This window comes from Aeromonas sp. QDB68 (genome assembly GCF_027707405.1).
Classification (GTDB): Bacteria; Pseudomonadota; Gammaproteobacteria; order Enterobacterales; family Aeromonadaceae; genus Aeromonas; species Aeromonas caviae.
The window spans coordinates 1-56,287 of the sequence record NZ_JAPCIQ010000003.1; the positions used below are offsets into that span (position 1 = coordinate 1).

The following is a 56,287-nucleotide window of genomic DNA, read 5'->3' on the forward strand; positions in this document are numbered from 1 at the left end:
ATGCACTGAAAAGCGATAAACCGGCGCGAAAAGTGGTCAAAAGTGCGCGTTGGTTGCTGCTACGTAATCGGGCGAAGCTGAGTGAAAAACAGGATGTGAAGTTGCAGGAGCTGTTGGCGGCGAATCAACCGCTGGCGATGGTGTACGTGCTGAAAGAGGCGTTGAAGGGCATCTGGTATGCGCCGAGCGTGTGGGAAGGATGGCGACGATGGCGGAGCTGGATGCGGCAGGTGAAGGAAAGCGGGCTAGCGCCGCTGCAACGATTTGGTCGAAATTTATCGAAATATATGCGGGGGATCCTGGCGAGTGCAAACTACCCGATGCACACGAGTGTGCTGGAAGGGGTGAACAACAAGATCAAAGTGATAAAGCGCATGGCATATGGATTTAGGGACTCAGAATACTTTTTTCTGAAAATCAAGGCGGCCTTCCCCGGAAAGCCGCGATGAACCTAAATAAATGCGTTGATTGCCAGCAACAGACTTTAACATGCAAAGCTCTCATTATTGACACTGTCAGGCAACGAGAGTATCCCAGCCCGAACAAGGCTGACAAGGCTTAATACGAGGCTAAATATCCCTGTGACGAGGCGATATTATTTTGGTTGTCAATTGAGTGCTATTTCAGCCTTGGCGGTCACAACCTCGGGGGGAGGATGGGGCGGTATTGCACCCTGGTCTCTCTCCTGACGGGAAAGGGCACACCACGACAGACATAAAAAGGGCGCCTTGTGGGCGCCCTTTGGCTGGAAGGAGGCTGGATAGCCCGCCTGTCAACCCGTGTTGCGCATGCCTGCCGCGATACCGGCGATGGTGACCATCAGCGCCTGATCCAGCTCGGGATGCAGGGTCTCAGGATGGTTGCGGGAGCGGTTGAGCAGCTCGGCCTGCAGCACGTTCAGCGGATCCGTGTAGGGGTTGCGCAGCTTGATGGACTCCTTGATCCAGGGCTGATCGTCCAGTAGGTCGCCCTGCGGGCGCAGTTTCAGCACCACTTCGATGGAGTCGGAAAGCTCCTGACGCAGTTGCTTGCCCAGGCCCCACAGCTCTTCCGGTACCAGACGGGTGTCGTAGTACTCGGCGAGCCAGAGGTCGGCCTTGAGGAACACCATCTCCAGCATTTCGAGACGGGTGCGGAAGAAGGGCCACTGGCGGCTCATCTCGTCCAGCACGCTCTTCTGGCCGTCGTCGATGGCCTGTTGCAATCCCTTGTGGGCGCCGAGCCAGGCCGGCAGCATCAGCCGGTTCTGGGTCCATGCGAAGATCCAGGGGATGGCGCGCAGGCTCTCGACACCGCCGTTGGGCTTGCGCTTGGCGGGGCGGGAACCGAGCGGCAGCTTGCCGAGCTCCATCTCCGGGGTGGCGGCGCGGAAGTAAGGCACGAAGTCCGGGTGACCGCGCACGATACTGCGGTAGTGATCGCAGGAGACAGACGCCAGCTGCTCCATCACGGCGCGCCAGCTCTCTTTCGGCTTGGGCGGCGGCAGCAGGTTCCCCTCCAGCACGGCGCTGGTGTAGAGGTTCAGGCTCTGGATGGCCACCTTCGGCAAGCCGAACTTGAAGCGGATCATCTCCCCCTGTTCGGTGACCCGCAGGCCGCCGCGCAGGGATCCCGGGGGTTGGGAGAGGATCGCCTGATGGGCGGGGGCGCCGCCACGGCCGACGGTACCGCCGCGGCCATGGAACAGGGTGAGACGGATGTTGTTGGCTTCAGCCAGCGCCACCAGGGATTCCATGGCGGCGTACTGGGCCCAGCCAGCGGCCATCATGCCCGCATCCTTGGCGGAGTCGGAGTAGCCGATCATCACGTACTGACGGCCCTGGATGTAACCGCGATACCAGTCCACCGACAGCAGGCGTTCCATCACGGCGGTGCCCGCCATCAGGTCTTCCTGGGTCTCGAATAGCGGGGCAACCGGCATGCGGAACTTGCAGCCAGCTTCCTTCAGCAACAGCTGGACCGCCAAGACATCGGACGGGGCACCGGCCATGGAGATGATGTAGATGCCGAACGCATCGGGGTCGTGCTGGGCGATGACGCGACAGGTGTCGATGGTCTCGCGGGTCTCGGCACTGGGATCCCAGTCGCTCGGGATGAGGGGGCGGCGGGAGTTCAGCTCGCGCAGCAGGAAGGCCTGCTTGTCCTCTTCGCTCCACTCGGCGTAGTCGCCCACACCCAGGTAGCGGGTCAGCTCGGAGAAGACCTGGCCGTGACGCTCGCCATCCTGACGGATGTCCAGCTTGACCAGGTGGATGCCGAAGCAGGCCAGCTTGCGCAGCACGTCCAGCAGCATGCCGTCGGCGATGTTGCCCATGCCGCAGGCGTGCAGGGAGTGGTAGCAGAGCTCCAGGGGCTCGCGCAGCTGGGCGGTGCTCTTGACCAGATCCCGGCTCTCGCTCGCCTGGCCCTGTACCTTGGCGGTCAGGTACTCCTGGGTCTCGCGCAGCTGCTCGCGCAGCTCACGCACCAGGGCGCGATAGGGCTCGGGATTGTCGCCGACCCGGGCACGCACGGCGTCGGTGCAATCGGCCATGGAGAGCTCGGAGGTGAGCTCCTTGATGTCCTTGTAGAACAGGCTCACCGCCATCCAGCGGCCCAGCTCCAGCACTTCGGCGGTCACCTTGGCGGTGACGAAGGGGTTGCCGTCGCGGTCACCGCCCATCCAGGAGGTGAACTTGACCGGCGCGGCATCCAGCGGCAGCCGCACACCCAGATGGTGTTGCAGGCGCTCGTCCAGATTGCGCATGAATTCGGGGATGGCCGGCCACAGGCTGTTTTCCACCACGGCGAAGCCCCACTTGGCTTCGTCCACCGGGGTCGGGCGCTGTTCGCGGATCTCGTTGGTGTGCCAGGCCTGGTTGACCAGCTGCTCGATGCGACTCTGGATCTTGTCCCGCTCGCGGGGCAGCAGATCGGAGAGTTCCAGGGCCTCGAGGCAGTCGTTGAGCTGCACGTGCTTGTGGATCAGGGTACGACGGGTCACCTCGGTGGGGTGAGCGGTCAGCACCAGATCGATGTCCAGCTCGCGCACGGCCTGGATGATGGCCTCCTGGGACAGGTTGGAGGCTTTCAGCTTGTCGAACATCTGCTCCAGCGGGTCCGGGGTGCAGACCTGCTCTTCGCAGCGACGGGAGATGGTGTGGAACTGCTCCGCCACGTTCGCTAGGTTGAGGAACTGGCTGAAGGCACGGGCCACGGGCAGCAGTTCGTCATCGGAGAGGGTACGCAGGGTGTCGAGCAGGCGCTCTCTGTCAGCCTCGTTCCCCTTGCGGGAAGACTTGGCCAGTTGGCGAATGGTCTCAATCTTGTCGAGGAAGGCCTGCCCCTGATGATCCTTGATGGATTTACCCAGCAGTTGGCCCAACATGCCTACGTTGGCCCGTAGTGCGGCGTACTTTTCGTTCATTCCACATCCTTATTTTGTTGGTGCCTCCTGACCTTCCAGGCGGGAGGCGACCTCACTTATTGTTGTGCGATTACAACATATGCTCCGTCATCTTAGGGGGACAATCTACCCAGATTGTCTGCGCAAGGTCAAATAACAAGCCGATTCAGAACATGTATTTCCCTCACCTGTCCCAAGGCGCCTGTCATGTAACTTACTTACATCCCTATTTGGCTAGACGCAGAAGCGCCGGATCAGGTGCTGCAGCACCGCCGTGGTCGGTTTGACGAACGACAGATCCAGGTATTCATCGGGCTGGTGGGCCTGGGTGATATGGCCTGGGCCCATCACTATGGTCTCGCAACCCAGCTGCTGGATAAAGGGGGCTTCGGTGCAATAGTTCACGGACTCGGCGGCCCGGCCGCTCGCCTTTTCCGCCTCCCGCACCAGCTCGGAGTCATCCTGGCAGGCATAGGCCGGAATGGGTTCGTGCAGGTGCTGCAGGTGCAGGCAGCCGGGCTGGTGGATCTCGATGGGGGAGAGCGCCTCTTTCAGCATGCCCATCAGCTCGTCGGGACCCACCTGCGGGGTGGGACGCATGTCGATGTGCAGCTCGCAGCAGCCGCAGATGCGGTTCGGGCTGTCGCCCCCCTGGATGTAGCCGAGGTTCAGGGTGGGCTGGGGCACGGCGAAACGGTGATCCGCGTACTTTTCCTTCAGATCCTGCTGGAGCCTTAGCACCTGACCCATGGCCTTGTGCATGATCTCCATGGCATTGACGCCGTTGGCGGGATCCGAACTGTGGCCGCTTCGGCCTGTGATGCGAATGGCTTCCGACATGTGGCCCTTGTGGGCCACCACGGGCACCAGCCCGGTGGGTTCGCCGATCACCGCGTAATCGGGTTTGAGTTCGGCTGCGGCGGCGATGGCGCGGGCCCCGGCCATGGTGGTCTCTTCATCGGCGGTGGCCAGGATGCGCAGCGGCTTGCTCAGGGTCTTGAGGTCGACTTCCTTGAGCGCTTCCACGATAAAGGCGAAGAAGCCCTTCATGTCGATGGTGCCGAGCCCGTACAGGCGGTTGCCCTCTTCGGTCACCTTGAAGGGGTCTTTGGTCCAGGCTCCTTCATCGAAGGGAACGGTATCCGTGTGACCCGCGAGCAGCAGCCCCCCTTCTCCCTGACCATAGGTCGCCACCAGGTTGAACTTGCCCGGCAGATCCGGCAGGGCCGTGACCTCGCACTGGAACCCAAGCTGGCCGAACCAGTCGGCCAGCAGCCGGATCACCGCCTCGTTGCTCTGATCCCAGCGAGTATCCGTGCTGCTGATAGAGGGAATCGCAATAATATTCTTATAAAGTGAAAAAAAATCCAGTTTGGCCATCAGCTCCTCCTTGCGTCCCCGGAGTGTTTCTGTTAGAAAATACAAATGCAAAGTGAGTGCATGAATATTCTGTTCGAGTGCTCATCGACAAGGCCTCTAGTTGTAAGGGAAAGTTAATGTTCTGTCACCTGATCTGTAACCGACGACGCATATCCGCCTGAATTGCCCCTCCGCACTCGTTGCATCAAAGGGGCGATAGCCGACCCCTTGCACCGCAGCACCATGCTGTGAATTTCGAACCCAGACTTGGAATACTCAAACATGCTTAAGACCGTTATCGTCGGTGCCAGTGGCTACGCGGGGGCCGAACTGGCCGCTCTGATCCAGAACCATCCACAACTCGAGCTGTTCGGCCTCTATGTTTCCGCCGGCAGCCAGGACGCCCACAAGCGCTTCTCTTCCCTGCATCCCCAGTGGGTGGGCAAGCTGGATCAGCCGCTGCTGCCCCTGGACGAAGACGGCATGACCCGGATCCTGACCCAGGCCGATCTGGTGGTGCTGGCTACTGCTCACGAGGTGAGTGCAGAACTCGCGCCCAAGTTCCTGGCCAAGGGGTTGCCGGTGTTCGATCTCTCCGGTGCCTTCCGGGTCAACGATCAGCAGTTCTACTCCTCCTTCTACGGCTTCACTCACGAGAATGAGCAGTGGCTGGAGCAGGCCGTCTACGGTCTGGCCGAGTGGAATGCCGATGCCGTCAAGGCCGCCCAGCTGATTGCCGTGCCGGGATGCTACCCGACCGCCTCCCTGTGCGCCCTCAAGCCGCTGCAACAGGCCGGGCTGATTGCTCAGGGATGGCAGCCCATCATCAATGCGGTTTCCGGCGTCTCCGGGGCCGGTCGCAAGGCCGCCATCAACACCAGTTTCTGCGAAGTGAGCCTCAATCCCTACGGCACCTTCAATCACAGGCACCAGCCGGAGATCAGCCACCACCTCGGCAAGGAGGTGCTGTTCCAGCCCCACCTCGGCAACTATGTGCGGGGCATCCTGGCCACCATCTATGTGCAACTGGCGGAAGGGGTGACGCCGACCCAGGTGGATCAGGCCTACCTCAAGGCCTACGAAGGCAAGCCCCTGGTACGCCTCACCGGCCAGATGCCCTCCATCCGCGGCGTGGCGAGCACGCCCTACTGCGACATCGCCTGGCAGCAGCAGGGCAACATGCTGGTGGTGGTTTCTGCCATCGACAACCTGCTCAAGGGGGCCGCCTCGCAAGCCATGCAGTGCATAAATATCAAGTTTGGTTTTGAACCGGCCACCGGCCTGATTTAACGCTTTAAGAAAGGATCGAGAAGATGGACAAGCAGACGCTGGTAATCAAGTTGGGTGGTGCCCTGATCGAGAACGACGAGGCCCTGACCGCCCTGTTCGCCACCCTGAAGACCTTCCTGGATGATCAGCACCGTCCTCTGGTGCTGGTGCACGGTGGTGGCTGCCTGGTGGACGACCTGCTCAAGGGGCTGGGCATGACCTCCACCAAGAAGAACGGCCTGCGGGTGACCCCGTTCGAGCAGATCCCCGTGATTGCCGGTGCCCTGGCCGGTACCGCCAACAAGATGATGATGGCCAAGGCCATCTCCACCGGCATTCCTGCTGTGGGTCTGTGCCTCGCCGACGGCGGTCTGTGCCAGGTGACCCAGCTCGATCCGGATCTCGGTGCGGTCGGTGACTGCAAACCCGGCAACCCGGCGCTGGTGGCCGGCATCCTGGGGCAGGGCTTCCTGCCGGTGGTGAGCTCCATCGGCATTACCGCCGACGGACAGATGATGAACGTCAATGCGGATCAGGCGGCCACCGCCATCGCCGAAGCGCTGGGCGCCGATCTGGTGATGCTGTCGGATGTGAGCGGCATTCTGGATGGCAAGGGCAAGCTGGTGCCGCAACTGGACAAGCAGAGCGCGCTGGACCTGATGGAGAAGGGAGTTATCACGGACGGCATGGCCGTCAAGGTGAAAGCCGCCCTGCACGCCGCCGAAACTCTGGGCAAGCCGGTCTGTGTCGCCAGTTGGCGCTACCCGGATCAGCTGCTCAAGCTGCTGGCTGGCGGCGCGGTCGGCACCCAGGTCACCCTCTGATCTCCACCGGGAAAAGGACAATCCGATGCAACATCTTCTGAAAGACAGTGATTTAAGCAAGGCCCAGATCGAGGCGCTGCTGGCGCTTGGCAAAGCGGTCAAGGCCGATCCGAAGAAATACAGCCAGGCCCTGGCGGGCAAGAGCGTGGTCACCCTGTTCGAGAAGCCCTCCCTGCGTACCCGGGTCACCTTCGACATCGGCATCGCCAAACTGGGTGGTCACAGTGTCTATCTGGATCAGCAGAACGGGGCGCTCGGCAAGCGGGAGTCGGTGAAGGATTTCGCCAGCAACCTGTCCCGCTGGTGTGACGCCATCGTCGCCCGGGTGTTCGATCACCAGACTCTGGTCGAGCTGGCCGAGTTCGGCTCGGTGCCTGTGGTCAACAGCCTGTGCAACCTCTACCACCCCTGCCAGGGGCTGGCGGATTTCATGACCATCAGCGAGCACTACAGCGATCTGTCCAAGGTGAAGCTGGCCTATCTCGGCGATGGCAACAACGTGAGCCACTCCCTGCTGCTGCTGGGGGCGACCCTCGGCACCGACGTGACCCTGGTCTGCCCTAAAGGTCATGGCCCGGATACCCAGATCTTCCTGCAGGCCCAGGCGCTGGCAGCTCAATCTGGCGCGACCATACATATCAGCGATGATGTCGCGGATATCGAAGGCTTTGACGTGGTTTATACCGATACCTGGGTTTCCATGGGTGACAACACACCAATGGAGCAGGTAAAAGATATCTTCATGCCTTATCAGATCAACCAGGCCCTGCTCGATCGGACCGGCATCCAGCACGTGCTGCACTGCCAGCCGGCCCACCGGGAGCTGGAGATCACCTCGGAGGTCATGGACGGCCCAGCCTCCCTCATCATGGATGAGGCAGAAAACCGGATGCATATCCAGAACGCCGTGCTGCTGACCCTGTTCGGACAGGGCCAGAAGTAATCCGGCAACCGACCCGGAATCACCCCTTTTTATCGAATCATCACGGAGAGAAGTAAATGAGCGGAATCAACAAGATCGTACTGGCTTACTCGGGCGGACTGGATACCTCGGCCATCATTCCCTGGCTGAAGGAGCACTATGACGCTGAAATCATCGCCTTCGTTGCCGACGTGGGCCAGGAGCGTGACGATCTGGAAGGGATCGAGCAGAAGGCCATCGCCTCCGGCGCGGTCAAGTGCATCGTCAAGGATCTGCGGGAAGAGTTCGTCAAAGAGTATGTCTACCCGACCCTGAAGACCGGTGCAGTCTATGAAGGTACCTACCTGCTGGGCACCTCCATGGCCCGTCCGGTGATCGCCAAGGCGATGGTCGAGGCTGCCCTGGCGGAAGGGGCTGATGCCATCTCCCACGGTTGCACCGGCAAGGGCAACGACCAGGTGCGGTTCGAAGGGGCGGTAGCTGCCCTGGCTCCCCAACTGAAAGTGATTGCCCCGTGGCGGTTGTGGGACATGCGTTCCCGGGAAGATCTGCTGGCCTATCTGGAAGCCCGCAACATCCCCTGCAAGGCGACCCTGAAGAAGATCTACAGCCGCGACGCCAACGCCTGGCACATCTCCACCGAGGGTGGCGAGCTGGAGAGCACCTGGAACGAGCCGTCCGAAGCCGTCTGGCAGTGGACCGTCTCTGCAGAGGATGCCCCGAACGAGCCGGAATACGTCAAGCTGACCGTGGCCAAGGGCGAAGTGGTCGCCGTTGACGACCAGCCGCTCAGCCCGCACCAGATCCTGACCACCCTGAACGAGCGTGCCGGCAAGCACGGTGTGGGCCGGATCGACATCACCGAGAACCGGATGGTGGGCATGAAGTCCCGTGGCTGCTACGAGACCCCGGGTGGTACCGTAATGGTTGCCGCACTGCGCGCCGTGGAAGAGCTGGTACTGGACAGACCGACCCGCGCCTGGCGGGAAAAGCTGGGTGCCGAGTTCTCCCACCTGGTGTATGACGGTCGCTGGTTCACCCCGCTGTGCAAGGCCATTGTCGCCTCCGCCAACGCCATCGCCGAGGAGCTCGACGGTGAAGTGGTGCTGAAGATGTACAAGGGTCAGGTCACCGCGGTGCAGAAGAAGTCGCCGAACAGCCTCTACTCCGAAGACTTCGCCACCTTCGGTGCCGACGAAGTGTACGACCAGAGCCATGCCGAAGGCTTCATCCGTCTCTACACCCTGGCGAGCCGGATCCGCGCCATGAAAGAGCAGCATCAAGCCATCGGTGGCGACCATACCCACGGCTAAGCAAGCGCTATCACCCGTTGATACGAGGGGGCATGGCCCCCTCTTTTACAGGCAGAGAGGCCCTTTGCCATCCTCATCGGGTGTGACAAGAGCGGCTGCGCTCTGGCCGCTTCTGTGAGATAACAGGCTCGCAGAAAAACAGGGCAAGATTTCAAGTTCGACGGCGCAAGGCGCCGCCGACAACGCATTCAAGGAGAGCAGTATGGCACTTTGGGGTGGACGCTTCAGTCAGGGAGCCGATAGCCGGTTCAAGCAGTTCAACGATTCGCTGCGGTTCGATTACCGTCTGGCGGAGCAGGATATTCAAGGCTCCATGGCCTGGGCCAAAGCGCTGGTCAAGGTGGGGGTGTTGACCGAGGGTGAGCAGGCTCAGTTGCAGCAGGCGATGGAGGTACTGCTCGCCTCGGTGCAGCAGGATCCCGAGCAGATCCTGAGCTCGGATGCCGAAGACATCCACTCCTGGGTCGAGAGCCAGCTCATCGACGCCGTCGGCGCCCTTGGCAAGAAGCTGCACACCGGTCGCTCGCGCAACGATCAGGTCGCCACCGACCTGAAACTCTGGTGCAAGGCACAGGGTGAACTGCTGCTCGCCTCCATTACCGCCCTGCAACAGGGGTTGGTGGCCTCCGCCCGTGCCAACCAGGCCGCGGTGCTGCCCGGTTACACCCACCTGCAGCGGGCCCAGCCGGTCACTTACGCCCACTGGGCCCTGGCCTATGTGGAGATGCTGGAGCGGGACCATTCCCGTCTGCAGGATGCCCTCAAGCGCCTCGACACCAGCCCGCTCGGCTGCGGCGCCCTGGCGGGCACCGCCTATGCCATCGACCGCGAAGCCCTGGCGCTCGACATGGGCTTTGCCGGCGCTACCCGCAACAGCCTGGATTCGGTGTCCGATCGGGATCACGTGGTGGAGCTGATGCACGTGGCGTCCCTCTCCATGACCCACCTGTCGCGCTTTGCCGAAGACCTTATCTTCTACAACACCGGCGAGGCGGGCTTTGTCGAGCTGTCTGACGCCGTCACCTCCGGCTCGTCCCTGATGCCCCAGAAGAAGAACCCGGACGCGCTGGAGCTCATTCGTGGCAAGACCGGCCGGGTGGTCGGCGCCCAGATGGGCATGCTGATGAGCCTCAAGGCGTTGCCCCTGGCCTACAACAAGGACATGCAGGAAGACAAAGAGGGGCTGTTCGACGCCCTCGACACCTGGCACGACTGCCTCGACATGGCGGCGCTGGTGCTGATCGATCTGAAGGTCAATGGCGAGCGGACCAAGGCGGCGGCCCAGGGCGGTTACGCCAATGCCACCGAGCTGGCGGATTATCTGGTGGCCAAGGGCATTCCGTTCCGCGAGGCGCACCATATCGTCGGCGAGACCGTGGTCTATGCGATCCAGGTGAAAAAGCCCCTGGAAGAGCTCTCCCTCCCCGAGTTCCAGCGCTTCAGCCCCGTGGTAGGGGAGGATGTCTACCCGAACCTGGAGCTGGAGGCGACCTTGGCCAAGCGGGTCGCCAAGGGGGGCGTCGCTCGCGAGCAGATCGAAGGCGCACTGGTCGCCGCCGAAACCTGGCTGGCCAAGCGGGCGGGTTAATCGCTGGTTGGGTATCTGTGTATAAAAAATGGCAACCAATGGTTGCCATTTTTAATGGTGCTAGTGTTATTAGTAGCGAGCTTGAATATATATTTAACATTCGTCATAATATTTTAGCGAAAAAACTCCATTGTTGCATCCTGAGGGTTTCGAGCCCCTTGAGCCCTTACCCAAATTCTAATACTGTCTTTCAATGGAATAACATAGTTAAAGTTATCGTCAAAACCTAACATGGCAGAATGATCAAATATGCCGAGTGCTTCGGAGAATGCACTTAAAATCCCTGCTTTAGAATTTAATTGCTGAGGGTTTCGTATGTATATTTCAGAGAACACTTTTACAATTGATGTTTCAATCATCGCAGAGAAAAACCAAGAGACGGGAACTTTGTAGCTAAAGACCCAGTTTGGACCATAATTTTCATTTATAGCTGCTCGCTCGCCAATGTTATAAGACCATCCCATTGACTCTTCAAGAGTGTTGCTTTTTGCTGCCCAGCAAGAGCTAATTATCAACCCCTTAATGTTTTTCCCATTTGTTTTTATTGTTTCACTTACTTTTTTTAGAGAGGCTTTTGCTATTCTATTACCGTCGCCATGTGCTCCTAAATACATTATCTGTCTATTTTCACTAGTGTTTACTAAATGCTGAACAGCATACTCAAGAGACTTTGCATCATAGAATGAACAGTCATAAATATTTAGTTTTCCTTCATTTAGTCTTCCATTAACAATACTTTTTACACCATGAAAATATGATGTGCAGCTTGCTTGAGAATGATTTTCTTTTGGGGAAAACCATGGTGCTTCAGCGATAAGAAGAGCAATGTTATTCATTTTTTATCCATTTTTATTAGCTGTTAATCATTGACCACTCTATTTCGTCTTCCTGTTGCCATGCTTCATTGTTTTGAATATGTATTCTTGGCTCCCACCCCTCTCGTAAACTGGGTTGCACAAAATCAGACAAGCGAACGCTGGTCCCAAATTCTTCAGTGAGATAATCCAGTAATGCCTCAAGATATGAATCAGGAAGACCAAACTGCGCGATAAAAACAGAGTATCCCGGGTGGCCAAATGAGATACTAAAGGTGTCAAATTTCCATATGGTAGCAGGACCAGTAACACGATGTTGCTTTATCCATTTTGCAGTGAATGACTGAACAAGTTGATTCCACCCCCCATTGGCATACAGTCCTGTAATCCTGTCGAGATCGATCTCAATAGCAGGAGTGAGCGTCCCTCGTTTAATGATGACTGTCGGATTACTGATTACTTTAGTCATAAATAGTCCTCTTTCTGGGGGGGGGATTTATAATCTTAAGCCGCATCAATGCATATCTTGGCTACTTGTGTTTTATTTTTAGTGTAAAAGCGTGATTTCCTCCACAAAAATAAATTTATACTCGGAAGTGCTTTTGACAAAGGCAGCTGAGTGAGCGCATTGAGAGTAATCGCTGTACTCTTTTGCTATTGGCCGCTAAATTTTTGGATATCGCTTATTGTTCTGATTGTTAACGAGCCTATATATTAAAGCTGCTGCCATGTCGGGCTACTGTCATGAGTTGAAGCTTGATGATACCAAAAATCAGCCTTAGAAGAGCTTTGTGAAACACCAAGACCAAGGGCGTAGTGAATAGCAAGTCGATATTGTGCAGATCGGTGCCCTTGTTTGGCTGCTTTACTAAACCAAGTTGCTGGCTGTAAGAGAGTGCTCTGACTGTATATAAAACAAGATGCTTGAATCCCCAGCCAAAATTGAACGTCGGGATCATCCAGGTCATCCAACTCGTAATATGAAATCATACTATCTAGATCGAATCCTGGAGGGGGAATGTCCTTCTCGGTTATTTTCCATAATTGCAATAATGCTTCCCTTACTCCTTGTGCTGCAGCCTTGCTCAGCCAGTAATATGCCAGCTCGTCGTCCTGAGGTACACCACTGCCAGAGAGGTAAAGTTTACCTAAGGATAATTGTGCTTCGCCATACCCTTGCATGGCGGATTTTTTGTACCAAGTTGCGGCCTTGGCCGTGTTTTGTGTGACACCTAGGCCAGATAAATATAGCAATCCTAATTCGTATTGAGCGCCGAGATGCCCTGCGGCGGCGGCTCTATGGTAGTGATGATATGCCAGACGATAGCTTTGTTCTATACCTTGGCCAGATGCGCATTTTTGACCCAGGAAATAGTGCGCATGTGATAGTTTTTTGGCTGTTTTATCTGCAATAAACATAGCAAGCTCCTATATCTGGACGACTTGACTGGATAGTGGGGTCCTTAGCCTGACCAAGGGCGGGACCGAGAGAATATAGGTATAAAAGAATGGAAGAGAGCATGAAATTGCCTGCTCTCAATAAGCAAAGGATATCAAATGGAAACCTATCAACCTAGTCCGATTTTCGTCAACGATGAAGTCATTCTAACGTGTTGATTAATATGATTTTATGTTCATAACTGTTAGGGTTTGCGTCATCCGCGAGCAGATCGAAGCTACCCTTGTCGCCGCCGAACAGTGGTTGGTCAAGCGCGACTGATCATCAAACAGGATGATACCAAGAGGGATAAGTCCCTATTTTTTTATGTCTTTGCCATCGCCTGCGGATCCCGATTGCGCAAGAATGGGCTTCTGCATGGAAGCCAATGCCTCGCTCAAGGAGCCCTTATGTACCTGCCACCCCATTTCGCCGTCACCGATCCCGAAATGCTGCACCAGCTGATCCGGGCCCAACCCCTGGGGGCCCTGATCACTCATGGCGAGTCGGGGCTCGATGCCAACCATCTGCCGTTCGAGTTCGAGTTCGATGTCGGGGAGGGGGAGCATGGCGTCCTGCGTGCCCATGTGGCCCGCAACAACCCGCTCTGGCAGGAGGTGACAGAAGGCCAGGAGGTGCTGGTGATCTTCAGGGCTGCCGACGGCTACATCTCCCCCAACTGGTATCCGAGCAAGCAGGAACACCACAAGCAGGTGCCGACCTGGAACTATGCGGTGGTGCACGCCCACGGTCGCATCCGGGTGCGGGACGATGCGCGCTTTGTGCGCCGCCTGCTCGCCACCCTGACCCGCACCCAGGAGGCTGCAGAGCCCAGCCCCTGGAAGATGGCGGATGCACCGAGAGACTATCTCGAGACCATGGTGCAGGCTGTGGTGGGCATAGAGATCGAGATTGAGCGGCTGGTCGGCAAGTTCAAGCTGGGTCAGAACAAGGAGGCGGCGGATCGCCTGGGAGCGGCCAATGCCCTGCAGGAGCGCGGGCAGACCGCACTGGCCGGCGCCATGCTGAGCCCGCCTCCTTCACAGCCCTAGCGTGACACCTTGAGATTCGGCCCGACAAAAACGGCAACCGTCTGGTTGCCGTTTTTCATGGTTCCACTCCCGCTCACGCGCTGGCATTGAGCAACTGGCCGACGCCTTCCCTCGGGCCCTGGGGCAGTGTCTGTTTGAAGGCATAAAGCAGCTGATCGAGGTTGAGGTCGCTGTTGCCAAGGGAGCCCTTGAGGGTGTCGAGCTCGCTCTGCAGCGCGTCGAGGCGGGTGCTCTGGGTGCCGTCTGCCAACTGGGTGCGGGCGGCATCGATGGCCTGGGGCAGCGACTGGCCCGAGGATTCCTGACCCAGGGTCTGCATCAGCGCCCCCATGAAGTGGTTGATGGCGGGGCGGTTCTGCTCGCTGTCAGCCTCCTGGATGCCGAGGCGCTGGAACAGGCTCTGCACCGTGGGGGCAAGGTGCTCTTCCTGCACGGCAGGCTCGGTCTGGGCGGGCGGCGTGCTGTCGCCCAGCAGCTTGCTGCCGAGCTTGATGGCAAGGGAGGCGAGGGGAAGCAGGGTGCCGATGGCGATCATGATGTCACTCTCCGTACGACTGATGTCATGACGGAGCAGGGAGTGGGCCAGCTTGGCGATCATTCAACCGAAAAATGGCAGGGGATTGATCCTGCTGTGAATTTCGTTTTTGCCAGGCGGGGGGCGAGCGGGTGCGAACGGGGGCGGCGGCAAACCCTTGCAGCCCGGGGGCTGGCCGGTTTGCCGCCCGGCTTGCCGGATCAGAGCTCCTTGAACGGGCGGCGCTTCTCCTCTTCGATGACGATGGCCTCCAGATTGGCGATGCGCTCCTGCAACTCCTTGATGATCATGTCCTGCTTGCCGAGACGGTCGGTAATGCGGGCATCCCCCATCTGGTAGCGGGCGCGTTTGGTGAGATAGCTGAACGACACGCTGATAAAGACGATCAGGACGATACCTGTCCACATGGTCATGAATGACTCCTTTCAAGATTTGAACGAGAGGATCTGTCTCCCGCGCTGTCGTTGTCTCATACCCGACCTTGGGCGGCAATGCCCGCCTGGTTGTTCAGAGCGGCCAGAGCGGCCAGCCGAGCCAGATCCCGAGCAGCAGCAACTGCCCCCAGACGATGGCCCAGAACCGCAGGCGGTAGCTCCCTTTCTGGGTCTTGTGGCGCAGCCACTGGCGGGCGACCAGGGCGCCGGGCCAGCCGCCGCACAGCTCAAGCAGGTGCAGGCGGGCCTCGGGGACGCGCCAGCCGCCACGAATGGCCTGGCGCTTGTCCCAGGCGTAGGCAGCCAGGGTCAGCAGGCTCATCAGCAGGATCAGGGCCAGCGGCCACCAGTTGGCATCGTGCGCGCCGAGCCAGCCTGCCCAACCCAAAGGCAGCAGGGCCAGCACCATCATGACAGGCACGCCGGATCCCGGGTCTCGTCCGGGCTTAACGTGCGGATCACCCGGGCCGGATTGCCCACCGCCAGGGAGTCTGCCGGGATGTCCCGGGTGACCACGGCACCAGCCCCTATGATGGAGCGGGGCCCTATGGTGACGCCTGGGCAGATGATGGCCCCGCCGCCAATCCAGCAGTCATCGCCGATCCGCACCGGCTTGTTGTAGGCGGTCCAGTTGCGTCGTTCCAGATAGTCCATGGTGTGGGTGGCGGTGTAGATCTGCACGTTGGGGGCCAGCAGCACATGGTTGCCGATATGCACCTCGCCCACGTCGAGTATGGTGACGTTGAAGTTGAAGAAGGTCTTCTCGCCGATGTGGATGTTGCGGCCGAATTCGCAGGTGAAGGGGGTGCTGATCCAGCAGGAGTCGGGACAGTGGGCGAAGAGGTCGCGGCAGATCTGCTGGCGCAGGACGTGATCCCCCGCCGGTGAGGCGTTGAGTCGGCTCAGCAGCGCCTGGCCGCGAATGCGGTCGTTCGCTATCTCCTCGCTCTGGCTGTCCAGGGCGCCCCCCGCCAATACCTTGTCCCAGTCGCTTGCCATGGTTATCTCCTCCTGCTGCAAGAGGGGGCAGTATACGCGACAAGGGAAGGGGGTGTCAGAGTGCCGGGCCCGTCAGGTGATCCCCGTCATCATGTCATCAGGACAAGGGGCAGGATGAGCAGGATGGAGACGAGGTAGGGGAGCAAGACCCGCCGTCCCAGGCTGCGTCCGCCAATCACCAGTGCCAGCACCCCTTTCACCAGGGAGTTGACCAGCCCGGCGAGCAGTATGCCCCTGGCTGCCACCTCCAGGGCCAGCTCCTTCTGGGCGAGCTGGGAGAGGGAGAGGGTGATGGCGTCCACGTCCGTGATGCCGGAGACCAGCGACAGCAGATAGACCCCGGAGTTGCCCACCTTGCTTTGCAGCAGGGTGGCCATGAAGCCGATGAGGGCGAGCAGCAGACCGAACTTGATGGCGGTGGCGAGATCCAGCGGGTTGCGGGTTTCGGGCTGTACCGGGCCGTCCGGCATCTCTTCCCGCTGGCGCCAGAACCAGAAGGCAAAGCCGTAGACGATGGCTGCCAGCAGCAGCAGGGGGGCGGCCAGACGCAGCGCCAGCTCTCCGTGGATGATCAGCACCAGTGCCAGCAGCCTGAGCCACATGGTGGCTCCCGCCAGCAGAATGCCGGTGGCCAGCAGCCGCTCCAGCCCTCCCTGCTCCTTGTTGAGGCGGGCAAATTGCAGGGTGAGGGCGGTGGAGGAGGCGAGCCCCGCCAGCATGCTGGTGAGCACCAGCCCGGAGCGGGTGCCGAGCAGGCGCACCGCAAAGTGACCACAGAACGAGATGCCAGCGATCACCACCACCATGAGCCAGATCTTGAAGGGATTGAAGGCATTGAGGGGACCCATCTCGGTATCCGGGAGCACCGGCAGCAGCACCAGGGAGATGAGCAGAAAGCGCAGGGTGGCGTGAAACTCCATTTCGCTCAAGAACAGCATTCCCTGCTGGATCTTGCCCTTGAGCCCCATCAGGAGGGCCGCCAGCACGGCGCAGGCCACTGCCTCGCTCGGGCTCTGCAGCACCGACATCAGCCCCAGCAGGTAGGTGAGCACCATGGCTACCGAGCTGGTGAGGCCGAACTCCCCCTGCCAGCGCTGGGCCAGCCAGACCGAGAGGCCGCACCCCGTCACCACGGTCAGCAGACCGAGCAGGGCCAGCCAGGCGCCCAGGGTGGGCAGCAGCAGGGCGCAGACCCCGCCGAGCAGACCGATGAGGCCATAGGTGCGCATCCCTGCGATGCGCTGGTTGTCTCCGAGCTGGCGCACCTGCCAGCCCCGCTCCAGCCCGATGATGAGCCCGATGGCCAGGGACACCAGGGCGCCGTAGACGGGCTCCGCCTCTATCCACATGGGTTTCTCCTCCCGCTGCCGTTTCAGTGAGGATGGCACAGGGCATCCCGGGGCAGGGGGAGCTGGCTCACAGAGCTGGTGTCCCGTCTGCCGGGGTCTTGCAAACAAAAAAAGGCGCCACCTGGAGGGGGCGCCTGGAAAGGTCAAACCTTGCGGTTTGCAGACCAACGGAACCAAAGATCACACACTTCACGCTCAGCACTGCTGTGGGGGCAGGGCTCAACCCTGCCACTTGCCTCCTTCCACTATCACGTCGTTGGGATCGGTATCGGCGCTTAAGCGATCGCGCACATACTGGTCGTAGAGTTTGAGCAGGTACTTCTCTTCCCCCAGCTTGGCGAGACGGTCGTTGACCCAGTCACGCAGCTCGATATTGCCCTTCTTCACCGCCGGCGCGATGGGGTCTTCCGAGCCCAGCTTCTCTGGCAGCACCCGATAGCCCGGGTTCTCCTTGGCCCAGCTGAAGAGCACCAGGTTGTCCTGGGCATAGGCGTCGCCACGGCCCTGGGCCAGGGCCTGCAGGGATTCGGTGTTCTTCTCGAACTTGAGCACCTTCCAGTCCGGGTGGTTGCGGGTCAGCCAGATGTCGGCCGTGGTGCCGGTGGTGACGATAAGCCGCTTGCCGGCCAGATCGTCGAGCTGCTTGGCGTCGCTGCCTTCCGGCACCAGCACCTGCACCGCGACCTTGAGGTTCGGGTTGGTGAAGTCCACCACCTGCCGCCGCTCCGGGGTCACAGTCATGTTGGCGAGGATGAGATCCACCTTGTCGCTCTGCAGGAAGGGGATGCGGCTGGCGGGCTCCACCGCCACGAACTCGACCTTGTTCTCGTCCCCCAGCAGATCCTTGGCGAAGCGGCGGCCGAGATCGGTGTCAAAGCCGACGTAGTTGCCCTTCTCGTCCACATAGCCAAACGGCGGCTTGTCGGTGAAGACGCCGACGATGAGCTTGTCACGGGCCTTGATCTTGGCGAGGGAGCCGTCTTCTGCCTGGGCGGCGCCACTGGCGAGGCCCAGGCCGATGAGGGCGCTAAACAGGACCGAGGTAATTATCTTCATGCTGACTCCTTTCGTTTGCTGACAGTTGTATAAGAAAACTTGGCGAGGAACTGGCGGGCACGCTGGCTCCTGGGATTGTCGAAAAATTGATGGGGGCGGCCTGCTCCAGGATGTGGCCGCCGTCCATGAAGACGATGCGATCCGCCACCGCTTGGGCGAACGCCAGCTCGTGGGTGACGATGAGCAGGGTCATGCCACTGCCGGCGAGATCCCGGATCACCTCCAGCACCTCCTGCACCATCTCGGGATCCAGCGCAGCGGTCACCTCGTCAAACAGCATCACCTGGGGGTTCATGCACAGGGCCCGCACGATGGCGATGCGCTGCTGCTGGCCACCGGAGAGCTGGCGCGGATAGTCGTGGCGCCGCTCCCACAGGCCGATGCGGGTCAGCAGCTGCTCCGCCTGCAGCAAGGCCTCGGCCCGCTCCCGTTTTTGCACCTGAAGGGGGCCGAGCAGCACGTTCTCCAGCACCGTCAGGTTGGGGAAGAGGTGATAGCTCTGGAACACCATGCCGATCCGCTGGCGCAGCCGCTGCCAGTCGGTACTGGCATCCAGCCTCTCTCCATCGAAGCGAATATCGCCCCCCTGAATGGGTTCGAGCCCGTTGAGGGTGCGCAGCAAGGTGCTCTTGCCGCAGCCGCTCGGCCCCAGGATGACGATCACTTCCCCGGGCTTCACCGTGAGGCTGACCCCGTCCAGTACCCGGTGTTGGCCGAATTGTTTGCTGACGACATTGAGTTCAAGCAGAGGTGTCATACCGCATTACCCCATTGTTGCTCCAGCCGGCGCGAGGCGAGCGAGAGCGGATAGCAGACCAGAAAAAAGAACAGGAACAGCAGGCCGTAGATAAGCAGCGAGCCATAGGTGCGCTCGATGATCTGCTGGCCCACCTTGATCACCTCCACCACCCCGATCAGCACCGCCAGCGAGCTGGTCTTGATGATGCGGGTGTAGATGTTGATGGTCGGCGGCGTCAGCCGTTGCAGCGCCTGGGGCAGCAGCACGTGGCGATAGAGCTGCCAGCGGGAGAGCCCGAGCGCCAGCCCGGCCTCCTGCTGGCCGCGGGCGAGGGACTTGAGACCGCCGCGCACCACTTCACCCACCTCGCTGGCGCCCCACAGGGCCAGCACCAGCACGGCGCACCAGAAGGCCGGGATGTCCAGGCCGAAGAAGATCGGCAGCCCGAAGAAGAAGAGGTAGAGCCAGACCAGCACGGGCACCACCCGAAACAGCTCCAGATACACCTGCAGCAGCCCCCGAACCAACCGGCCTCCCTGTTGCGCCAGCACGCCGTAACCGACCCCGCCCAGGGTGGCGAACAGGATGGCGAGCAGCGAGATGGCGAGGGTCTGACCCGCGCCCACCGCCAGCAGCGGCAGCGCCTGCGCCAACTGTTCAGTGACCTGACTGGCCATAGTGATCCCTCCCTTCTTGTGCATGAGTGGCGAGTGACGGCAGCAGCTGGACAATAGGTGTCTGCATCAGTTTTTCAATGACCGAACTGACCATGTTGCAGCCTCCTTTCAACGACGCGCAGGGCGAGGGATAGCGGCAGAAAGATCAGCACGCACATCAAGGTCAGCACCGCCAGCATCTCGTAGGTCTTGTAGTAGAGGGCGATGTAGTTCTTGGTGGTGTAGAGCAGCTCCGGCACCGCCACCGCCGAGGCCACCGTGGTCTCTTTGAGCAGAAAGATGAAGTTGGCAAAGAGCGCCGGCAGGCTGGCGAGCCAGGCCTGGGGCAGCTGGACGTGGCGCAGCAGCTGCCAGCGGGAGAGGCCGATGGCCCGGCCCGCTTCCAGCTGGCTGGGGGGGACCGCCTGAACGCCTGCACGCAGCGCCTCGGTCAGGTAACCGCCGCCGAGGAAGGTCATGGCGATCACTGCCGTGGCAAAGCCGGAGAGCGAGATGCCGAGCGCCGGCAGCCCGAAGTAGAGAAAGAACAGCTGGATCAAGAGCGGCGTGTTGCGGGCCAGCTCCACATAGGCGCGGATCACCCCGTTCAGCCAGGGCTTGTGCAGGCTTTGCAGCGTCACGTTGAGCAGCGCCACGATGAGCGAGGTGAGGATCACGATGGCGCCGAGCTGCAAGGTGACCCAGACCGATTGGCCGAACGCCGGCAGGGTGGTGAGAACAAAGGACCAGTCGAAGCTCATGCCGGGATCCTCCCGTCGCGGCGCAGCCGCTGGGGCACGACCGTGATGGCGTCCGGGTACTTGATGCCGGCGCCGGTGTTGAGCACCACCACCCGCTCGCCCCCCCGTATCCAGCCCGCTTCCCGCAGCTGGCGGGCGGCGGCGAAGGCGGCCGCCCCTTCCGGGCAGACGAAGCTGCCTTCGCGCGCGGCGAGCTGGCGGATCTCGCGCTGGATGGCGCTATCATCCACCGCGACGGCGCATCCCTCAGTGCGATAGAGGGCGTCCAGCACCAGAAAGTCCCCCAGCGCTTTGGGCACGTTGATGCCAAAGGCGAGGGTCTGGGAGTCGGGCCAGAAGCGCGACTCGCGCTCCCCCTGCTGCCAGGCCTGGACGATGGGGGCGCAGCCGCTCGCCTGCACCGCCACCAGTCGCGGCAGCGGTCCCTGCACCCAGCCCAGCTCCTGCAACTCCCGCAGCGCCTTGTAGATGCCGATGAGACCGACCCCGCCGCCGGTGGGGTAGAGGATGACGTCCGGCAGGGTCCAGCCGAGCTGCTCGGCGATCTCCAGCCCCATGGTCTTCTTGCCCTCGATGCGATAGGGCTCCTTGAGGGTGGAGGCATCGAACAGCCCCTGCTCGGCCACCGCCTCGGCCACCTGGCGACCGGCGTCGCTGATGAGGCCGTCCACCAGATAGAGGCGGGCACCGGCCAGCGAGGTCTCCAGTCTTGTGATGGCGGGGGCCGCCTGGGGCATGACTATGGTGCTGCGCAGTCCGGCGCGGGCGCCATAGAGCGCCCAGGCCGCCCCGGCGTTGCCGTTGGTGGGCATGGCGAAGTGGGTGATGCCGAGCTCCCGGGCGCGGGAGACGCCGACCGCGGCGCCGCGGGCCTTGAAAGAACCGGTGGGGATGATGCTCTCATCCTTCATCCAGAGATCCGGAATGCCGATCTGTTTGCCGAAAGCGGGCAGGGGCAGCAGAGGGGTGAAGCCTTCCCCCAGGGTGATCACCTGGGCGGGGTCGCGCACCGGCAGCAGCTCGTGGTAGCGCCACAGGCTGGCGGGGCGCCCCAGCAGCGCGGCCGGGTGCCAGGCCTGTTTCAGGGCCTCGAGGTCGTAACTGGCCAGCAAGGGGGCACCGACCGGGCTCAACTGCTGGGGCTGATCGGCATCCACTATCTCGCCGGTCTTGCTGCAACGCAGATGTGATAGGTAGCTGTACGGCATGCTTTATCCTGAATGGCTCACGTTGGCTGGTGTCTTATTCCATCCTGTGACCCAAGGGCCGGATAACAAACAAAATAAAGCGGCAAACTTAAGCGAAAAAATTCATATGGCTCCCCCGTGTCGGCGGGCCATCCTCTGCCACCGGTCGGGGGGTTGGGCCATCCGGCGCGCTTTGTTAACCTGCCCGCTCACTCAAACCGCAGGGAGCCGCCTCGATGCGAGCCATTGTCAGCCTGCTGGCCCTGTCACTGCTCTGTGCGTGCAGCGGCCAGCCAACCAGAGAGGATGCCATGTCAGGGAATACGCGCCTTCACTACCCCGTCACCCGCCAGGGTGAGCAGGTGGATCACTATTTCGGCCAGGCCGTGGCCGACCCCTATCGCTGGCTGGAGGATGATCGCAGCCCCGAGACGGAGGCCTGGGTCAAGGCCCAGAACCGGGTGACTCAGGGTTACCTGGCGCAGATCCCGTATCGCGCCGCCATCAAGGAGAAGCTGGCCGCCTCCTGGAACTACGCCAAGGAGGGGGCGCCGTTTCGCGAGGGGCGCTACCACTACTTCTTCAAGAACGACGGCCTGCAGAACCAGAACGTGCTGTGGCGCCAGCTGGAGGGCAAGCCGGCCGAGGTGTTCCTCGATCCCAATACCCTCAGCCCCGACGGCACCACGGCGCTGGATCAGCTGAGCTTCTCCCGTGATGGCCGCATCCTGGCCTACTCCTTGTCGCTGGCGGGCAGTGACTGGCGCGAGATCCACCTGATGGACGTGGAGAGCAAGCAGCCGCTGGAGGCGCCCCTCAAGGACGTGAAGTTCAGCGGCATCAGCTGGCTCGGCAACGAGGGCTTCTTCTACTCGAGCTACGACAAGCCGGGTGGCAGCGAGCTGTCGGCCAAGACCGATCAGCACAAGGTCTATTTCCACCGGCTCGGCACGGCGCAGGAGGATGACCGGCTGGTGTTCGGCGCCATCCCGGCCCAGCACCACCGCTACGTGGGGGCGACCGTCACCGAAGATGACCGCTTCCTGCTCATCTCGGCGGCGAACTCCACCTCCGGCAACCGCCTCTATGTGAAGGATCTGGGCCAGGAGAACGCGCCGCTGCTAACGGTGCAGGGGGATCTGGAGGCGGACGTGAGCCTGGTGGACAACCAGGGCAGCAGCCTTTACCTGCTGACCAACCGGGACGCCCCCAACGGCCGGCTGGTGACGGTGGATGCCGCCAACCCGGGCCCGGCCCACTGGCGGGATCTCATCCCCGAGCGTCAGCAGGTGCTGACGGTGCACAGCGGCAGCGGCTATCTGTTCGCCGAGTACATGGTGGATGCCACCGCCCGGGTCGAGCAGTTCGACTACGAAGGCAAGCGAGTGCGCGAGGTGGCGCTGCCCGGCCTTGGCAGCGTCAGCGGCTTCAACGGCAAGCACGATGATCCCGCCCTCTACTTCGGCTTCGAGAACTATGCCCAGCCGCCGACCCTCTACCGATTCGAGCCCAAGAGCGGCGCCATCAGCCTCTATCGCGCCTCGGCTGCGCCGTTCAAACCGGAGGATTACGTCTCCGAGCAGCGCTTCTACCAGAGCAAGGACGGCACCCGGGTGCCGCTCATCATCAGCTACCGCAAGGGCCTCAAGCTTGATGGCAGTAATCCGACCATCCTCTACGGCTACGGCGGTTTCGACGTGAGCCTGACCCCGAGCTTCAGCGTGTCGGTAGCCAACTGGCTGGATCTGGGGGGCGTCTATGCGGTGGCCAACCTGCGCGGGGGCGGCGAGTACGGCCAGGCCTGGCACCTGGCGGGCACCCAGCAGAACAAGCAGAACGTGTTCGACGATTTCATCGCGGCGGCCGAGTACCTCAAGGCCGAGGGCTACACCCGCACCGATCGGCTGGCGATCCGCGGTGGCTCCAACGGCGGTCTGCTGGTGGGGGCGGTGATGACCCAGCGGCCGGATCTGATGCGGGTCGCCCTGCCGGCGGTGGGGGTGCTCGACATGCTGCGCTACCACACCTTCACCGCCGGGGCGGGCTGGGCCTATGACTACGGCACCAGCGCCGACAGCGAGGCGATGTTCGACTACCTGAAGGGCTACTCGCCCCTGCACAACGTCCGGCCCGGGGTCAGCTACCCCTCGACCCTGGTGACCACGGCGGATCACGACGATCGGGTGGTGCCGGCCCACTCCTTCAAGTTTGCCGCCACCCTGCAGGCCGACAATGCCGGCCCCCATCCCCAGCTCATCCGCATCGAGACCAATGCCGGGCACGGGGCGGGCACGCCGGTGGCCAAACTTATCGAGCAGAGTGCGGACATCTATGCCTTCACCCTGTACGAGATGGGCTACAGGGAGCTGCCGCGTCAGCCTTGATCCGGGCGAGACGGGCGCCAGCCATCCACTATCATCAGGGCCCTGCGGGGCCCTTTTTATTGCCGCGTGTTTGAACGTGGGCCTGCGACCATCCCTGTCTCGCCGCTGGCCCGTTTTGGCAGACGGGCCCCATCTGTCATCCCCCCGGTGGTATAGTCAGCCACAAGATCCGCATTCAAGGAGTCCATCGTGAAGAAGATCATCTACATCCTGCTGGGGTTGGCGCTGGCGGCCGTGGTGGCCATCGCCGCCCTGGTGTCCCTCATCGATCCCAATCAGTTCAAGCCCCAGCTGGTGGAACAAGTGCGCAAGAGCACCGGCCGCGAGCTGGTGATACAAGGGGATATCGGCTGGCGTTTCTGGCCAAGCCTGGGCCTCTCCCTCGAGAAGGTGGCGCTGCGCAACCCCGCCGGCTTTGCCGAGCCCGACCTGGTGCGCTTCACGCGCGGGGAGGCCTCGGTGGGCCTGCTGCCCCTGCTCTCCCACAAGCTTGAGATAGGCAAGGTGACCCTGAGCGGCGCCCATCTGTTTATCCAGACCAGGGCTGACGGCAGCTCCAACCTGAGTGACCTGCTCAAGGCCTCCGCCGAGCCTAAGGGGGAAGCGACCTCCGAGCCTGCCGCAACGACGCCCCCACCCGCCAATGACAAGCAGCCCTGGCAGATCAGCCTGCAAGGAGTGGAGCTGCAACAGGCCAGCGCCCTGGTGCAGGACGATCGCAACGGCACAGTCTCTCGTCTCGAACAGCTGGACCTGAACCTGGGCCAGCTGGCGGTCGATCAATGGGTACCGGTGACTCTGGCCGCCAAGGGGGCCCAGGGTGAGCTGGCGTTTGATCTCAAGGGGTCGGCCCAGCTCAAGCTGGCGTCCGATGCCAGCCGCAGCGAGCTGAAAGATGTCGCACTGGCGGGGAGCCTGAGCGAACCGACCCAGCGGCTGGATGCTTTCTCCCTCAAGGCCGACCGGCTGGCACTGGGGCAGTGGAGCAGCCTGAGCCTTAGCCTCAGCGGGGCACAGGGGGCGGCGGACAAGCCGACCCTGGCCGGTACGCTGGAGGGGACCCTCAAGGCGCGCCTCGATGAAAACCGGCAACTGCTGGAGCTGTCGGATGCCGTGCTGGCCGCCAAGCTGAGCGGCGATGCCCTGCCGCGCCCGCAGATGCAGCTCAAGCTCGCTGGCTTTGCCCGCGCCGAGCTGGACAAGCAGGCCGTCACCCTCAGCAACCTGGTGATGGGGGTGGATGATGCGCTGCTGAGCGGCAGCGGCGCCGTTCGTCTGGGGGCCGTTCCCAAAGTGGACTTTGACCTCAAGGGGGCCAAGCTCGACCTGGACAGTTGGCTGGGTCAGCCAGCCAGGACGGCGTCCGCTGCGGCCACCTCGGGAGCGGCTGCCCCGGCCGGAGCACCGGCACAGACCGCCGCGCAGGCGCTCTCCACGGCCGAACCGGATCTTACCGCCCTCAAGTCGGTGGACCTGGCTGGCCGCCTGCAACTGGGTAGCCTGCGCCTCAAGGGGCTGGATCTCAGCGCCGTCGATCTGCAACTGGCCCTGGCCGGTGGTCAGCTCACCCTCAAGCAGTTCAGTGCCGGGGTGGCCGGTGGCAAGGTGACGGCGAGCGGTCTGCTCGATTCCCGTCAGCAACCCGCCCGCTATCAGGTGCACAAGCGGGTGCAGGGGGTCGATGTGCGGCCGCTGCTGCAGACCCTGGCCCAGACCGACCTGCTGGAAGGCAAGGGGGATCTGGAGGTGGAGGTGCAGGGTAGCGGTCTTTCCGAGCAGGCGCTGCGCAGCCGGATGCAGGGCAAGGTGAACCTCAAGTTGAGCGATGGCGCCCTGCACGGCATCAACCTGGCGGAGATGATCCGCGAGGCGCGGGCCACCCTGACCGGCAAGGGAGCGGATCAGGTGAAGGAGGTGCGCAAGACCGATTTCAGCGCCCTCACCGCCAGCTTCCAGATTGTCAACGGGATTGCCAGGAGCGACGACATCCAGCTCTTTGCCCCCGCCCTGCGGGTGAAGGGGCTGGGCCAGACTGCTCTGGTGCCAGAGACCCTCGACTTCCTGTTCCTCACCTCCGTGGTGGAAAGCAGCAAGGGGCAGGGGGGCAAGACAGTGGACGAGCTCAAGGACATCACCATACCGGTGCGCATCGGCGGCCACTGGCAGGCGCCGAGCTACAAGCTCGACGTGAAGGAGCTGCTCAGCAACAACAAGGTGCTGGAGGAGAAGGCCCGCAAGGAGGCCGAGCGCGGTCTCAAGAAGCTGCTGGGTGACAAGGCCGACAACGAAGGGGTGAAGGGGGTGGCGGACCAGCTGCTCAAGGGCCTGTTCAAATAGCCAACTTCCCCTTGTTGCCATCAAGAGCCCGCCCCGTGCGGGCTCTTTGTTGTGGTGCCGGGCGTCACGGGACGAGGTGTGGTCGGCAACATGAGGTACTATGCGAAACAGTCTTCGAAACCGGGAACCAGGAGGGTTCATGAACAAACGGGTGCTGATCACCGGCGGCGGCAGAGGTATCGGGGCCGCGACAGCCCGCTATCTGGCGGCGCAGGGTTACCATCTCTGTCTCAACTATCGTCAGGACAGGGTGTCCGCCGAGGCGGTGGTGGCCGAGATCCTGGCCACCCATCCGGTCGAGTGCATCGCGGTGCAGGCCGATGTCAGCGTGGAGGCCGAGGTGGCGCGCCTGTTCGAGGAGATGGACGCGCGGCTCGGCCCCGTTACCCACCTGGTGAACAACGCCGGCAGGTTGCAGCCCCAGATGCGGGTGCTGGAGATGAGCGCAGAGCGCATCAACCAGACCCTGACCACCAATGTCACCAGCTGCTTTCTCTGCTGCCGCGAGGCGGTGCGCCGCATGACGGCGGGGGGGGGCCATCGTCAACGTCTCTTCCGCCGCCGCGCGCCTGGGCTCCCCCGGGGAGTACGTGGATTATGCCGCCGCCAAGGGGGCCGTCGACGTGCTGACCAGAGGCTTGTCGCTGGAGCTGGCGGCTCAGGGGATCCGGGTCAACGGGGTGCGTCCGGGTTTCATCTACACCGACATGCATGCCGACGGCGGCGAGCCCGGCCGGGTGGACAGGATCAAGGGGGCCATTCCGCTGCAACGGGGCGGCGAACCCCGTGAGGTGGCGACCGCCATCGCCTGGCTGCTGTCGGACGAGGCCTCCTATGCCACCGGCACCTTTATCGATGTGGCGGGCGGGCGCTAGGTCATCTTCAACAAGCCTTTCGTCAACGAGAAGGGGCGCCATGGCGCCCCTTCTGCTTATTCTCCCAGCAGCTGTTGCCAGACCGCCAGCACATGGCCCCGCTCTCGCGGCAACTGATCGTCCCCCACCTTGCGGGAGATCTCCGAGAGATTGAGGCGATGGCCGAGGTTGCGGATCTCCAGATAGGCCTGCTTGAGCCCCTCCGCCTGCTCCAGTGTGAGTACCCCCGCCATCACGCACTCATCGAAGATGCGCACATTGTCTGACCAGCGGGTGAGGGCGTCCGGCTCACCGCAGGCATGGGCCAGCACCAGGTACTGGGCGATGAACTCGATGTCCACCATGCCGCCGGGGGACTGCTTGAGATCGAACTCTCCCTCTCCCGCCTTGAGCAGGTGATCCCGCATCTTCTGGCGCATCTCCCGCACTTCGCGGGCCAGGGTGGGCAGATCCCGCTCCTTGGCCAGCACGTCGCGGCGGATGCGGGCAAATTCGGCGACCACGGCATCATCGCCATAGATGGGACGGGCTCGCACCAGGGCCTGATGCTCCCAGGTCCAGGCTTCCTGCTGCTGGTACTGCTCATAGGCCGACAGCGATGAGACCAGCAGGCCTGAGTCGCCGGAGGGGCGCAGCCGCATGTCGATCTCGTAGAGGATGCCGGACGGAGTGCGGGTGCTGAACAGATGCAGGATCCGCTGGGCCAGGCGCAGGTAGAACTGGCGGCTGTCGATGGGCTTGCGGCCATCGGTGTAACTGTTGGGGTCGCCGCCGTGCAGGAACACCAGATCGAGATCCGAGCCGTAGCCGAGTTCGATGCCCCCCAGCTTGCCGTAGGCCACCACCGCAAAGCCGCGCTGGCCGCTCACCGCCACCTCGGGCGGCACCCCGTAGCGTTCGCTCATCTGGGCCCACGCCTGATTGACCACCTCCTCGGTGATCGCCTCCGCCAGCCAGGTGAGGTGGTCGCTCACCTTCATCAGCGGCAGGGCGCCGGCGATGTCGGCGGCGACGATGCGCAGGAGCTGTACCTGCTTGAACTGGCGCAGCGCCTCCATCTGCTGCTCCACATCCTCCTCGGGGATGCGCAGGAGGAACTGGCGCAACTGGGGCTTGTACTGATCCAGCGGGGTGGGGTGGTAGAGGTGCTGGGGATCCAGCAGCTCGTCCAGCAGGATGGGGTAGCGGGCCAGCTGCTCGCTCACCAGGTTGCTCTCGTCACACAGGCGTACCAGCTGGCGCAGGGCGGCGGGGTTTTCCGCCAGCAGTTGCAGATAGGCGCTGCGGGTGAAGATGCGGGTCAGCAGGGTGCAGACCCGCTCGAACAGGCGGGCGGGCTCGCGGCTCGCCACCACCAGCCGCAGCAGCTCCGGCATCAGCCAGTCCAGGGCAATGCGCCCCTGGGGCCCCACCTGACGGCGCTTGTACTCCTCCTTGAAACGCAGCAGGGCGGCGCAGAGGGGGGCGGGCTCCACCACTCCCTGCGTGGTCAGCAGTTTTTCCAGCTCGGCGGCATCAAGCTCGGTGCGCCAGAGATCGAGCCAGAGCTGTTCCAGGTGGGCGGGGGCCTCCTTCTCTTCCCCCACTACGGCGACGAACTCCTGATGGACGGCGGCCATCTCCTCATCGAGGTGGGCCATGAAGGAGTCCCAGTCGGTAAAGCCGAGGGTGGCGATGAGCCGCTGGCGATCCCGATCCTCGGTGGGAAGGGTCTGGGTCTGCTGATCGCCGATCTCCTGCAAGATGTTTTCCACCCGGCGCAGGAAGCGATAGGCGGTGAGCAGGCGTTCGCACTGGCTCCCCTCCAGGGCACCCCCCTGGGCGATGGCGGCCAGCGCCTCGGGCAGGTGGCGTACCCGCAGGGCGGGCTCGCGCCCGCCACGGATGAGTTGCAGCGCCTGGGCGATAAACTCCACCTCGCGAATGCCCCCGGCCCCCAGCTTGATGTTGCCCTCCAGTCCCTTGCGGCGCACCTCGGCGGCGATCATCGCCTTCATCTGGCGCAGGCCGTCGATGACGCCGAAGTCGATGTAGCGGCGGAACACGAAGGGGCGCAGCAGTTCGGTCAGGGCCATGGCGTGTTCACACTGGGGGCCCAGCACTCGCGCCTTGACCATGGCGTAGCGTTCCCAGTTGCGGCCGTGATGCTGGTAGTAGTCTTCCATGGCGGCGAAGGAGATGGCGAGCGGCCCCGCATCGCCAAAGGGGCGCAGCCGCATGTCGACCCGGAACACCTGACCATCCTGGGTGGGCTGGTGGAGGGCGTTGATGAGACGCTGCCCCAGCTTGATGAAGAACTGCTGGTTGGCGAGCTCCCGCCGACCGCCAACGGTGTAGCCGTTCTCGGGGAAGGTGAAGATAAGGTCGATGTCCGAGGAGAAGTTGAGCTCGCCGCCGCCGAGCTTGCCCATCCCGAGGATGAGCAGCGGCTGGGGGTTGCCATCGCCGTCCATGGGGGTGCCCAGCTCGCTGCACTGTTTGGCGTAGAGCCAGTCGCGGGCACCACAGATGAGGGCATCCGCCAGCTTGGTGAGATGGATGAAGCTCTCTTCGACCTCGGACTCCCCGAGCAGCTCGCGCCAGGCGATCACCAGCATGCGGCTGCGGCGGAACTGACGCAGGATGCGCTTGAGCGCCTCCTCGTCCGCGACCTCGGCGAGCAGCGCTGCGAGCTCAGGCTCATAGGCGGGCCAGCGCTCGGCCCGGGTCAGTGCGTCCGATGCCAGGGTCTCGGCCAGCAGCCCCGGCTGCTTGATGAGGGAGTCAGCGACAAAGTCGGAGAGGCCGAGCAGGGTCAGCAGGGTCTGGCGGGTGGGCTCGGGCAGTGCGTCATACTGGGGCGCCAGGGCGAGCAGCCGCTGCCAGTGGCGCAGGGCCTGCTCCTGCAACAAGGGAGAGAAGGCGGAGAAAGAGGGAGAGTGCTGGGCCACGGTTGCCATCCTTGTGGTTGACGAGTCTGCAGGGAGAGTGAAAAGCCGGCTGCCAATCTAGCACTCCCGGGCGCTGGCGTCACAGCGCCGCTGCCCGGAAGGTGATCCGGCGACGGATCTGGCGATCGGCCGGGCTCAGGGACGCCGGTAGATCTCGGGGTCGTAGATTTCCATCAGGCTGCCGGGGCTTCTCGGCGGCACAAAACCGAAACCGGCGTAGAGGCCGTGGGCATCGGAGGTGGCAAGAGAGAGACGGCGCAGCCCTTGCAGCTCCGGGTGGGCGAGGATGGCTGCCACCAGGGCCTTGCTGTGACCGCGCCCGCGATGTTCGGGCAGCACGAAGACGTCGGCGAGATAACCGAAGGTGGCCTTGTCTGTGATGACCCGGGCGAAGGCGACCTGCTGGCCGTCGAGATAGGCTCCGAAGCACAGGGAGTGGTTGATGGCCCGCTGCAGGGTGGCGAGGGGAATGCCGAGGCACCAGTAGGCCTCTTCACTGAGGAAACGGTGAATGAGCGGGACGTCGAGGCGCCCCTTGTCGTCGCTTATCTCAAGCGCACGTTCTGTAGTCTGCATCCTGGCTCCTTGCCGTGATGAAAAAAGAAAGGCCCCTAAGGGGGCCTTCCAGTGTACTCAAATCACGACCTCAGGCCAGCCTGAAGGTTTGACGATGGGCGCCAGCATCAGGCCAGCTTGAAGGCCTGGATATGGCTGTCCAGCGTCTGGCTGTGGTGTTCCACCAGTTCGGAGGCATCTTTCAGCTCCCGCAGCACCACGACGGAGCCTTCCACCACCTGTTTGACCTGCTCCAGGTTGGCATTCATCTCCTCGGCGACCGAGCTCTGCTGCTCGGAGGCGGCGGCGATCTGGCGGTTCATGTCGGCCACTCCCTGCACCCGTTGCACTATGGTGTCGAGCTGGGTACCTGCCTGGGTCACCTGCTCCACCCCCTTGTCCGCCTGCTGCACGCTCTCGGCCATCAGGCCGACGGCCTGGCGGGCGTTGCCCTGAAGCTGCTCGATCATCTTCTGGATCTCGACGGTGGCCGCCTGGGCACGGTTCGCGAGTTCGCGCACCTCGGAGGCGACCACGGCAAAACCGCGACCCGCCTCACCGGCGCGGGCGGCCTCGATGGCGGCGTTCAGGGCCAGCAGGTTGGTCTGCTCGGAGATGCTGCGGATGGTGTCCACCACGGAGCCGATGCGATCGACCCCGTGCTCCACTTCGTTGACCACGGTGGAGGAGCGCTGGATGTTGCCGGAGAGAGTGTCGATGGTGTTGACGGTAGCCGCCACGCAGCGGCAGCCCTCCTCGGCCAGCTGGCTGGTTTCGGCGGTGGCGTGGGACGCCTGCTCCGCGTGGTTGGCCACTTCTCGAATGGCACCTACCATCTGGCTCATGGCGCTGGCAAGCTGCTCAATCTGGGTGAACTCCTCGTTGATGGCCTCGTTCGCCTCATCCATGCAGAGAGTCACCTGGGAGGCGATCTCGTTGAGCTCCTTGCAGGCTGCACGCTGGGTCCCGAACACCTCCTTGAGGTTCTCCTGGGAGTGGGCCACCGCCTTGGCGATGTCGCCGAACTCGTCCCGGGACTTGAGCAGCACGCTGTGGCTGAGATCCTTGTTGGCGAAACGCTCCAGCAGCCCCACCAGGTAGTGGACCTGCTTGACCATGAGGCGGGAGCCGGTGAGGAGCAGCACCACGAAGACGACCCCCATGAGCGCCGTCTCCACCAGCCCGGTCCAGAGCAGGCGATCGGCGATGGTGTTGGCCATGGCGGCATCAATGCCCTCGCTGAGCAGGGTCGCTTCCAGGTTGCTGGCATCGAACCAGAGTTTGGCCAGCAGCAGCAGGGTGCTGAACACCATGAGCAGCACCACCTTGGGCACCAGTCGGATGTTGCTCATGCGCCTCTCCAGCGGGTTCAACTGCATAATTTTTCTCCTTTCAACGTCCATTATTCCTTTGCCGTCATAGCTATCGGCATTATCTTCCTTTTTATTAATTTGCACCGTGCTTAAAGTTGGAAAATGTATGCGACATCACTTGACTCATTTGCGTACCATGGATCTGCTGATGGGGTTTCTCTCCGTGATTTCGGTTTGCCTGGTGGCTGCTCGCTGGCTGGGGCACGGTGAACTGAGCCCCCAGACTTTGCAGCTCTTTTATGATGTCGACAGTCTGATCTGCTACTTCTTCCTCGCTCACTTCGCCTATGGCTGGGCGCGTGCCTCCGACAGGATGGCCTTCTTCAAGAGCAACTGGTTCTATCTGCCCGGCAGCCTGCCCATGGTGGAACAACTGCGCTGGGCGCGGCTCATCCAGCTGTGGCGGGTCTACCAGTTGCTCCGGGACAGACCGGATTTGCTGGCCATGTTCCGTCGTGAACGCAACGAAACCACCCTCTCCGGCATTCTCTTCCTCTTCTTCCTGTTGCTGGGGGTCGGCTCCGGCGTCATGTACTGGCTGGAAACGGGGCAACCCGGCAGCCAGATCCAGACTCCTTACGATGCCTTCTGGTGGACGTTGGTGACCCTCTCTACCGTGGGGTACGGGGATCTGGTGCCCAAGACGGAGGAGGGGCGCTTCGTCGCCAGCCTGCTGATCCTCTTTGGTGTGGGGTTGTTTGGCGCCCTCAGCGGCTTCATGGCCAGCCTGTTCGTCCATCCCGGCAAGACCAACGACGACACCGCGGTGTGGCGACGCCAACAGAGCGAGCAGCAGGCGCAACTGCTCAAAGAGCTCAAGGCCCTGCGCGCCGAGGTGCAGGCGCTGAAACAGAAGTAGGTACGACGTCTGGAATGGTCGCGTCGTAAACCGGCGGCGCTGCGAGACAGCTCTCACTCGGGGAGATGGCGCTTTTCTTTGCTTGTCCTTTGACCCGCAGGCGGCTTAACATTCGGCCTGCAACCTAATCCAACGAAGAGAATCGATCGACCATGCGCGCCCTTCTCGGGATCCTGATCTGCTTGTGTGCCCAACAGGCACTGGCCGATACCCGCTATGTTTCAGACAACATCTTTACCTATATCCACAACGGTCCGGGTACCCAGTACCGGATCCTCGGCAGCGTCAAGGCCGGTGAGCCGCTGGAGGTCAAGGCGGTAAACCAGGAGGCCGGATTCACCCAGGTGGTGGACGGTCGTGGCCGCGAGGGCTGGATCAAGAACAGCGAGCTGCAGGGGGAGATCAGCCTGCGTGAACGCCTTCCCCAGGTTCAGAAAGAGCTGGACGAAGCCAAGGCCCGTCTGCTGAACCTCAATGGCGACAACGAGAAACGTTTCGCCGAGAAGGATGGCAAGATCGCCGAGCAGAGCAAGGAGATCGCCAGCCTCAAAGCCCGTCTGGACAGCCAGAGCGCCGAGATGAGCAGCCTCAAGGAACAGAACGACGCCCTGACCCAGAGCTATGACAACCGTGAGCACGACATGCAGATGGACTGGTTCATCCGCGGTGGTGCCATGGTGGGGGGCGGCATCCTGCTCGGGATCCTCCTGCCCATGCTCCCGCGCCGTCGCAAGAGCAGCGAGCGCTGGATGAACTGATCGCCCGGGCGGTCAACAGGATGAAAGGTCGCCAGAGGCGGCCTTTTTTCATGGTGTGCCTGGCGAGAAGAGGGCCATGTCGGGGGTCGCCATCGGCCCTTCCCGCTCGTAATATGAGGCAAACGATCCTGTGCCGCGCGCATTCTCAACAAGAGCCTTCATCATATGTCATCAACTGAACAGGCCTTCTGGTTCGTGCTGGGGGGCGAGCACCTCGTCCTGCTGGATGAACAGGGGCGCATTCCACAAGGGCCCCGCGCCGTTTTGCCCACCCATCTGCACACTGCCCCCTTCGAGCACTTCGACGAGTTGGACGGCCTGCCTTGCCATCTGCTGGATCTGGAGGCGGAGACCAAGGCCATGGCCCCGCTGCGCCAGCTCATGGTGGCGGGGGACGAAGAGGGCTTTCGCCTCGCTGGACGGGCCTGGCAGCTCGCCACTTTTCGCCGTACCCATCGTTTCTGCGGTGAGTGCGGCGCCCCCATGACCCCGAGGGAAGGGGAGTGGGCCCAGGGGTGTCATCACGGCCATGTCGTCTATCCGCGCATCTCCCCCTGCATCATCGTCGCGGTGCGCAAGGGGCCGGCTATCTTGCTGGCAGCCCACCGCCGTCACTATCAGGCGGATGATCCCATGTATACCGTGCTGGCCGGCTTCGTGGAGGCAGGGGAGAATCTGGAGCAGTGCGTGGCGCGGGAGGTGTTCGAGGAGAGCGGCATCCGGGTGGCCAATGTGCGTTACGTGGCGAGCCAGCCCTGGCCCTTCCCCCACAGCCTGATGATGGGCTTCACCGCCGACTATGAGAACGGCGAGATCCGGGTGCAGGATGACGAACTGGTGGCGGCAGGTTTCTTTGAGGCTGACCGGCTGCCGCGCTTGCCCCCTCATGGCACCATAGCGCGGCGGCTCATCGAACAGTGCCTCGCCGAGGCGCGTTGAGGGAAAACGGGGGGGCCCCTCACATCTTTGCACTCCTGCGGCGCTGTGCGGCATCAGGGTCGCCCTCAGCCTTGCACAAAGTGGTATCATGTCCGCCATTTTATGCGTGACATGACTCAGGAACTGGGATGAAAGAGCTGAAAAACGATCGATACCTGCGTGCCCTGCTGCGCCAGGAAGTGGACATGACCCCGGTATGGATGATGCGTCAGGCTGGCCGTTATCTGCCGGAATACAAGGCGACCCGCGCCGTTGCGGGGGATTTCATGTCCCTGTGTCGCAACGCCGAGCTGGCCTGTGAAGTCACCTTGCAGCCCCTGCGCCGCTATCCACTCGATGCCGCCATCCTCTTCTCCGACATCCTGACCGTGCCCGATGCCATGGGGCTGGGCCTCTACTTCGAACACGGGGAAGGCCCGCGCTTCGAGCGCCCGATCACCTCCATGGCCGACGTGAAGGCCCTGCCCATCCCGGATCCGGAAGACGAGCTTGGCTACGTGATGAATGCGGTGCGCACCATCCGCCGCGAGCTCAAGGGCGACGTGCCGCTCATCGGCTTCTCCGGCAGCCCCTGGACCCTGGCCACCTACATGGTGGAGGGGGGCAGCTCCAAGGCGTTCACCAAGATCAAGCAGATGATGTATGCAGAGCCGCAGACCCTGCACCTGCTGCTCGACAAGCTGGCGGACAGCGTGATTAGCTATCTCAACGCCCAGATCAGGGCGGGTGCCCAGGCGGTCATGGTGTTCGACACCTGGGGCGGCGTGCTCACCCCGCAGGATTACCGTGACTTCTCCCTGCAGTACATGCACAAGATCGTCGATGGCCTGATCCGTGAACATGAGGGCCGCCGCGTGCCGGTCACCCTGTTCACCAAGAACGGCGGCCAGTGGCTGGAGCAGATCGCCGCCACCGGCTGTGATGCGTTGGGGCTGGACTGGACCACCGACATCGCGGACGCCAAGCGCCGGGTGGGCGACAAGGTGGCGCTGCAGGGCAACATGGACCCCTCCATGCTCTACGCCACCCCGGAGCGGATCCGCGAAGAGGTCGCCACCATTCTGGCCGGTTTCGGTCATGGCAACGGTCATGTCTTCAACCTGGGGCACGGTATCCATCAGGATGTGGACCCGGAACACGCCGGCGTGTTCGTCAACGCGGTGCATGAGCTCTCCGCCCGGTACCACGGTCGCTGAGGGCGGCAAACAGCGTGATGAACGGGGCCTGCGGGCCCCGTTTTGCTGTCCGTGACACAGGGGGCTGCATCCTGGTTGCGGCTCGGGTTACACTGCACCCCCATGTTGGCAGTCGTGGCCGGGATGGGGTCGTTGAGGGGCAGGAGGCTGGATGGAGAAGCAGGCGTGGGATTGGGGGATCGACCTTGGCGGGACCAAGTGCGAGTGCGTGGTGCTCGATGGCGACGAGGTGTTGCTGCGCCACCGCATTCCCACTGAACGGCACGGCGGCTACCAGCACATGCTGGGCCAGATCGCCAAACTGGTGGACGAGTGTGCCGCCAAACTCGGTCAGCGTCCTGCACTCATCGGCATGGGGACGCCGGGGGCCCGGGACCCCCAGACCGGGCTGCTGAAAAACAGCAACACCACCGAGTTCAACGGCAAGCCGCTCAAGGAAGATCTGGAACGCAGGCTGGGCGTCCCCGTGCTCATCGCCAACGACGCCAACTGTTTCGCCCTGGCGGAAACCCACCTGGGGGCGGTGCGCCAGCATCATCCCGATGCAAAAGTGGTGTTCGGCATCATCATGGGCACCGGGGTCGGGGCCGGCATCGTCATCAACGGCCAGATCCTCAACGGTCACCACGGCATCGCCGGAGAGTGGGGGCACAACGTCCTGCTGCCGGAGGGGCCAGAGTGCTACTGCGGCAAGCGCGGCTGCGTCGAAACCCTCATCAGCGGCCCGGCGCTGGAGGCCTGGTACGAGGCCAGGACCAAACGCCGTCTCTCGCTCGCCCAGATTGCTGCGGCCAGTGCCCATGATCATGTCGCCAGGCTCACCATGGACAGGTTGCACCTGCTGTTCGGCCAGGCCCTCGCCAACGTGATCAATATTCTCGATCCGGACGTCATCGTCATCGGTGGCGGCGTGGGCAATGTGCAGAGCCTCTATCGCGCCGGGCGCGAAACGGTATTGCCCTTCCTGTTCAACCCCCGCTTCGCCACCCCCATGATAGCGCCGGCTCTGGGGGACAGCGCCGGGGTATTCGGTGCCGCACTGCTGGCCCGCGGCGTCTTTCGCGAGGCACTGCTCTCGTGAGTCGCCCCTTCCTCCCATCCCTTTGTCGCAGCTAAGGACACAACGTTTCCATGATCAAGATTGCCATCAACGGCTATGGCCGCATCGGCCGCAACGTGCTGCGGGCCCTCTACGAGAGCGGCCGCGACAAGACCATCAAGATAGTGGCCATCAACGAGCTGGCTGCCCCCGAGGCCATGGTGCACCTGACCCGCTTTGACACCAGCCACGGCCGGTTCCGCTATCCGGTACAACTGGCGGGCAACAGCATGCAGGTGGGGGAGGATCTCATCGCCCTGTTTGCCGAGAAGGATCCGTCCAGGCTGCCCTGGCGGGCGCTGGGGGTGGATGTGGTGCTGGACTGCACCGGGGTGTTCGGCTCCCGGGCCGATGCCGAGCTGCATCTGGGGGCGGGAGCGGGCAAGGTGCTCTTCTCCCATCCGGCGGACGCGGACGTGGACGCCACCATCGTCTACGGGGTCAACCACCAGGTGCTGACCGGGCGGGAGCGGATCGTCTCCAACGCCTCCTGTACCACCAACTGCGTGGTCCCCGTCATCGAAACATTGCATCGAGAATTCGAGATAAATTGTGGTACTATTACGACAATTCATTCGGCCATGCACGATCAGCAAGTCATCGATGCCTATCACGGCGACTTGCGCAGAACCCGGGCAGCCAGCCAGTCCATCATCCCGGTGGACACCAAGCTGGCAAAGGGGTTGGAACGTATCCTTCCCCACTTTGCCGGCAAGTTCGAGGCGATCGCGGTACGGGTACCGACCATCAATGTAACCGCCATGGATCTGAGCATTACTGTTCGTAAAAAAGTGACAGTTAGTGACGTAAATCAAGCCCTGCAACGGGCATCCAGAGGTACATTACACGGTATTCTGGACTACACGGAAGAGCCACTGGTCTCCGTAGACTTTAATCATGATGCACACTCCTGCATCATTGATGGTACCCAGACCCGGGTCAGCGATGCCAACCTCGTCAAGATGTTGATGTGGTGCGATAACGAATGGGGCTTCGCCAACCGCATGCTGGATACCACCCGGGCCATGATGGCCGCAGGCTGAGAGTCTGCACCGGGCGCAAGGTTACTGTTTTTTTAACATTACCTGAAAATATATAGAGGACTGAATATGTCTGTTATCAAGATGACCGACCTGGATCTGGCGGGCAAACGCGTTCTGATCCGTGCTGACCTGAACGTGCCGGTAAAAGACGGCAAGGTCACTTCCGATGCACGTATCGTTGCGACTCTGCCGACCATCAAGCTGGCTCTGGAAAAGGGCGCCAAGCTGATGATCACCTCCCACCTGGGTCGTCCGACCGAGGGTGAATACAACGAAGAATTCTCCCTGGCTCCGGTTGTCAACTATCTGAAAGACGCACTGTCCTGCCCGGTTCGTCTGGCCAAAGACTACCTGGATGGCGTAGACGTCGCCGCCGGTGAGCTGGTTGTGCTGGAAAACTGCCGCTTCAACAAAGGCGAGAAGAAGAACACCGAAGAGCTGGCCAAAAAATACGCCGCCCTGTGTGACGTCTTTGTAATGGATGCGTTCGGTACTGCTCACCGCGCCGAAGGTTCTACCTACGGTGTGGCCCAGTTCGCGCCGGTTGCCTGTGCAGGCCCCCTGCTGGCCGGTGAACTGGAAGCCCTGGGCAAAGCCATGCTCAAGCCCGAGCGCCCCATGGTTGCCATCGTTGGCGGCTCCAAGGTATCCACCAAGCTGACCGTGCTGGAATCCCTCTCCAAGATCGCTGACCAGCTGGTGGTCGGTGGTGGCATCGCCAACACCTTCATCGCTGCTGCCGGTCACAACGTCGGCAAGTCCCTGTGCGAGCACGACCTGATCGACACCGCCAAGAAACTGGCTGCCGAAACCAACATCCCGGTGACCACCGACGTGGTTGTGGGTAGCGAATTCTCCGAATCCACCCCGGCCACCATCAAGTCCGTGTCCGACGTGACTGACGGCGACATGATCTTCGACATCGGTCCGGATTCCGCCAAGGCCCTGGCCGACATCATCATGAACGCCAAGACCATCCTGTGGAACGGCCCGGTCGGCGTGTTCGAGTTCGACCAGTTCGCTGAAGGCACCAAGGTGATCGCCGAAGCCATCGCCGCTTCCCCGGCCTTCTCCATCGCTGGCGGTGGTGACACCCTGGCTGCCATCGACAAGTTCGGCATCGCCGACAAGGTCTCCTACATCTCCACCGGCGGCGGCGCCTTCCTGGAATTCGTAGAAGGCAAGGTACTGCCGGCTGTCGCGATTCTCGAAGAGCGCGCCAAAGCCTAATTGACCCGGGACGGGGGGCAAAAGCCTCCCGTTTCGTTTATCATGTGGCCGCTGTGCCGGTTCATGATGAACCCCCCACTTTTTATTAACGGCATACGAGACAGGACGATTAAACATGTCTAAGAAAATTTTCGACTTCGTAAAACCCGGCGTGATCACTGGTGATGACGTTCAGAAAGTGTTCGCCATCGCCAAGGAAAACGGCTTCGCTCTGCCGGCCGTCAACTGCGTCGGTACCGACTCCGTGAACGCCGTGCTGGAAGCTGCTGCCAAGGTCAAAGCCCCGGTTATCGTACAGTTCTCCAACGGTGGTGCCGTGTTCACCGCCGGCAAGGGTCTGAAGCTGGAAGGCCAGCAAGCTGCCATCCTGGGTGCCATCTCCGGTGCCAAGCACGTGCACGCCGTTGCCGAAGCCTACGGTGTACCGGTGATCCTGCACACCGACCACGCCGCCAAGAAGCTGCTGCCGTGGATCGACGGTCTGCTGGATGCCGGTGAGAAGCACTTCGCCGAAACCGGCAAGCCGCTGTTCTCCTCCCACATGCTGGATCTGTCCGAAGAGTCTCTGGAAGAGAACATCGACATCTGCTGCGAGTACCTGACCCGCATGGCCAAGATGAACATGACTCTGGAGCTGGAACTGGGCTGCACCGGCGGTGAAGAAGACGGCGTGGACAACAGCCACCTGGACCAATCCTCCCTGTACACCCAGCCGGAAGACGTGGCCTACGCCTACGAGCGTCTGTCCAAGATCAGCCCGCGCTTCACCATCGCTGCCTCCTTCGGCAACGTGCACGGTGTGTACAAGCCGGGTAACGTCAAGCTGACTCCGAAGATCCTGGACAACTCCCAGAAGTACGTCTCCGAGAAGTTCGGTCTGCCTGCCAAGTCCCTGGACTTCGTGTTCCACGGTGGCTCCGGCTCTACCCTGGAAGAGATCCGCGAATCCATCTCCTACGGTGTGGTGAAAATGAACATCGACACCGACACCCAGTGGGCGACCTGGGAAGGCGTGCTGAACTTCTACAAGTCCAACGAAGCCTACCTGCAAGGCCAGCTGGGCAACCCGGAAGGTGCCGACAAGCCGAACAAGAAGTTCTACGATCCGCGCGTATGGCTGCGTGCCGGTCAGACTTCCATGATCGCACGTCTGGAGAAGGCCTTCTCCGACCTGAACGCCATCGACGTACTGTAATTCGCAGCACCTTGATTGCATGAAAAGGCGCCCTTCGGGGCGCCTTTTGCATTTCTGTGATCCTGACGGGCTGGATTGGGGATGGGGGGCTGGGTATTATCGATGACACCCGTTTAATTTAGTAAACGAATGCAACCAGGCAGGATGCTGAGCATGCAGACAGGAAGACAGGGACATCAGGAACACACGGCCTCCTATTACGCGGCCACTCGCAACGACCATCGGCAGTGGCCCGAGCTCAGTGGTGAGCTGGATGCGGACGTCTGCGTCATCGGTGGTGGTTTCACCGGCCTCAACACCGCCATCAACCTGGCCGATGCCGGTTACAAGGTGGTGCTGCTGGAGGCCAACCGCATCGGCTGGGGAGCTTCGGGGCGCAACGGAGGCCAGCTGATCCGCGGCATCGGCCACGATACCAGCCAGTTCGCCCGCTGGATTGGCGAGGCGGGCGTGCGGGAGCTGGATCTCATGGGGATCGAAGCGGTGCAACTGGTGCGCGAGCGGGTCGAGCGTTTCAATATCGAGTGCGATCTCACCTGGGGCTATTGCGATCTCGCCACCAAGGCGCGCCACCTGAGGGGGTTCGAGGAGGATGCCGAGCACCTGGCGAGCCTGGGTTACCGGCACGCACTGAAAATGGTGGCACGGGAGGAGATGCACACCGTGGTCGGATCGGATCGCTATATCGGCGGGATGATCGACATGGGCTCCGGTCACCTGCACCCTCTCAACCTGGCCCTCGGCGAAGCGCGTGCGGCAGCCAGTCTCGGGGTCTCCCTGTTCGAACACTCAAGGGTGACCCACATCGACTACGGCGAGCGGGTCGAGGTGACCACGGCCCACGGCCGGGTCAGCGCGGACTACCTGGTGATCGGCTGCAACGCTTACCTGGGCGACCTCCAGCCCGATCTCGGGGGCAAGGTGCTGCCGGCGGGCTCCTACATTCTCGCCACCCAGGTGCTGGAGAAGCGCCTGCGCCAGCGCTTGCTGCCACAGAACATGGCGGTGTGCGATCAGAATGTGGCGCTCGACTACTATCGGCTGTCGGCGGACGGTCGCCTGCTGTTCGGCGGGGCCTGCAACTACTCGGGCCGTGACCCCCGTGATATCAAGGCCTTTATGCTGTCCAAGCTGCTGCGGGTCTTCCCCGAGCTCGCGGGTACCGCCATCGAGTTCCAGTGGGGGGGCATGATAGGCATAGGCGCCAACCGGCTGCCCCAGATAGGCCGCCTCGAGCAGCATCCCAACGTCTTCTATGCCCAGGCCTATTCGGGCCATGGCCTCAATGCCACCCACATGGCGGGCAAGCTGGTGGCGGAGGCGATCAAGGGGGAGAGCCGGGGCTTCGATCTCTTCAGCCGCGTCCCCCACATGACTTTCCCGGGTGGCCCGGCGTTGCGCTCTCCGCTGCTGGCGCTCGGGATGCTCTGGTATCGGCTGAAGGATCTGCTCTAGGGAGAGGGGGGGCTCGGGATTATCCCTGCTGCGTCGCGTCTGGCTCGGCCAGGCGCCAGCCCTGCTCCGTCTTCATCATCCAGACCTGGGTCTCCTGCGCCAGGGCCTGGCCTGCCTCAAAGTCGCCATATTTGCGCTCGAGCTCCATCAGTCCCATCTCCTGCTGGAAGGGGCCGACCCTGTCATAGACCAGATCCTCGTCGTGCAGCACCTGCAACTGATCCAGTCCCTGCTTGAAGTGGAGCTGGTAGCTCACCTTGACCAGATAGACCCCCTCCATCCGCTCCTCCTTGCCGAGCACGGCGAAGTCGCGGATGTCGAACAGGTCAGCATCTGTGCCCGCCTGCAACCTGGCGGTGACCTGGCTCTGGATGGTCTCTTCACCGGGACCTGCGTTGCAGCCATAAAGCCAGAGGGCCAGCAGGGGGATGAACCACTTTTTCATCAAAACTCCGGACGAACGAGACGGGAAAGGGCAAATTCTGCCACGGCGTCGGTCATATACAAGGGATTGCCGGAAAAATGGCGGTCAAACCGGGGGCCCACACGGTTGCACGGGCCACCCGGTATCAGCGCAGCTTGTCCAGCTGGCCGAGAAATTCGACAGGCCCCATGAAGCCGGTCACCCGCTGGCCGTTCACCTCGTTGCCATCGCGATCGAAGAAGATGAGGGTCGGCAATCCCAGCACGTTGAGGCCGTTGAGCAGATCCACGTCGGCGTCGTCGTTGGCGGTGACGTCCGCCTGCAGCAGCACCATCTCGCTGAAGCGCGCCTGCACATCGGGGTCGCTGAAGGTCTTGTGCTCGAACTCCTTGCAGGCCACGCACCAGTCGGCGTAGAGGTCCAGCAGCACCGGCTTGCCGCGGGCGGCGGCGAGCTGCACCTTGAGATCGTCCAGGGTCTTGATTCGGATGAATCGGGGGGCCTGGGTCTGGGCGGCGGCATTGGCCCCCTCGGGTGGCAGCAGCAGATCCTTGCCCACCACCACCAGACCCATCATCGCCAGCAGCAGAACGAAGCCGCCAAGGCTCTTGCCCACCAAATGGGCGCGATGCTGGTTGTGGTGATAGAGATAACCGCACAGCACCAGCCCCCAGCCGAGCCAGAGCAGGGTGGCCACCTGATCGCTCAGGAGCCTTGAGAGCAGCAGGATGGGTACCGCCAGCAGCGCAAAACCGAAGAGTTGCTTGATCACATCCATCCAGGCGCCGGCCCTGGGCAGCAGCTTGCCGCCAGAGGTGCCGAGCAAGAGCAGCGGCAGCCCCATGCCCAAGGAGAGGGCATAGAGGGCCGCACCGCCGAGCCAGAGGTCGCCACTCTGGGCCACGTAGATAAGGGCCCCGGAGAGCGGCGCCGTGGTGCAGGGGGAGCAGACCAGTCCCGAGATCATGCCCATGATGGCAACGCCGGCCACGGATCCGCCCTGCTGGCGGTTGGAGAAGCCCGAGAGACGGGTTTGCAGGCTGCTCGGCAGTTGCAGGGTGTAGAGCCCGAACATGGAGAGGGCGAGCAGCACGAACATCACCGAGAGGCCGATGAGCACATAGGGGTGCTGCAGGGCCGCCTGGAATTGCAGGCCCGCCGAGGCGACGACGAGCCCGAGCAGGGTATAGGTGACCGCCATCCCCTGCACATAGACAAAGGAGAGCAGGAAGGCGCGACGGGTGGAGAGGCGATGTCCGGCCCCGGCGATGATCCCGGTCAGGATGGGATACATGGGGAAGACGCAGGGGGTGAAGGCGAGGCCGAGACCCAGGGCGAAGAAGGCGGCGACGCTGATCCAGAACCCCTGGCTGCCGAGGGCGGCCGCCAGCCTGTCCTGCTGGCTGCCCGGCGCTTCCGCCCGGGCGGGGGCGGCGAGGGGCTCGACGGCGATCCGCTTGTCGGTCGGTGGGTAGCAGAGTCCCTCGGTGCAGCCCTGGTAACTCAGAGTGAGGCTGGCCGCGTCCCCGACCCGGGTCAGCGCCACGGGGATCTGCACCTCCTGGTAATAGACCCGGCTCTTGCCGAAGAAGTCATCCTCGTGCTCGGTGCCGGGGGGCAGGACGGGCTCGTCGAAGGCGAGGTTCTCTCCCTTCACACGGATGCTGTGGCGATAGAGGTAGTAGCCGTCGGCGATGCGTATCCGGAGCAGCAGCCGATCACCCTGTTGTTCGCTCTCGAGGGCGAAGGCCTGATCCACCTTGAGGAATCTGGGCTGGGTCTCGATGCCGAGGCTGCCGAGCAGATCCTGGCTGCTGGCCCGGGCGGGGGCCGTCGTCAGGACGCAGAGCAGGCCCAGCAGCATCAGCAGGAAGGAGAGGGGGCGAGAGGCGGTCATGAGGTCTCCTGTGTCAACCAGTCGAGATAGGCAGGGTGGCCCTGGCTTGCCGGGAGCGCCAGGATCTCCGGTACCTCGTAGGGATGGTGGGCGAGAATGCACTGACGCAGGGGCTCGAACAGAGCGGCCCGACTCTTGATGACGAGCTGGATCTCCCGGGTTCGTTCCGTCTTGCCCTGCCAGCGATAGACGGAGGTGACCCCGGGCAGCTGGTTGATGCAGGCGGCGAGGCGCTGGTCGAGCAGCTGCTCGCAGAGGCGGTCTGCACTGGTCTCGTCGGGGCAGGTGCAGAGCACCAGAATGGCGTCGGTCATAGGGATGGACGGTCTCGGCAACGGGGCGCACGGGCCCCCTGGATCAGCCGTTACTATACCGGGCCGGGGGGCAAATAGCACCCGGCCCCCCGCACCCGGAATAAGTCATGCGCCCGAGATGGACGCTGTGAAAAGGACAGGGCAGAATGAGCGGGCTTGTTCCAATTCTACGTAAGGAAATGTATGACCCAACAGAATGAGCAGCAGAGAAACCGCATGTTGAGCCTGTTGCGTGAAGGGGAGCGCCGCATGCTGGTGCAACTGGCCGGTCTGCTGCGTACCAGTGTCGACGAGATCAATGCGGAGCTGGAAAAAGAGGAGCTGTTGTCGGCGTTGGAGCAACCCATCACGGTGGAGTACCTCAACGGCGTGGTGCAGCATCATCTGTTCGAGCGCCTGCACAAGGGGGACATGGTGGCGGCCCAGCGCATGCTGAACCAGTACCAGAGCGACCTCGAAGCCATGATGCGCCAGGAAACCAGGCAGGACGATACCCCGCCGGAAGAGGTCAAGGCACAGGCCTGACCCCGCGAGGCCCTCTTCAGCACCATCATGCCATCGCATGATGGTGCCTCGCCCTTACCCCTCGAATCGCTTATCCCAGCGCCTTCTGCACCTGTCCCATGGGAATGGGGAACACCTTGTCGTAACTCCAGTTGTAGACGAAGGCATAGACCAGGTAGAAGAGCACGAAGCCCATATCCAGCACCAGCGCCTCCAGCAGGCCGATGTCGAGCCACCAGGACATCACCGGCAGGGCCACGATCAGCAGGCCCCCCTCGAACCCCAGGGTGTGCAGCACACGCTGCCACAGCGCCTTGTGGGTGTGGCCCTGATAGCGCAGCAGCAGCTTGTCCACCCCGATGTTGTAGACATAGTTCCAGACGGTGGCGACCACCGAGAAGAACAGGGCCAGGGGGCCCATGTGGTTGAGCCCGACGCCGGTCACCCAGCTGGCCAGCGGAGCGGCGATCAGCAGGCCAATCAATTCGAAGCCGATGGCGTGGCGTAGGCGGTCACGGGTCGTACGCATGGTCTGTCTCTCTCTTTGGTCAGGGAATGGCGGCAATGTATCGCCAAAACCGGATAGATTCACGTTGGTATCTATCGCTAAAATAGATAGATGTGACGACACAACAGCACGGCGGAGCTGGCTCATGACCCCTTCACTGGAACACTTCAAGGCATTGCTGGCGACGGCCGAGACCGGGTCGTTCTCGGCGGCGGCGCGCAGGCTGGGCAAGGCCCAGTCGGTGGTGAGTGCCGCCATCGCCAATTTGGAGATCGATCTCGGCCTTGCGCTGTTCGATCGCAGCGGCCGCTATCCCGTGCTGACCGAGGCGGGGGCCCGCATCTGTCAGGAGGCGGGGGTGCTGCTGGCCCAGAGCGAGCGACTGCAGGCCATCGCCGGCGAGCTGGCCAACGGCGTCGAGTCGCGCCTCACCCTGGCCATCGACGATGACTCCCACCTGCCCTGGTTTGGCTCCCTGCTGGAGGAGTTTGCCAGCCGCTACCCGGCGGTGGAGCTGGAGCTGCTGTTCCCGCTGATGGAGGACGTGACCGAGCTGCTCAAGAGCGGCCGTGCCCAGCTCGGCATCAGCTACCAGAAGGAGCACCCCGAGCGGGAGCTGGTCTCCCGCTCCCTAGGGACGGTCACCATGCCCCTGGTGGTCTCTCCGGATCACCCCCTGGCCCACAAGACGCCGTTGAAGGAGAGTGACCTGCAAGGGGCTCGCCAGTTGATGGTGACCGGACGGCGGGAGGGGACGGAGCGCCATCGCTTCCGCCTCTCGGTGCAAGTGTGGTGGGTGGAGGGGGATCTCGGGATCCTGGAGCTGGTGAAACTGGGGCTGGGATGGGCGGCGGTGCCCGAGTTTCTGCTGCACCGGCCCCTGGCGCGGGGGGAGCTGGTGGTGCTCAAGCCGGACTTCATCGCCGAGGCGGAACTGGCGCTGGAGTTGCAGTGGTATCGCGCCCGCCCGTTCGGGCAGGCGGGGCGCTGGTTGCAGGAGGCACTGCTGGCGCGGGTGCCTTGCTAGGGGGGATTCAGTCGAACAACGCATAGGGCAGGGGTTGCAGACCGAGGCTGGAGCCCTCTTCCAGCTTGAGGCGGAAGCGGGCGTCGGCCTCGGTGTCCTTGGGCAGCACGGCGGTGAGCCACACCTGACCCTGCTGCTGCCAGGCGTTGAGCACCAGACCGCTGCGGCGCCAGTTGTCACCGAGCTGGATCTCCAGGGTGTCACCGCTGGCTACCTGCGTTGCGGCAGTGCCGCTCAGCACGAAGAGGGCGCGGTTGTTGGCGCCGCGATACTTGGCGCGAGCCACCGTCTCCTGCCCCATGTAGCAGCCCTTGTTGAAGCTGATGCCATCAAGGGCTTGCAGGTTCAGCATCTGGGGGATGTATTCCCCCTGATGGACCGCTTCCAGATGGGGGAGACCGGCTTTGATTTCCAGCCCCCACCAGAGTCCTTCGTCGCCCACCGGCAGGTTCAGGGCCAGCGGGGATGCGCTCGCCAGCAGCCAGCGGTCCGCCTCCACCCTGACTGCCATGCCGCCCTCCACCAGGCCGGTGCCGGTCAGCGCGAAATGTTGTGCCATCCAGTCGTCTGTCCCCTGACCGGCCAGTCCGGCCAGGCTGCCCTGAAACTCGCCGATCTCGACCTTGGCAAAGATCGCAAACTTCTTGAGCTCCGGCAGTTGGCGGGCCAGCACCGAGGGCTTGGTCAGCATCAGCAGGCTGTCTTCCAGGCAGAGCAGGCGAAAATCGCTCCACAGCTTGCCCTTGGGATCGCAGTGGCCGCCGAGGGTGCTCTGGCCCGGTTGCAGGGCGTTGACGTCGCAGGTGACCTGACCTTGCAGATACTTGGCGCGATCCGGGCCGCCGAGGCGGGTGATGGCCAGATTGGTCAGGGAAAACAGGGTCGGCTCGGCAGGAAGAAGAGGGGTCGGCAGGCTCACGATGGGATTCCAGAGACAGAAAGTATGTGACCTGCATGGTAAAGACGTAAGGAATGTTTGTCAGCCGGAAAATCCTGCTGCTACCATTCCCCGGTCTTTGTAAGGAGAGTTCCATGTTGAACCCAAGTGAGAAGTCCCGCCTGAAGTGGGCCTGCCGTCGCGGCATGCTCGAGCTGGATGTGATCTTTATGCCCTTCTTTGAGCACGAGTTCGATGGCCTCGGCGAGGCCGAACAGCGCACCTTCATCCGCCTGCTGGAGTGCGAGGATCCCGAGCTGTTCCGCTGGTGCATGGGTCACGGCGTGCCCGAGGATCCCGCTTTTGCCGCCATGATCCCCCTGATCCTCGAGCGCAACCAGGCCCGTCACGACAGCCTGCGCTGAGCCCGACTCGCGACCGCCACCCCTCATGGCCAGCCTCGCGTCTCCCCAGCGGGTAGTGATGCGCATGATCGCCTCCCGCCAGCAGCGTCTGCTGCTGTGCATCCTGTTTCTGTTGCTGCTCTTGCCCGTCGCCAGCCTGATCCAGGGCTGGCAATGGGGGCTGTTCCTCCCTGTCTGGGGGCTGAGTCTGTGGCGCGCGTTGCGCCGCCATCCGGCGGCGAGCGGCGTGCTCATCTGGGACGGGGAGTGGCTCGAGTGGCAAGGGGCGCGCCATCGGCTGGATTCCCGCAGTCGCATCCTGCCCGGGGTGCTCTGGTTGCGGCTGAAGACGGTGGAGGGCTCCGAGGGGCAGCTCTGGCTCTTCTCCGATGCCCTGGCCCCTGCACACTACCGTGCCCTGGCCCGCGCCATTCACCTCGCTGTCCGCTAGGGGCGTCTCTCTCTACCTGCTACATCTGCCGCTCATAGCAGATGACCCCGCCTGGGCGGGGTCATCTGGGGGAGGGCATACGCCCGAATCGAACGCAACGGCCTTATTCCCGATCCGGGGTCAGCACCGTCGGCTTGGGATTGGGCTGCATGTCTGGATAGTCCAGGTTGTAGTGCAGACCCCGGGACTCCTTGCGCTGCAGGGCACAGTTGACGATCAGCTCGGCCACCTGCAACAGGTTGCGCAGCTCCAGCAGGTTGTTGGAGACGCGGAAGTTCGCGTAGTACTCCTGCACCTCCTGCTTGAGCAGGTCGATGCGACGCTTGGCCCGGGCCAGGCGCTTGTTGGTGCGCACTATGCCCACGTAGTCCCACATCATCAGCCGCAGCTCGTGCCAGTTGTGCTGGATCACCACCTGCTCGTCGGAGTCGTCCACCTGGCTCTCGTCCCAGGCCGGCAGGCTGGGGGGGGCCACGCTGGTGGGCAGCTTGGCCAGGATGTCGGCCCCCGCCTGGTGGGCATAGACCACGCATTCGAGCAGGGAGTTGGAAGCCATGCGATTGGCGCCGTGCAGCCCGGTGTAGGTCACCTCGCCGATGGCGTAGAGACCCGGGATGTCGGTCTGGCCGTTGTTGTCGATCATCACGCCGCCGCAGGTGTAGTGCGCCGCCGGGACGATGGGCATCGCCTCCCTGGTGATGTCGATACCGACCGCGAGGCAGCGCTCGTGGATGGTCGGGAAATGCTTGATGATGAAGTCCGCCGGCTTGTGGCTGATGTCCAGATACATACAGTCGGCGCCCAGGCGCTTCATCTCGTGGTCGATGGCGCGGGCGACGATGTCCCGCGGTGCCAGCTCGGCCCGCTCGTCGAAGTCCGGCATAAAGCGGCTGCCGTCGGGGCGGCGCAGATAGGCGCCCTCGCCGCGCAGGGCCTCGGTCAGCAGGAAGTTGGGGTCATCCGGGTGGAACAGGCTGGTGGGGTGGAACTGGTTGAACTCCAGGTTCGCCACCCGGCAGCCGGCGCGCCATGCCATGGCGATGCCGTCGCCCGAGCTCACGTCCGGGTTGGAGGTGTACTGGTACACCTTGGAGGCGCCGCCGGTGGCCAGCGCCACGAAGCGGGCGCGGATCACCTCGACCTGCTCGACGTTGCGGTTCCAGACATAGGCGCCCAGCACCTTGTTGCCCGGCAGCCCCAGCTTGCGGGTGGTGATGAGGTCGACCGCGTTGAAGCGCTCCATCAGCTGGATGTTGGGATGAGCGCGCACCTGATCGATCAGGGTGAGCTGCACCGCCTTGCCGGTGGCATCGGCCGCGTGGAAGATGCGGCGATGGCTGTGGCCCCCTTCCCGGGTCAGGTGGTAGTGGGACTCCCCCTCGGCATCCTCCTCCTGATCGAAGGGGACCCCCTGCTGGATCAGCCACTGGATGGAGTCGCGGGCATTGCGGGCGGTGAACTCCACCACCGCCGGGTCGCACAACCCGGCCCCGGCGTTGAGCGTGTCGCTCACGTGGGATTCGATGCTGTCGGTCTCGTCGAACACGGCAGCGATGCCTCCTTGCGCATAGAGAGTGGCCCCCTCACTGATGGGCCCCTTGCTCAGAACCAGGACTTTGGCCTGGTCTGCCAATCGCAACGCGAGGGACAGACCGGCGGCACCGCTGCCAATGATGAGTACGTCGCAAAGGTATTCAACACTTGCTTTCATAAGTATCATTGGCCTGGATTAAGAACTGGCCCCATGGTAGCCCAAGGGGGGGCTGTGGTGCAGCCCGCATCACATTTTTTTCAATGCAAGCGAACTTTCTCTGATTCCTCCTGTCTGAACTTGTGCGCTTAGAAGGGGCCGGAAAAGAAGAACGATAACCTGATGGGGGTTTTACGGCTCTGATGAGCGACCAGAATCTACTGGACGAACAGCTGGTTGAACGGGTCCAGCGTGGCGATAAGAATGCATTCAACCTGTTGGTACGCAAGTACCAGCACAAGGTGGTCAACCTGGTGGCCAGATATGTCAACAATCCGGGCGATGTACCGGATGTGGCGCAGGAGGCCTTTATCAAGGCCTACCGTGCGTTGCCGACATTCCGTGGCGAGAGCGCGTTTTACACTTGGTTGTACCGGATCGCCGTCAACACGGCCAAAAACTACCTGACGTCACAGGGGCGCAGACCGCCCAGCAGTGATGTCGAAGCGGACGAGGCTGAATATTATGGTGGTGGTGAAGCCCTGCAAGAGGTGGCCACCCCGGAAAACCTGGCGCTGACCGACGAGATCAAGCGTACTGTGTTTACCGCCATAGAAGCCTTGCCAGAAGATTTGAGAACGGCGATCACCCTTCGTGAAATGGAAGGGCTGAGCTACGAGGAGATTGCGGAGATCATGGATTGCCCGGTGGGTACGGTGAGATCCCGCATCTTCCGGGCGAGGGAAGCAATCGATAAAAAGCTGCAACCTCTGATCGAGCATTAACTGGGGAAAGACAGGCAAACTTATGGCAAATAAAGAGCAACTTTCAGCCCTGATGGATGGCGACCTCAGCGAAATCGAGGTACTGAACGAGCTGGGAACGGATCCCACTCTGCAGGATACCTGGTCGCGTTACCATCTGATCGGTGATGCCATGCGGGGTGACCTGCCGGTCAATCTGCAACTGGATCTCAGCGACAGCATCATGCTGGCGCTGGAGGATGAACCCGCCATACTGGCGCCCAAGCCGGCACAGCCTGCTGCGCCCCAGGTGCAGCCCGCCGGCAAGGTGATCCCCTTCGTTCGCCGCTTTGGCCAGCAAGTGGGGCAGTATGCCATTGCCGCCTCCGTGGCTGCCGCCGTCATCTTCGGCGTGCAGCAGTACCAGGGCAAGGATGGTGTGCCGACCAGCCCGGTGCTCAATACCATACCCGTGGGTGGCAGTGCTGCGCCGGTGAGCGTGCACTATCCCCAGGATGGCAGCCGGACCGGTGTGCGTCAGCAAGGTCTGAGCGAGCAGCAGATGCAGGAGCAGCGCGAGCGCATCAATGCCTTCCTGCGCGACCATCAACTGCAACAGCGTCTGCTGCAAGACAAGCAGATTCAGGAATAACGCATTTTTAGGGATCAGATCGTGAGCCAGTCCAGCCGTATCCTGCTGGCCTCTCTCCTGTTGATTTGTGCCAAGGCCTCGGCCGACGATCTGTCGGCCGAGGCCTTGTTGCAGCAGATGCAGAGTGCCGTTTCGCAACAAAACTTCGAATTGTCCATGGTCAAGGCCCGCCAGGGGCGCCTTGAGCCTATCCGTTTCAGCCACGGGATCATCGATGGCAAGGAGGTGGCTCACCTGAGCTATCTCGACGGCAAGGCCGTGGAGTTCCTGCAACGCCAGAACGAATACACCTTCTTCGAAAACACCCATGAACCCTACACCCTCAAGGGGGCGCGTTTCCCCGGGGTCTGGTCGAGCCTGGTGAGGATGCCGCTGCCCCGGGTGATGGAGAGTTATGACCCGGTGCTGGCGGGCCGCAGCCGGGTGGCCGGCCTGGTGGCACAAGTGGTACGGCTGGTGCCCAAGGAGGCGGACAAGTACGGCTTCGTGCTCTGGATTGACGAACAGAGCCATTTGCTGCTGCGGGTGGACATGGTGGATCGAGAAGGCAATCTGGTGGAGCAGGTGCTGGGGGTGGATCTGGACAGGCAATCTGCGCCGGCCCCCTGGCTGGTCACCCTGGCACGCAGCAAGCTGCCGGATGCGCTGGCGCTGGAAGATGCCTATCCCGCTCCCCAGCAGACCCTCAATTGGCACCTGACCTGGTTGCCCGATGGCTTCAAGGTGCTCTCTCAGGATCGGCATCAGCTGGTCAGCACCAGTCTGCCGGTGGATTACATGATGCTCTCCGACGGGCTGGTGGATCTCTCCGTCTACGTCTCCCGGGTCGATCCCAAGCAGGCGGTGCGCCAGCAGTTGATTCGCCAGGGGGCTACCTCGCTGGTGAGTTTCGTCAACGAGGTCGGGGTGGAGATCACCGTGGTGGGCGAGGTGCCCGCCGAAACCGCCAAGCGCATCGCCGAGGCAGTGCAGCCCCTGGCTCGCAACGAGGCGGTGCAGTGAGTCTTTGCCGTGAGACTTGCCCTGAGGGTGCCGCCGTGCTGAGATCCGGTGCATCCACCGCCCCCTGTGAGGAGTCATCAGGTGAGTAACATGAGTGAAGAGCTGGCCACAGTAGTGGCCATCGACGGCAATCACGCCTGGGTGGAGTGCGAGCGGCGATCCGCCTGCAGCGGTTGCCACCAACAATCCAGCTGCGGGACCGGCACCGTCGCCAAGGCCTTTCCCATGAAGGCGCAGCGGCTGCGGGTCGCCCTCACCGGTGATGTGGCGGTGGGCCAGCAGATCCGCCTGGGCATCCCTCAGGCCAGCATCCTGCGCGGTGCGGCTCTGGTGTACGTGCTGCCGCTCTTCTGTCTGCTGCTGGGCGCCCTGCTCGGCCAGCTCTGGCTGGTGCCGCTCTTGTCGGCGGGAGAGGGGGTGACCATCCTCTGCTGTCTGCTGGGCGGCGCCATCGGATTTTTACTGGTTCGTTACTTTTCTGACCGGCTCGAGCAGGGGGAATACGGTCCCCGCATGCTCGGGGTGGTGCTCAATACCCGTCATCTCTCTTGAGGGGCCGGGTCTGGCGGAGGGCATCCAGGTGCCCAACGCCCGCCAGACAAGGCGCTATTTGTGGGGCCCGCCGACTAAAGATTGGCCGTCGACCGGGTTATCCAGTAAAATCCTGCCCTCATATCCGACCCTAACTTAATTTTGAGTGATTCTTGCTCGATGAAACACATTCGTAACTTTTCGATTATTGCGCACATCGACCACGGTAAGTCGACCCTGTCGGACCGTCTGATCCAGACTTGCGGCGGCCTGTCCGATCGCGAGATGCAGGCCCAGGTGCTGGACTCCATGGATCTGGAGCGCGAGCGCGGCATTACCATCAAGGCACAGAGTGTGACCCTGAACTACCAGGCACAAGACGGTAACACCTATCAGCTGAACTTTATCGACACCCCGGGCCACGTGGATTTCTCCTACGAGGTTTCTCGCTCCCTGGCTGCCTGTGAAGGGGCACTGCTGGTGGTGGATGCCGGTCAGGGGGTTGAGGCACAGACTCTGGCCAACTGCTACACCGCCATGGAAATGGATCTGGAAGTGGTGCCGGTGCTGAACAAGATCGACCTGCCGGCCGCAGAGCCCGAGCGGGTTGCCGAGGAGATCGAGGACATCGTCGGCATCGACGCGGTGGACGCGGTGCGCTGCTCCGCCAAGACCGGCCTCGGTGTCGATCTGGTGCTGGAAGAGATCGTCGCCAAGATCCCGTCCCCGGAAGGGGATCCGGAGGCGCCGCTGCAGGCGCTGATCATCGACTCCTGGTTCGACTCCTATCTCGGGGTCGTGTCGCTCGTGCGGATCAAGAACGGTTCCCTGAAGAAGAACGACAAGATCAAGGTGATGAGCACCGGTCAGGTATGGGGTGTGGATCGCATCGGTATCTTCACGCCGAAGCAGGTGGACACCGACGGCCTGGGTTGTGGCGAGGTAGGTTGGGTCGTCTGCGGCATCAAGGATATCCACGGTGCGCCGGTGGGGGATACCCTGACCCTGGCCAAGCACGGTGCCGAGAAGGCGCTGGCCGGCTTCAAGAAGGTGAAGCCCCAGGTCTATGCGGGCCTGTTCCCCATCTCCAGCGATGACTACGAGTCCTTCCGCGATGCGCTGGAGAAGCTCTCCCTCAACGACGCCTCCCTGTTCTACGAACCGGAGAGCTCCACGGCGCTGGGCTTCGGCTTCCGCTGCGGCTTCCTCGGGATGCTGCACATGGAGATCATCCAGGAGCGTCTGGAGCGTGAATACGATCTGGATCTCATCACCACAGCGCCGACCGTGGTCTACGAGATCGAGCTGAACGATGGCTCCACCATCCACATCGACAGCCCGGCCCAGATGCCCGCCATCAACAACATCAAGGAGATGCGCGAGCCCATCGCCGAGTGTCACATCCTGCTGCCGCAGGAGTACATGGGCAACGTCATCACCCTCTGCATCGAGAAGCGCGGCGTACAGACCAACATGGTCTACCACGGCAAGCAGGTGGCGCTGACCTACGAGATCCCGATGGCGGAAGTGGTGCTCGACTTCTTCGACCGTCTGAAGTCCACCAGTCGCGGCTACGCCTCCCTGGACTACGGCTTCAAGCGCTTCGAAACCTCCGACATGGTCCGTCTGGACATCATGATCAATGGCGAGCGGGTCGACGCCCTGGCCATCATCACCCACAAGGAGAACGCCCAGTATCGCGGTCGCCAGGTGGTGGAGAAGATGCGCGAGCTGATCCCGCGCCAGATGTTCGACATCGCCATCCAGGCCGCCATCGGCAACCAGATCATCGCCCGCAGCACCGTCAAGGCATTGCGTAAAGACGTCACCGCCAAGTGCTACGGTGGTGACGTGAGCCGGAAGAAGAAGCTGCTGAACAAGCAGAAAGAAGGCAAGAAGCGGATGAAGTCCCTGGGCCGTGTGGACGTGCCGCAAGAGGCCTTCCTCGCCATTCTCCACGTCGGAAAGGATTAATCGATGGCAAGCACCTTTTCCCTGATCCTCGTCGTCGTCACCCTGCTGACCGGCATCATCTGGACGCTCGACAAGCTGGTCTGGGCCAAGCAGCGGGCGGCCAAGATTGCCGCCGCCCGTGCCAATGCCGGTCCGGATGTGGACGAGAAGACACTGGCCAAGGTGGCCCCCATGCCGGTCTGGATCGAACAGACCGGCGGGGTTTTCCCGGTGATCGCGCTGGTGCTGATCCTGCGCTCCTTCATCTTCGAGCCGTTCCAGATCCCGTCCGGCTCCATGATGCCGACCCTGCTGGTGGGCGACTTCATCCTGGTGGAGAAGTTTGCCTACGGCCTCAAGGACCCGGTGACCAACACCAAGTTCCTCGAGACCGGCGAGCCGAAGCGCGGTGATGTGGTGGTCTTCAAGTATCCGCTGGATACCCGGGTGGACTACATCAAACGGGTGGTCGGCATGCCCGGCGATCGGGTCATCTATCGCAACAAGGAGCTGATGATCCGGCCCAAGTGCGATGAGCAGGAAGGGAAAACGTGCCCCGGCTTCCAGAAGCTGGATGTCAAGTTCGAGCAGCGCGGCGAGTTCAGCCAGATGGGGATCCCGCTGGATCGCTACACCGAACAGCTGGGTGATGTCTCCCACGAGACCTTGCGCAACCCGCTAATGCCGGACCTGGTGGACCGCTACTATCGCCAGCCCGGCACCTACCCCGACGAGTGGGTGGTGCCGGAAGGCCACTATTTCGTGATGGGTGACAACCGCGACAACAGCACCGACAGCCGTTTCTGGGGCTTCGTGCCCGAGCAGAATCTGGTGGGCAAGGCGGTCGCCATCTGGATCAGTTTCGAATTCGAGCGTGAGGAAGGGTCCAGCTTGCCGAGCTGGGTGCCGACCGGTGTGCGCTTCAACCGCATTGGCGGAATCAAGTAAATGAATATCAAGATGAACAGACTGCAGTCCCGTCTCGGGCATGTCTTTCAGGATCCTGAGCTGCTGACCCGGGCTCTGACCCATCGCAGCGCAGGGTCCCGTCACAACGAGCGCCTGGAATTTCTGGGGGACTCCATCCTGAGTCTGGTGATTGCCGATGACCTCTTCCACCGCTTCCCGCAGGCAGCGGAAGGGGATCTCAGCCGGATGCGCGCCACCCTGGTGCGCGAGAAGACGCTGGCCGAGCTGGGCCGGGAATTCGACCTCGGGGATCATCTGATCCTGGGGCCGGGGGAGCTGAAAAGCGGCGGTTTTCGCCGCGAGTCCATCCTGGCCGACACCGTCGAGGCGGTGATCGGCGCCGTCTATCTGGACACGGATCTGGAGCGGGTGCGCAGCCTCCTGCTCGGCTGGTATGCCAGCCGCCTTGGCGAGATCAAGCCCGGGATCGAA

Annotated in this window: 52 protein-coding genes and 2 pseudogenes (1 of these 54 cut by a window edge); 30 read left to right on the forward strand and 24 right to left on the reverse strand. The window is 62.5% G+C overall.

Annotation, left to right across the window (positions count from 1 at the left end; translation table 11 throughout):
• Window positions 1-449 (forward strand): transposase (locus PG892_RS01385; RefSeq protein ID WP_270825091.1); only part of this gene is annotated, 449 nt, incomplete at its 5' end.
• Window positions 450-772: 323 nt separating this feature from the next.
• Here PG892_RS01385 and ppc read toward each other — a convergent pair.
• Both ppc and argE read right to left on the reverse strand, forming a co-directional pair.
• On the reverse strand, window positions 773-3,406 hold the full coding sequence (gene ppc, locus PG892_RS01390) for a phosphoenolpyruvate carboxylase (RefSeq protein ID WP_128344062.1): 2,634 nt from the start codon (window positions 3,404-3,406) through the stop codon (window positions 773-775).
• Window positions 3,407-3,619: 213 nt separating this feature from the next.
• A complete protein-coding gene (gene argE, locus PG892_RS01395; RefSeq protein ID WP_039040568.1) occupies window positions 3,620-4,765 on the reverse strand; it encodes an acetylornithine deacetylase in 1,146 nt (381 codons plus the stop codon).
• Between the two features lie 261 nt (window positions 4,766-5,026).
• On the opposite strand from argE, the gene argC reads away from it, so the two are divergent.
• From argC to argH, 5 genes are all read left to right on the forward strand, one after another.
• Entirely contained in the window at window positions 5,027-6,034 is a 1,008-nt protein-coding gene (gene argC, locus PG892_RS01400) for an N-acetyl-gamma-glutamyl-phosphate reductase (protein ID WP_201922328.1), read from the forward strand.
• Between the two features lie 23 nt (window positions 6,035-6,057).
• A complete protein-coding gene (gene argB, locus PG892_RS01405) occupies window positions 6,058-6,837 on the forward strand; it encodes an acetylglutamate kinase (RefSeq protein ID WP_010675689.1) in 780 nt (259 codons plus the stop codon).
• A gap of 25 nt (window positions 6,838-6,862) precedes the next feature.
• Complete coding sequence (locus PG892_RS01410; protein ID WP_010675688.1) at window positions 6,863-7,780, forward strand: ornithine carbamoyltransferase; 918 nt, start codon at window positions 6,863-6,865, stop codon at window positions 7,778-7,780.
• Between the two features lie 56 nt (window positions 7,781-7,836).
• Window positions 7,837-9,072, forward strand: a complete 1,236-nt coding sequence (locus PG892_RS01415) for an argininosuccinate synthase (RefSeq protein WP_010675687.1) — start codon at window positions 7,837-7,839, stop codon at window positions 9,070-9,072.
• Window positions 9,073-9,274: 202 nt separating this feature from the next.
• On the forward strand, window positions 9,275-10,660 hold the full coding sequence (gene argH, locus PG892_RS01420) for an argininosuccinate lyase (protein ID WP_223933091.1): 1,386 nt from the start codon (window positions 9,275-9,277) through the stop codon (window positions 10,658-10,660).
• Between the two features lie 113 nt (window positions 10,661-10,773).
• Here argH and PG892_RS01425 read toward each other — a convergent pair whose 3' ends face one another.
• From PG892_RS01425 to PG892_RS01435, 3 genes are all read right to left on the reverse strand, one after another.
• Window positions 10,774-11,496, reverse strand: coding sequence for a hypothetical protein (locus tag PG892_RS01425; RefSeq protein ID WP_216987114.1), 723 nt, complete (start codon window positions 11,494-11,496; stop codon window positions 10,774-10,776).
• 16 nt (window positions 11,497-11,512) lie between these two features.
• The gene (locus PG892_RS01430) at window positions 11,513-11,944 is read right to left on the reverse strand and encodes a hypothetical protein (RefSeq protein WP_216987113.1); all 432 of its coding nucleotides are present in this window, start codon (window positions 11,942-11,944) and stop codon (window positions 11,513-11,515) included.
• Window positions 11,945-12,189: 245 nt separating this feature from the next.
• Complete coding sequence (locus PG892_RS01435) at window positions 12,190-12,894, reverse strand: tetratricopeptide repeat protein (protein WP_216987112.1); 705 nt, start codon at window positions 12,892-12,894, stop codon at window positions 12,190-12,192.
• A 429-nt stretch (window positions 12,895-13,323) separates the two neighbouring features.
• Between PG892_RS01435 and PG892_RS01440 the strand changes: the two genes are divergently transcribed.
• A complete protein-coding gene (locus PG892_RS01440; RefSeq protein WP_223933088.1) occupies window positions 13,324-13,965 on the forward strand; it encodes an FMN-binding negative transcriptional regulator in 642 nt (213 codons plus the stop codon).
• A 73-nt stretch (window positions 13,966-14,038) separates the two neighbouring features.
• Here the strand turns inward: PG892_RS01440 and PG892_RS01445 are convergent, their stop codons facing one another.
• From PG892_RS01445 to PG892_RS01490, 10 genes and pseudogenes are all read right to left on the reverse strand, one after another.
• Window positions 14,039-14,500, reverse strand: a complete 462-nt coding sequence (locus tag PG892_RS01445) for a hypothetical protein (protein WP_223933086.1) — start codon at window positions 14,498-14,500, stop codon at window positions 14,039-14,041.
• A 200-nt stretch (window positions 14,501-14,700) separates the two neighbouring features.
• A complete protein-coding gene (locus PG892_RS01450) occupies window positions 14,701-14,913 on the reverse strand; it encodes a hypothetical protein (RefSeq protein WP_041211694.1) in 213 nt (70 codons plus the stop codon).
• 94 nt (window positions 14,914-15,007) lie between these two features.
• Entirely contained in the window at window positions 15,008-15,346 is a 339-nt protein-coding gene (locus PG892_RS01455; RefSeq protein WP_223933120.1) for a DUF1294 domain-containing protein, read from the reverse strand.
• Entirely contained in the window at window positions 15,343-15,933 is a 591-nt protein-coding gene (locus PG892_RS01460) for a sugar O-acetyltransferase (protein ID WP_045522233.1), read from the reverse strand. The genes PG892_RS01455 and PG892_RS01460 overlap by 4 nt, the downstream gene beginning before the upstream one ends.
• 89 nt (window positions 15,934-16,022) lie before the next feature.
• Entirely contained in the window at window positions 16,023-17,282 is a 1,260-nt protein-coding gene (locus tag PG892_RS01465; RefSeq protein WP_042879655.1) for an MgtC/SapB family protein, read from the reverse strand.
• 219 nt (window positions 17,283-17,501) lie between these two features.
• Window positions 17,502-18,338, reverse strand: a complete 837-nt coding sequence (locus PG892_RS01470) for a transporter substrate-binding domain-containing protein (protein ID WP_223933084.1) — start codon at window positions 18,336-18,338, stop codon at window positions 17,502-17,504.
• Window positions 18,335-19,095: pseudogene (locus PG892_RS01475) on the reverse strand (amino acid ABC transporter ATP-binding protein). The gene PG892_RS01470 and the pseudogene PG892_RS01475 overlap by 4 nt, the downstream one beginning before the upstream one ends.
• Window positions 19,092-19,754: an amino acid ABC transporter permease gene (locus PG892_RS01480; RefSeq protein WP_223933080.1), complete on the reverse strand. Its 663-nt coding sequence runs from the start codon at window positions 19,752-19,754 to the stop codon at window positions 19,092-19,094. Before PG892_RS01480 ends, PG892_RS01475 begins: the two are co-directional and overlap by 4 nt.
• A 74-nt stretch (window positions 19,755-19,828) precedes the next feature.
• Window positions 19,829-20,494 (reverse strand): amino acid ABC transporter permease, encoded by a 666-nt coding sequence (locus PG892_RS01485; RefSeq protein WP_223933078.1) that lies wholly within the window; start codon window positions 20,492-20,494, stop codon window positions 19,829-19,831.
• Window positions 20,491-21,702 (reverse strand): threonine synthase, encoded by a 1,212-nt coding sequence (locus PG892_RS01490; RefSeq protein WP_223933076.1) that lies wholly within the window; start codon window positions 21,700-21,702, stop codon window positions 20,491-20,493. Before PG892_RS01490 ends, PG892_RS01485 begins: the two co-directional genes overlap by 4 nt.
• Before the next feature lie 215 nt (window positions 21,703-21,917).
• On the opposite strand from PG892_RS01490, the gene PG892_RS01495 reads away from it, so the two are divergent.
• The 3 genes and pseudogenes from PG892_RS01495 (at window position 21,918) to PG892_RS01505 (ending at window position 27,277) form a co-directional block, all read left to right on the forward strand.
• Window positions 21,918-24,065: a prolyl oligopeptidase family serine peptidase gene (locus PG892_RS01495; RefSeq protein WP_223933074.1), complete on the forward strand. Its 2,148-nt coding sequence runs from the start codon at window positions 21,918-21,920 to the stop codon at window positions 24,063-24,065.
• A gap of 189 nt (window positions 24,066-24,254) precedes the next feature.
• Window positions 24,255-26,402: an AsmA family protein gene (locus PG892_RS01500; protein WP_223933072.1), complete on the forward strand. Its 2,148-nt coding sequence runs from the start codon at window positions 24,255-24,257 to the stop codon at window positions 26,400-26,402.
• A 139-nt stretch (window positions 26,403-26,541) separates the two neighbouring features.
• Window positions 26,542-27,277: pseudogene (locus tag PG892_RS01505) on the forward strand (SDR family oxidoreductase).
• A 56-nt stretch (window positions 27,278-27,333) separates the two neighbouring features.
• On the opposite strand, the gene glnE reads toward PG892_RS01505, so the two are convergent.
• From glnE to PG892_RS01520, 3 genes are all read right to left on the reverse strand, one after another.
• Window positions 27,334-30,207 (reverse strand): bifunctional [glutamate--ammonia ligase]-adenylyl-L-tyrosine phosphorylase/[glutamate--ammonia-ligase] adenylyltransferase, encoded by a 2,874-nt coding sequence (gene glnE / locus PG892_RS01510; protein WP_223933068.1) that lies wholly within the window; start codon window positions 30,205-30,207, stop codon window positions 27,334-27,336.
• Window positions 30,208-30,342: 135 nt separating this feature from the next.
• Window positions 30,343-30,783, reverse strand: coding sequence for a GNAT family N-acetyltransferase (locus PG892_RS01515; RefSeq protein ID WP_010675667.1), 441 nt, complete (start codon window positions 30,781-30,783; stop codon window positions 30,343-30,345).
• Between the two features lie 107 nt (window positions 30,784-30,890).
• Complete coding sequence (locus PG892_RS01520; RefSeq protein WP_223933066.1) at window positions 30,891-32,141, reverse strand: methyl-accepting chemotaxis protein; 1,251 nt, start codon at window positions 32,139-32,141, stop codon at window positions 30,891-30,893.
• 100 nt (window positions 32,142-32,241) lie between these two features.
• Between PG892_RS01520 and PG892_RS01525 the strand changes: the two genes are divergently transcribed.
• The 9 genes from PG892_RS01525 (at window position 32,242) to PG892_RS01565 (ending at window position 41,909) form a co-directional block, all read left to right on the forward strand.
• On the forward strand, window positions 32,242-32,994 hold the full coding sequence (locus PG892_RS01525; RefSeq protein WP_029314808.1) for a potassium channel family protein: 753 nt from the start codon (window positions 32,242-32,244) through the stop codon (window positions 32,992-32,994).
• Between the two features lie 152 nt (window positions 32,995-33,146).
• On the forward strand, window positions 33,147-33,752 hold the full coding sequence (locus tag PG892_RS01530; protein ID WP_010675664.1) for a TIGR04211 family SH3 domain-containing protein: 606 nt from the start codon (window positions 33,147-33,149) through the stop codon (window positions 33,750-33,752).
• Window positions 33,753-33,917: 165 nt separating this feature from the next.
• Window positions 33,918-34,691 (forward strand): NAD(+) diphosphatase, encoded by a 774-nt coding sequence (gene nudC / locus PG892_RS01535; RefSeq protein ID WP_223933064.1) that lies wholly within the window; start codon window positions 33,918-33,920, stop codon window positions 34,689-34,691.
• Between the two features lie 128 nt (window positions 34,692-34,819).
• Window positions 34,820-35,887 carry a uroporphyrinogen decarboxylase gene (gene hemE, locus PG892_RS01540; RefSeq protein ID WP_223933062.1) on the forward strand — a complete coding sequence of 356 codons (1,068 nt, stop codon included), beginning with the start codon at window positions 34,820-34,822 and terminating at the stop codon, window positions 35,885-35,887.
• A 151-nt stretch (window positions 35,888-36,038) separates the two neighbouring features.
• Window positions 36,039-36,968, forward strand: a complete 930-nt coding sequence (locus PG892_RS01545; RefSeq protein ID WP_069784240.1) for an ROK family protein — start codon at window positions 36,039-36,041, stop codon at window positions 36,966-36,968.
• 50 nt (window positions 36,969-37,018) lie between these two features.
• Window positions 37,019-38,029, forward strand: coding sequence for an erythrose-4-phosphate dehydrogenase (epd, locus tag PG892_RS01550; RefSeq protein WP_010675660.1), 1,011 nt, complete (start codon window positions 37,019-37,021; stop codon window positions 38,027-38,029).
• A 66-nt stretch (window positions 38,030-38,095) separates the two neighbouring features.
• Window positions 38,096-39,259 carry a phosphoglycerate kinase gene (locus PG892_RS01555; RefSeq protein WP_039040546.1) on the forward strand — a complete coding sequence of 388 codons (1,164 nt, stop codon included), beginning with the start codon at window positions 38,096-38,098 and terminating at the stop codon, window positions 39,257-39,259.
• A 115-nt stretch (window positions 39,260-39,374) separates the two neighbouring features.
• Window positions 39,375-40,454 (forward strand): class II fructose-bisphosphate aldolase, encoded by a 1,080-nt coding sequence (fbaA, locus tag PG892_RS01560; RefSeq protein WP_010675658.1) that lies wholly within the window; start codon window positions 39,375-39,377, stop codon window positions 40,452-40,454.
• A gap of 153 nt (window positions 40,455-40,607) precedes the next feature.
• Entirely contained in the window at window positions 40,608-41,909 is a 1,302-nt protein-coding gene (locus tag PG892_RS01565; protein WP_223933060.1) for an NAD(P)/FAD-dependent oxidoreductase, read from the forward strand.
• A gap of 19 nt (window positions 41,910-41,928) precedes the next feature.
• On the opposite strand, the gene PG892_RS01570 is transcribed toward PG892_RS01565, so the two are convergent.
• From PG892_RS01570 to cutA, 3 genes are all read right to left on the reverse strand, one after another.
• On the reverse strand, window positions 41,929-42,354 hold the full coding sequence (locus tag PG892_RS01570; protein ID WP_039040544.1) for a hypothetical protein: 426 nt from the start codon (window positions 42,352-42,354) through the stop codon (window positions 41,929-41,931).
• 124 nt (window positions 42,355-42,478) lie between these two features.
• The gene (locus PG892_RS01575; RefSeq protein WP_223933058.1) at window positions 42,479-44,230 is read right to left on the reverse strand and encodes a protein-disulfide reductase DsbD; all 1,752 of its coding nucleotides are present in this window, start codon (window positions 44,228-44,230) and stop codon (window positions 42,479-42,481) included.
• On the reverse strand, window positions 44,227-44,544 hold the full coding sequence (cutA, locus tag PG892_RS01580; protein WP_010675653.1) for a divalent-cation tolerance protein CutA: 318 nt from the start codon (window positions 44,542-44,544) through the stop codon (window positions 44,227-44,229). The genes PG892_RS01575 and cutA overlap by 4 nt, the downstream gene beginning before the upstream one ends.
• Window positions 44,545-44,727: 183 nt before the next feature.
• Here cutA and PG892_RS01585 point away from each other — a divergent pair, with 183 nt between their 5' ends.
• Complete coding sequence (locus tag PG892_RS01585) at window positions 44,728-45,069, forward strand: hypothetical protein (RefSeq protein ID WP_010675652.1); 342 nt, start codon at window positions 44,728-44,730, stop codon at window positions 45,067-45,069.
• Window positions 45,070-45,139: 70 nt separating this feature from the next.
• Here the strand turns inward: PG892_RS01585 and PG892_RS01590 are convergent, their stop codons facing one another.
• Window positions 45,140-45,577 carry a PACE efflux transporter gene (locus PG892_RS01590; protein ID WP_039040541.1) on the reverse strand — a complete coding sequence of 146 codons (438 nt, stop codon included), beginning with the start codon at window positions 45,575-45,577 and terminating at the stop codon, window positions 45,140-45,142.
• 124 nt (window positions 45,578-45,701) lie between these two features.
• Between PG892_RS01590 and PG892_RS01595 the strand changes: the two genes are divergently transcribed.
• A complete protein-coding gene (locus PG892_RS01595) occupies window positions 45,702-46,583 on the forward strand; it encodes a LysR family transcriptional regulator (RefSeq protein ID WP_223933056.1) in 882 nt (293 codons plus the stop codon).
• Between the two features lie 7 nt (window positions 46,584-46,590).
• On the opposite strand, the gene ygfZ is transcribed toward PG892_RS01595, so the two are convergent.
• Window positions 46,591-47,502, reverse strand: a complete 912-nt coding sequence (gene ygfZ / locus PG892_RS01600) for a tRNA-modifying protein YgfZ (RefSeq protein ID WP_041211672.1) — start codon at window positions 47,500-47,502, stop codon at window positions 46,591-46,593.
• 113 nt (window positions 47,503-47,615) lie between these two features.
• Between ygfZ and PG892_RS01605 the strand changes: the two genes are divergently transcribed.
• Both PG892_RS01605 and PG892_RS01610 read left to right on the forward strand, forming a co-directional pair.
• Entirely contained in the window at window positions 47,616-47,885 is a 270-nt protein-coding gene (locus tag PG892_RS01605; RefSeq protein ID WP_010675648.1) for an FAD assembly factor SdhE, read from the forward strand.
• A gap of 58 nt (window positions 47,886-47,943) precedes the next feature.
• Window positions 47,944-48,315, forward strand: a complete 372-nt coding sequence (locus PG892_RS01610) for a protein YgfX (RefSeq protein WP_270825097.1) — start codon at window positions 47,944-47,946, stop codon at window positions 48,313-48,315.
• A gap of 103 nt (window positions 48,316-48,418) precedes the next feature.
• Here the strand turns inward: PG892_RS01610 and nadB are convergent, their stop codons facing one another.
• Window positions 48,419-50,026 carry an L-aspartate oxidase gene (gene nadB, locus PG892_RS01615; RefSeq protein WP_223933054.1) on the reverse strand — a complete coding sequence of 536 codons (1,608 nt, stop codon included), beginning with the start codon at window positions 50,024-50,026 and terminating at the stop codon, window positions 48,419-48,421.
• Between the two features lie 182 nt (window positions 50,027-50,208).
• On the opposite strand from nadB, the gene rpoE reads away from it, so the two are divergent.
• The 7 genes from rpoE to rnc form a co-directional block, all read left to right on the forward strand.
• On the forward strand, window positions 50,209-50,790 hold the full coding sequence (gene rpoE, locus PG892_RS01620) for an RNA polymerase sigma factor RpoE (RefSeq protein ID WP_010675645.1): 582 nt from the start codon (window positions 50,209-50,211) through the stop codon (window positions 50,788-50,790).
• 22 nt (window positions 50,791-50,812) lie between these two features.
• Window positions 50,813-51,400 carry a sigma-E factor negative regulatory protein gene (locus PG892_RS01625; protein ID WP_104454756.1) on the forward strand — a complete coding sequence of 196 codons (588 nt, stop codon included), beginning with the start codon at window positions 50,813-50,815 and terminating at the stop codon, window positions 51,398-51,400.
• Between the two features lie 21 nt (window positions 51,401-51,421).
• Window positions 51,422-52,402: a MucB/RseB C-terminal domain-containing protein gene (locus PG892_RS01630; RefSeq protein ID WP_223933053.1), complete on the forward strand. Its 981-nt coding sequence runs from the start codon at window positions 51,422-51,424 to the stop codon at window positions 52,400-52,402.
• A 90-nt stretch (window positions 52,403-52,492) separates the two neighbouring features.
• The gene (locus PG892_RS01635) at window positions 52,493-52,954 is read left to right on the forward strand and encodes a SoxR reducing system RseC family protein (protein ID WP_039040538.1); all 462 of its coding nucleotides are present in this window, start codon (window positions 52,493-52,495) and stop codon (window positions 52,952-52,954) included.
• A 159-nt stretch (window positions 52,955-53,113) separates the two neighbouring features.
• A complete protein-coding gene (gene lepA, locus PG892_RS01640; RefSeq protein ID WP_010675641.1) occupies window positions 53,114-54,907 on the forward strand; it encodes a translation elongation factor 4 in 1,794 nt (597 codons plus the stop codon).
• A gap of 3 nt (window positions 54,908-54,910) precedes the next feature.
• The gene (gene lepB / locus PG892_RS01645; protein ID WP_010675640.1) at window positions 54,911-55,834 is read left to right on the forward strand and encodes a signal peptidase I; all 924 of its coding nucleotides are present in this window, start codon (window positions 54,911-54,913) and stop codon (window positions 55,832-55,834) included.
• On the forward strand, window positions 55,835-56,287 hold the 5' portion of the coding sequence (gene rnc / locus PG892_RS01650) for a ribonuclease III (RefSeq protein ID WP_042864945.1). It continues 219 nt past the right edge of the window; only the first 453 of its 672 coding nucleotides appear in the window; its start codon is at window positions 55,835-55,837; the stop codon falls past the right edge of the window.

Excerpts from the sequence above, each read along its gene's own strand:
- ppc (WP_128344062.1), bottom strand. The coding sequence starts at position 3,406 with ATGAACGAAAAGTACGCCGCACTACGGGCCAACGTAGGCATGTTGGGC.
- argE (WP_039040568.1), bottom strand. The coding sequence starts at position 4,765 with ATGGCCAAACTGGATTTTTTTTCACTTTATAAGAATATTATTGCGATT.
- argC (WP_201922328.1), top strand. The coding sequence starts at position 5,027 with ATGCTTAAGACCGTTATCGTCGGTGCCAGTGGCTACGCGGGGGCCGAA.
- argB (WP_010675689.1), top strand. The coding sequence starts at position 6,058 with ATGGACAAGCAGACGCTGGTAATCAAGTTGGGTGGTGCCCTGATCGAG.
- PG892_RS01410 (WP_010675688.1), top strand. The coding sequence starts at position 6,863 with ATGCAACATCTTCTGAAAGACAGTGATTTAAGCAAGGCCCAGATCGAG.
- PG892_RS01415 (WP_010675687.1), top strand. The coding sequence starts at position 7,837 with ATGAGCGGAATCAACAAGATCGTACTGGCTTACTCGGGCGGACTGGAT.
- argH (WP_223933091.1), top strand. The coding sequence starts at position 9,275 with ATGGCACTTTGGGGTGGACGCTTCAGTCAGGGAGCCGATAGCCGGTTC.
- PG892_RS01425 (WP_216987114.1), bottom strand. The coding sequence starts at position 11,496 with ATGAATAACATTGCTCTTCTTATCGCTGAAGCACCATGGTTTTCCCCA.
- PG892_RS01430 (WP_216987113.1), bottom strand. The coding sequence starts at position 11,944 with ATGACTAAAGTAATCAGTAATCCGACAGTCATCATTAAACGAGGGACG.
- PG892_RS01435 (WP_216987112.1), bottom strand. The coding sequence starts at position 12,894 with ATGTTTATTGCAGATAAAACAGCCAAAAAACTATCACATGCGCACTAT.
- PG892_RS01440 (WP_223933088.1), top strand. The coding sequence starts at position 13,324 with ATGTACCTGCCACCCCATTTCGCCGTCACCGATCCCGAAATGCTGCAC.
- PG892_RS01445 (WP_223933086.1), bottom strand. The coding sequence starts at position 14,500 with ATGATCGCCATCGGCACCCTGCTTCCCCTCGCCTCCCTTGCCATCAAG.
- PG892_RS01450 (WP_041211694.1), bottom strand. The coding sequence starts at position 14,913 with ATGACCATGTGGACAGGTATCGTCCTGATCGTCTTTATCAGCGTGTCG.
- PG892_RS01455 (WP_223933120.1), bottom strand. The coding sequence starts at position 15,346 with ATGATGGTGCTGGCCCTGCTGCCTTTGGGTTGGGCAGGCTGGCTCGGC.
- PG892_RS01460 (WP_045522233.1), bottom strand. The coding sequence starts at position 15,933 with ATGGCAAGCGACTGGGACAAGGTATTGGCGGGGGGCGCCCTGGACAGC.
- PG892_RS01465 (WP_042879655.1), bottom strand. The coding sequence starts at position 17,282 with ATGTGGATAGAGGCGGAGCCCGTCTACGGCGCCCTGGTGTCCCTGGCC.
- PG892_RS01470 (WP_223933084.1), bottom strand. The coding sequence starts at position 18,338 with ATGAAGATAATTACCTCGGTCCTGTTTAGCGCCCTCATCGGCCTGGGC.
- PG892_RS01480 (WP_223933080.1), bottom strand. The coding sequence starts at position 19,754 with ATGGCCAGTCAGGTCACTGAACAGTTGGCGCAGGCGCTGCCGCTGCTG.
- PG892_RS01485 (WP_223933078.1), bottom strand. The coding sequence starts at position 20,494 with ATGAGCTTCGACTGGTCCTTTGTTCTCACCACCCTGCCGGCGTTCGGC.
- PG892_RS01490 (WP_223933076.1), bottom strand. The coding sequence starts at position 21,702 with ATGCCGTACAGCTACCTATCACATCTGCGTTGCAGCAAGACCGGCGAG.
- PG892_RS01495 (WP_223933074.1), top strand. The coding sequence starts at position 21,918 with ATGCGAGCCATTGTCAGCCTGCTGGCCCTGTCACTGCTCTGTGCGTGC.
- PG892_RS01515 (WP_010675667.1), bottom strand. The coding sequence starts at position 30,783 with ATGCAGACTACAGAACGTGCGCTTGAGATAAGCGACGACAAGGGGCGC.
- PG892_RS01520 (WP_223933066.1), bottom strand. The coding sequence starts at position 32,141 with ATGCAGTTGAACCCGCTGGAGAGGCGCATGAGCAACATCCGACTGGTG.
- PG892_RS01525 (WP_029314808.1), top strand. The coding sequence starts at position 32,242 with ATGCGACATCACTTGACTCATTTGCGTACCATGGATCTGCTGATGGGG.
- PG892_RS01530 (WP_010675664.1), top strand. The coding sequence starts at position 33,147 with ATGCGCGCCCTTCTCGGGATCCTGATCTGCTTGTGTGCCCAACAGGCA.
- nudC (WP_223933064.1), top strand. The coding sequence starts at position 33,918 with ATGTCATCAACTGAACAGGCCTTCTGGTTCGTGCTGGGGGGCGAGCAC.
- hemE (WP_223933062.1), top strand. The coding sequence starts at position 34,820 with ATGAAAGAGCTGAAAAACGATCGATACCTGCGTGCCCTGCTGCGCCAG.
- PG892_RS01545 (WP_069784240.1), top strand. The coding sequence starts at position 36,039 with ATGGAGAAGCAGGCGTGGGATTGGGGGATCGACCTTGGCGGGACCAAG.
- epd (WP_010675660.1), top strand. The coding sequence starts at position 37,019 with ATGATCAAGATTGCCATCAACGGCTATGGCCGCATCGGCCGCAACGTG.
- PG892_RS01555 (WP_039040546.1), top strand. The coding sequence starts at position 38,096 with ATGTCTGTTATCAAGATGACCGACCTGGATCTGGCGGGCAAACGCGTT.
- fbaA (WP_010675658.1), top strand. The coding sequence starts at position 39,375 with ATGTCTAAGAAAATTTTCGACTTCGTAAAACCCGGCGTGATCACTGGT.
- PG892_RS01565 (WP_223933060.1), top strand. The coding sequence starts at position 40,608 with ATGCAGACAGGAAGACAGGGACATCAGGAACACACGGCCTCCTATTAC.
- PG892_RS01570 (WP_039040544.1), bottom strand. The coding sequence starts at position 42,354 with ATGAAAAAGTGGTTCATCCCCCTGCTGGCCCTCTGGCTTTATGGCTGC.
- PG892_RS01575 (WP_223933058.1), bottom strand. The coding sequence starts at position 44,230 with ATGACCGCCTCTCGCCCCCTCTCCTTCCTGCTGATGCTGCTGGGCCTG.
- cutA (WP_010675653.1), bottom strand. The coding sequence starts at position 44,544 with ATGACCGACGCCATTCTGGTGCTCTGCACCTGCCCCGACGAGACCAGT.
- PG892_RS01585 (WP_010675652.1), top strand. The coding sequence starts at position 44,728 with ATGACCCAACAGAATGAGCAGCAGAGAAACCGCATGTTGAGCCTGTTG.
- PG892_RS01590 (WP_039040541.1), bottom strand. The coding sequence starts at position 45,577 with ATGCGTACGACCCGTGACCGCCTACGCCACGCCATCGGCTTCGAATTG.
- PG892_RS01595 (WP_223933056.1), top strand. The coding sequence starts at position 45,702 with ATGACCCCTTCACTGGAACACTTCAAGGCATTGCTGGCGACGGCCGAG.
- PG892_RS01605 (WP_010675648.1), top strand. The coding sequence starts at position 47,616 with ATGTTGAACCCAAGTGAGAAGTCCCGCCTGAAGTGGGCCTGCCGTCGC.
- PG892_RS01610 (WP_270825097.1), top strand. The coding sequence starts at position 47,944 with ATGCGCATGATCGCCTCCCGCCAGCAGCGTCTGCTGCTGTGCATCCTG.
- nadB (WP_223933054.1), bottom strand. The coding sequence starts at position 50,026 with ATGAAAGCAAGTGTTGAATACCTTTGCGACGTACTCATCATTGGCAGC.
- rpoE (WP_010675645.1), top strand. The coding sequence starts at position 50,209 with ATGAGCGACCAGAATCTACTGGACGAACAGCTGGTTGAACGGGTCCAG.
- PG892_RS01625 (WP_104454756.1), top strand. The coding sequence starts at position 50,813 with ATGGCAAATAAAGAGCAACTTTCAGCCCTGATGGATGGCGACCTCAGC.
- PG892_RS01635 (WP_039040538.1), top strand. The coding sequence starts at position 52,493 with ATGAGTGAAGAGCTGGCCACAGTAGTGGCCATCGACGGCAATCACGCC.
- lepA (WP_010675641.1), top strand. The coding sequence starts at position 53,114 with ATGAAACACATTCGTAACTTTTCGATTATTGCGCACATCGACCACGGT.
- lepB (WP_010675640.1), top strand. The coding sequence starts at position 54,911 with ATGGCAAGCACCTTTTCCCTGATCCTCGTCGTCGTCACCCTGCTGACC.